This is a genomic window from Rhodoferax sp. GW821-FHT09E07 (genome assembly GCF_059416145.1).
In genome coordinates this window covers 392,129-448,483 of the sequence record NZ_JBWKOP010000001.1, presented here as the reverse complement: position 1 = coordinate 448,483, position 56,355 = coordinate 392,129, and the positions used below count along the sequence as shown (strand labels likewise).

Annotated in this window: 53 protein-coding genes (1 of these 53 running past the window's edge); 12 read left to right on the top strand and 41 right to left on the bottom strand. The window is 62.7% G+C overall.

The features are described from left to right. The 17 genes from rnc to AC07OE_RS02125 all read right to left on the bottom strand — a co-directional run. A protein-coding gene (gene rnc, locus AC07OE_RS02205; protein WP_495068923.1) for a ribonuclease III crosses the window boundary here: on the bottom strand, window positions 1-547 show its 5' portion. Its footprint begins 140 nt before the window's first position; 547 of the gene's 687 nt are visible here — the first part of the coding sequence; the start codon lies at window positions 545-547; its stop codon lies off the left edge, out of view. 1 nt (window position 548) lies between these two features. Continuing rightward, on the bottom strand, window positions 549-902 hold the full coding sequence (locus AC07OE_RS02200; protein ID WP_495068922.1) for a DUF4845 domain-containing protein: 354 nt from the start codon (window positions 900-902) through the stop codon (window positions 549-551). Between the two features lie 32 nt (window positions 903-934). Then, window positions 935-1,900 (bottom strand): signal peptidase I, encoded by a 966-nt coding sequence (lepB, locus tag AC07OE_RS02195; protein WP_495068921.1) that lies wholly within the window; start codon window positions 1,898-1,900, stop codon window positions 935-937. Next, window positions 1,900-3,711, bottom strand: a complete 1,812-nt coding sequence (lepA, locus tag AC07OE_RS02190; protein ID WP_495068920.1) for a translation elongation factor 4 — start codon at window positions 3,709-3,711, stop codon at window positions 1,900-1,902. Before lepA ends, lepB begins: the two co-directional genes overlap by 1 nt. A gap of 481 nt (window positions 3,712-4,192) precedes the next feature. Further along, window positions 4,193-5,659 (bottom strand): Do family serine endopeptidase, encoded by a 1,467-nt coding sequence (locus AC07OE_RS02185; RefSeq protein WP_495068919.1) that lies wholly within the window; start codon window positions 5,657-5,659, stop codon window positions 4,193-4,195. 63 nt (window positions 5,660-5,722) lie between these two features. Then, a complete protein-coding gene (locus AC07OE_RS02180) occupies window positions 5,723-6,715 on the bottom strand; it encodes a MucB/RseB C-terminal domain-containing protein (RefSeq protein ID WP_495068918.1) in 993 nt (330 codons plus the stop codon). Continuing rightward, window positions 6,712-7,314 carry a sigma-E factor negative regulatory protein gene (locus AC07OE_RS02175; protein WP_495068917.1) on the bottom strand — a complete coding sequence of 201 codons (603 nt, stop codon included), beginning with the start codon at window positions 7,312-7,314 and terminating at the stop codon, window positions 6,712-6,714. The genes AC07OE_RS02180 and AC07OE_RS02175 overlap by 4 nt, the downstream gene beginning before the upstream one ends. Before the next feature lie 22 nt (window positions 7,315-7,336). Continuing rightward, entirely contained in the window at window positions 7,337-7,957 is a 621-nt protein-coding gene (gene rpoE / locus AC07OE_RS02170) for an RNA polymerase sigma factor RpoE (protein WP_495068916.1), read from the bottom strand. After that, entirely contained in the window at window positions 7,954-8,415 is a 462-nt protein-coding gene (locus AC07OE_RS02165; protein WP_495068915.1) for a hypothetical protein, read from the bottom strand. The genes rpoE and AC07OE_RS02165 overlap by 4 nt, the downstream gene beginning before the upstream one ends. A 27-nt stretch (window positions 8,416-8,442) precedes the next feature. Then, a complete protein-coding gene (fabF, locus tag AC07OE_RS02160) occupies window positions 8,443-9,687 on the bottom strand; it encodes a beta-ketoacyl-ACP synthase II (protein WP_495068914.1) in 1,245 nt (414 codons plus the stop codon). A gap of 101 nt (window positions 9,688-9,788) precedes the next feature. Next, complete coding sequence (acpP, locus tag AC07OE_RS02155) at window positions 9,789-10,028, bottom strand: acyl carrier protein (protein ID WP_094479684.1); 240 nt, start codon at window positions 10,026-10,028, stop codon at window positions 9,789-9,791. 100 nt (window positions 10,029-10,128) lie between these two features. Beyond that, window positions 10,129-10,875, bottom strand: coding sequence for a 3-oxoacyl-ACP reductase FabG (gene fabG / locus AC07OE_RS02150; RefSeq protein WP_495068913.1), 747 nt, complete (start codon window positions 10,873-10,875; stop codon window positions 10,129-10,131). Then, window positions 10,872-11,822 (bottom strand): ACP S-malonyltransferase, encoded by a 951-nt coding sequence (gene fabD, locus AC07OE_RS02145; protein WP_495068912.1) that lies wholly within the window; start codon window positions 11,820-11,822, stop codon window positions 10,872-10,874. The genes fabG and fabD overlap by 4 nt, the downstream gene beginning before the upstream one ends. A gap of 52 nt (window positions 11,823-11,874) precedes the next feature. Further along, the gene (locus AC07OE_RS02140; protein ID WP_495068911.1) at window positions 11,875-12,852 is read right to left on the bottom strand and encodes a beta-ketoacyl-ACP synthase III; all 978 of its coding nucleotides are present in this window, start codon (window positions 12,850-12,852) and stop codon (window positions 11,875-11,877) included. A gap of 27 nt (window positions 12,853-12,879) precedes the next feature. Next, on the bottom strand, window positions 12,880-13,905 hold the full coding sequence (gene plsX, locus AC07OE_RS02135; protein ID WP_495068910.1) for a phosphate acyltransferase PlsX: 1,026 nt from the start codon (window positions 13,903-13,905) through the stop codon (window positions 12,880-12,882). Between the two features lie 112 nt (window positions 13,906-14,017). After that, window positions 14,018-14,200 carry a 50S ribosomal protein L32 gene (gene rpmF / locus AC07OE_RS02130; protein WP_105259923.1) on the bottom strand — a complete coding sequence of 61 codons (183 nt, stop codon included), beginning with the start codon at window positions 14,198-14,200 and terminating at the stop codon, window positions 14,018-14,020. Between the two features lie 110 nt (window positions 14,201-14,310). Further along, complete coding sequence (locus tag AC07OE_RS02125; protein ID WP_495068909.1) at window positions 14,311-14,859, bottom strand: YceD family protein; 549 nt, start codon at window positions 14,857-14,859, stop codon at window positions 14,311-14,313. Between the two features lie 25 nt (window positions 14,860-14,884). Here AC07OE_RS02125 and AC07OE_RS02120 point away from each other — a divergent pair, with 25 nt between their 5' ends. Continuing rightward, a complete protein-coding gene (locus AC07OE_RS02120) occupies window positions 14,885-15,487 on the top strand; it encodes a Maf family nucleotide pyrophosphatase (protein WP_495068908.1) in 603 nt (200 codons plus the stop codon). Continuing rightward, window positions 15,484-16,260, top strand: a complete 777-nt coding sequence (locus AC07OE_RS02115) for an SAM-dependent methyltransferase (protein WP_495068907.1) — start codon at window positions 15,484-15,486, stop codon at window positions 16,258-16,260. Before AC07OE_RS02120 ends, AC07OE_RS02115 begins: the two co-directional genes overlap by 4 nt. Before the next feature lie 12 nt (window positions 16,261-16,272). Here the strand turns inward: AC07OE_RS02115 and AC07OE_RS02110 are convergent, their stop codons facing one another. From AC07OE_RS02110 to AC07OE_RS02095, 4 genes are read right to left on the bottom strand one after another with little or no spacing between them, the layout of a single operon-like run. After that, window positions 16,273-17,310, bottom strand: a complete 1,038-nt coding sequence (locus tag AC07OE_RS02110) for a S49 family peptidase (RefSeq protein ID WP_495068906.1) — start codon at window positions 17,308-17,310, stop codon at window positions 16,273-16,275. A gap of 6 nt (window positions 17,311-17,316) precedes the next feature. Further along, the gene (locus tag AC07OE_RS02105) at window positions 17,317-17,697 is read right to left on the bottom strand and encodes a Rieske (2Fe-2S) protein (RefSeq protein ID WP_495068905.1); all 381 of its coding nucleotides are present in this window, start codon (window positions 17,695-17,697) and stop codon (window positions 17,317-17,319) included. Between the two features lie 11 nt (window positions 17,698-17,708). Next, window positions 17,709-18,383 carry an HAD family hydrolase gene (locus tag AC07OE_RS02100; protein WP_495068904.1) on the bottom strand — a complete coding sequence of 225 codons (675 nt, stop codon included), beginning with the start codon at window positions 18,381-18,383 and terminating at the stop codon, window positions 17,709-17,711. Between the two features lie 33 nt (window positions 18,384-18,416). Then, window positions 18,417-19,478, bottom strand: coding sequence for an RluA family pseudouridine synthase (locus AC07OE_RS02095; protein ID WP_495068903.1), 1,062 nt, complete (start codon window positions 19,476-19,478; stop codon window positions 18,417-18,419). Between the two features lie 494 nt (window positions 19,479-19,972). Here AC07OE_RS02095 and AC07OE_RS02090 point away from each other — a divergent pair, with 494 nt between their 5' ends. Beyond that, entirely contained in the window at window positions 19,973-23,038 is a 3,066-nt protein-coding gene (locus AC07OE_RS02090; protein WP_495068902.1) for an Rne/Rng family ribonuclease, read from the top strand. An 89-nt stretch (window positions 23,039-23,127) separates the two neighbouring features. Here AC07OE_RS02090 and AC07OE_RS02085 read toward each other — a convergent pair whose 3' ends face one another. From AC07OE_RS02085 to hemC, 5 genes are read right to left on the bottom strand one after another with little or no spacing between them, the layout of a single operon-like run. After that, window positions 23,128-24,204 carry a GGDEF domain-containing protein gene (locus tag AC07OE_RS02085; RefSeq protein WP_495068901.1) on the bottom strand — a complete coding sequence of 359 codons (1,077 nt, stop codon included), beginning with the start codon at window positions 24,202-24,204 and terminating at the stop codon, window positions 23,128-23,130. A gap of 31 nt (window positions 24,205-24,235) precedes the next feature. Next, entirely contained in the window at window positions 24,236-25,513 is a 1,278-nt protein-coding gene (locus AC07OE_RS02080; RefSeq protein WP_495068900.1) for a heme biosynthesis protein HemY, read from the bottom strand. 1 nt (window position 25,514) lies between these two features. Further along, complete coding sequence (locus AC07OE_RS02075; RefSeq protein ID WP_495068899.1) at window positions 25,515-26,573, bottom strand: uroporphyrinogen-III C-methyltransferase; 1,059 nt, start codon at window positions 26,571-26,573, stop codon at window positions 25,515-25,517. Then, complete coding sequence (locus AC07OE_RS02070) at window positions 26,573-27,370, bottom strand: uroporphyrinogen-III synthase (RefSeq protein ID WP_495068898.1); 798 nt, start codon at window positions 27,368-27,370, stop codon at window positions 26,573-26,575. Before AC07OE_RS02070 ends, AC07OE_RS02075 begins: the two co-directional genes overlap by 1 nt. A gap of 3 nt (window positions 27,371-27,373) precedes the next feature. Continuing rightward, entirely contained in the window at window positions 27,374-28,294 is a 921-nt protein-coding gene (gene hemC / locus AC07OE_RS02065) for a hydroxymethylbilane synthase (protein WP_495068897.1), read from the bottom strand. A gap of 99 nt (window positions 28,295-28,393) precedes the next feature. On the opposite strand from hemC, the gene ppc reads away from it, so the two are divergent. Then, on the top strand, window positions 28,394-31,216 hold the full coding sequence (gene ppc, locus AC07OE_RS02060) for a phosphoenolpyruvate carboxylase (RefSeq protein WP_495068896.1): 2,823 nt from the start codon (window positions 28,394-28,396) through the stop codon (window positions 31,214-31,216). 30 nt (window positions 31,217-31,246) lie between these two features. Here the strand turns inward: ppc and AC07OE_RS02055 are convergent, their stop codons facing one another. The 3 genes from AC07OE_RS02055 to AC07OE_RS02045 are packed head-to-tail and all read right to left on the bottom strand — an operon-like array spanning window position 31,247 to window position 33,782. Then, window positions 31,247-31,984, bottom strand: a complete 738-nt coding sequence (locus AC07OE_RS02055) for a substrate-binding periplasmic protein (protein ID WP_495068895.1) — start codon at window positions 31,982-31,984, stop codon at window positions 31,247-31,249. Beyond that, on the bottom strand, window positions 31,981-32,748 hold the full coding sequence (locus AC07OE_RS02050; protein WP_495068894.1) for a LytR/AlgR family response regulator transcription factor: 768 nt from the start codon (window positions 32,746-32,748) through the stop codon (window positions 31,981-31,983). Before AC07OE_RS02050 ends, AC07OE_RS02055 begins: the two co-directional genes overlap by 4 nt. Next, window positions 32,745-33,782, bottom strand: coding sequence for a sensor histidine kinase (locus AC07OE_RS02045; RefSeq protein ID WP_495068893.1), 1,038 nt, complete (start codon window positions 33,780-33,782; stop codon window positions 32,745-32,747). The genes AC07OE_RS02050 and AC07OE_RS02045 overlap by 4 nt, the downstream gene beginning before the upstream one ends. 39 nt (window positions 33,783-33,821) lie before the next feature. Here AC07OE_RS02045 and argH point away from each other — a divergent pair, with 39 nt between their 5' ends. Then, entirely contained in the window at window positions 33,822-35,255 is a 1,434-nt protein-coding gene (argH, locus tag AC07OE_RS02040; RefSeq protein WP_495068892.1) for an argininosuccinate lyase, read from the top strand. Between the two features lie 92 nt (window positions 35,256-35,347). Here the strand turns inward: argH and AC07OE_RS02035 are convergent, their stop codons facing one another. Next, window positions 35,348-36,409, bottom strand: a complete 1,062-nt coding sequence (locus AC07OE_RS02035) for a threonine aldolase family protein (protein ID WP_495068891.1) — start codon at window positions 36,407-36,409, stop codon at window positions 35,348-35,350. Window positions 36,410-36,491: 82 nt separating this feature from the next. On the opposite strand from AC07OE_RS02035, the gene AC07OE_RS02030 reads away from it, so the two are divergent. Beyond that, window positions 36,492-37,088, top strand: coding sequence for a helix-turn-helix domain-containing protein (locus AC07OE_RS02030; protein ID WP_495068890.1), 597 nt, complete (start codon window positions 36,492-36,494; stop codon window positions 37,086-37,088). Window positions 37,089-37,126: 38 nt separating this feature from the next. Here the strand turns inward: AC07OE_RS02030 and AC07OE_RS02025 are convergent, their stop codons facing one another. The 5 genes from AC07OE_RS02025 to AC07OE_RS02005 all read right to left on the bottom strand — a co-directional run bounded on the left by AC07OE_RS02025 (window position 37,127) and on the right by AC07OE_RS02005 (window position 42,872). After that, the gene (locus tag AC07OE_RS02025; protein WP_495068889.1) at window positions 37,127-38,089 is read right to left on the bottom strand and encodes a chemotaxis protein; all 963 of its coding nucleotides are present in this window, start codon (window positions 38,087-38,089) and stop codon (window positions 37,127-37,129) included. Between the two features lie 67 nt (window positions 38,090-38,156). After that, entirely contained in the window at window positions 38,157-41,171 is a 3,015-nt protein-coding gene (locus AC07OE_RS02020) for a bifunctional diguanylate cyclase/phosphodiesterase (protein ID WP_495069131.1), read from the bottom strand. A 174-nt stretch (window positions 41,172-41,345) separates the two neighbouring features. Further along, window positions 41,346-41,894 carry a DUF3455 domain-containing protein gene (locus AC07OE_RS02015; protein ID WP_495068888.1) on the bottom strand — a complete coding sequence of 183 codons (549 nt, stop codon included), beginning with the start codon at window positions 41,892-41,894 and terminating at the stop codon, window positions 41,346-41,348. A gap of 4 nt (window positions 41,895-41,898) precedes the next feature. Further along, window positions 41,899-42,270 (bottom strand): c-type cytochrome, encoded by a 372-nt coding sequence (locus AC07OE_RS02010; RefSeq protein ID WP_495068887.1) that lies wholly within the window; start codon window positions 42,268-42,270, stop codon window positions 41,899-41,901. A 5-nt stretch (window positions 42,271-42,275) separates the two neighbouring features. Continuing rightward, entirely contained in the window at window positions 42,276-42,872 is a 597-nt protein-coding gene (locus AC07OE_RS02005; protein WP_495068886.1) for a ferritin-like domain-containing protein, read from the bottom strand. Between the two features lie 307 nt (window positions 42,873-43,179). Between AC07OE_RS02005 and AC07OE_RS02000 the strand changes: the two genes are divergently transcribed. The 3 genes from AC07OE_RS02000 (at window position 43,180) to AC07OE_RS01990 (ending at window position 45,264) form a co-directional block, all read left to right on the top strand. Next, the gene (locus AC07OE_RS02000) at window positions 43,180-43,773 is read left to right on the top strand and encodes an RNA polymerase sigma factor (RefSeq protein WP_495069130.1); all 594 of its coding nucleotides are present in this window, start codon (window positions 43,180-43,182) and stop codon (window positions 43,771-43,773) included. An 11-nt stretch (window positions 43,774-43,784) separates the two neighbouring features. Beyond that, window positions 43,785-44,579, top strand: a complete 795-nt coding sequence (locus tag AC07OE_RS01995; protein WP_495068885.1) for an anti-sigma factor — start codon at window positions 43,785-43,787, stop codon at window positions 44,577-44,579. A gap of 97 nt (window positions 44,580-44,676) precedes the next feature. Continuing rightward, window positions 44,677-45,264: a nucleotidyltransferase family protein gene (locus AC07OE_RS01990; protein WP_495068884.1), complete on the top strand. Its 588-nt coding sequence runs from the start codon at window positions 44,677-44,679 to the stop codon at window positions 45,262-45,264. A gap of 26 nt (window positions 45,265-45,290) precedes the next feature. On the opposite strand, the gene AC07OE_RS01985 is transcribed toward AC07OE_RS01990, so the two are convergent. The 4 genes from AC07OE_RS01985 to AC07OE_RS01970 all read right to left on the bottom strand — a co-directional run bounded on the left by AC07OE_RS01985 (window position 45,291) and on the right by AC07OE_RS01970 (window position 48,146). After that, window positions 45,291-45,884 (bottom strand): CBS domain-containing protein, encoded by a 594-nt coding sequence (locus tag AC07OE_RS01985; protein ID WP_495068883.1) that lies wholly within the window; start codon window positions 45,882-45,884, stop codon window positions 45,291-45,293. A gap of 188 nt (window positions 45,885-46,072) precedes the next feature. After that, window positions 46,073-46,735, bottom strand: a complete 663-nt coding sequence (locus tag AC07OE_RS01980) for a cupredoxin domain-containing protein (RefSeq protein WP_495068882.1) — start codon at window positions 46,733-46,735, stop codon at window positions 46,073-46,075. 10 nt (window positions 46,736-46,745) lie between these two features. Continuing rightward, window positions 46,746-47,192 carry a group I truncated hemoglobin gene (locus AC07OE_RS01975; protein ID WP_495068881.1) on the bottom strand — a complete coding sequence of 149 codons (447 nt, stop codon included), beginning with the start codon at window positions 47,190-47,192 and terminating at the stop codon, window positions 46,746-46,748. A gap of 24 nt (window positions 47,193-47,216) precedes the next feature. Continuing rightward, complete coding sequence (locus AC07OE_RS01970) at window positions 47,217-48,146, bottom strand: DUF3034 family protein (RefSeq protein WP_495068880.1); 930 nt, start codon at window positions 48,144-48,146, stop codon at window positions 47,217-47,219. Window positions 48,147-48,293: 147 nt separating this feature from the next. Between AC07OE_RS01970 and AC07OE_RS01965 the strand changes: the two genes are divergently transcribed. Together AC07OE_RS01965 and AC07OE_RS01960 are read left to right on the top strand one after the other, a co-directional pair. After that, window positions 48,294-54,302 (top strand): alpha-2-macroglobulin family protein, encoded by a 6,009-nt coding sequence (locus AC07OE_RS01965; protein ID WP_495068879.1) that lies wholly within the window; start codon window positions 48,294-48,296, stop codon window positions 54,300-54,302. A 55-nt stretch (window positions 54,303-54,357) separates the two neighbouring features. Continuing rightward, window positions 54,358-54,795: a hypothetical protein gene (locus AC07OE_RS01960; protein WP_495068878.1), complete on the top strand. Its 438-nt coding sequence runs from the start codon at window positions 54,358-54,360 to the stop codon at window positions 54,793-54,795. 18 nt (window positions 54,796-54,813) lie between these two features. Here AC07OE_RS01960 and AC07OE_RS01955 read toward each other — a convergent pair whose 3' ends face one another. Together AC07OE_RS01955 and AC07OE_RS01950 are read right to left on the bottom strand one after the other, a co-directional pair. After that, window positions 54,814-55,281, bottom strand: a complete 468-nt coding sequence (locus AC07OE_RS01955) for a hypothetical protein (RefSeq protein ID WP_495068877.1) — start codon at window positions 55,279-55,281, stop codon at window positions 54,814-54,816. Continuing rightward, window positions 55,278-55,907: a TetR/AcrR family transcriptional regulator gene (locus tag AC07OE_RS01950; protein WP_495068876.1), complete on the bottom strand. Its 630-nt coding sequence runs from the start codon at window positions 55,905-55,907 to the stop codon at window positions 55,278-55,280. The genes AC07OE_RS01955 and AC07OE_RS01950 overlap by 4 nt, the downstream gene beginning before the upstream one ends. 86 nt (window positions 55,908-55,993) lie before the next feature. On the opposite strand from AC07OE_RS01950, the gene AC07OE_RS01945 reads away from it, so the two are divergent. Next, the gene (locus tag AC07OE_RS01945; protein WP_495068875.1) at window positions 55,994-56,353 is read left to right on the top strand and encodes a DUF1304 domain-containing protein; all 360 of its coding nucleotides are present in this window, start codon (window positions 55,994-55,996) and stop codon (window positions 56,351-56,353) included. The last annotated feature ends 2 nt before the right edge of the window (window positions 56,354-56,355 follow it).

The following is a 56,355-nucleotide window of genomic DNA, read 5'->3' as shown; positions in this document are numbered from 1 at the left end:
GGGCTGCCCCGATGGTCGCAACCACCTTGTAGAGCGGCAGTTTCATTTTGCGACCCTGCAGCCACTCCTGCAACTCGGTTTTCGGGTCTTTGCCAATGGCATCCATCTGAGGGTTGATCTCCACCGCTTCAAACAGGCGGTGCACCAAGGCTTGTGCCGGGGTAAAGCCCGCGTCCAGGTAGACAGCACCAATGATGGCTTCCAGTGCATCAGCCAGGATGGACGCCCGTTTCTGCCCACCCGAACGCATTTCGCCTTCCCCTAGCTTGAGCACATCGGGCAATCCCAGTCCCAGCGCCAACTGGTGCAGTGTCTCTTGTTTGACCAGGTTGGCCCGCACGCGCGACAAATCGCCTTCGGGCAAAGCCCCCAGGCGGGCATAGAGCAAGTCGGAAATAGCCAGCCCCAGCACCGAGTCGCCTAAAAATTCGAGGCGCTCGTAGTGGTCACTTGAAAAGCTGCGATGGGTCAGGGCCCTGGCCAACAGGGCGGAATTGGAAAACTGGTGTTGCAGCCGGAGCTGCAACGCTGCCAATGCATCACCCACGTTATTTGGAGCGGCCAGCGTACTTCAGCGTGAGAAACGCCGGGCCAGCCAAATGAATTTCGCGCTCGTAGGCAAAGGCCACCACCACCTTGTCGCCTTCTTTGGTGACTTCCAGGTCTTTACCCTTGATGGAGGTGATGGCGTCGATTTCGGTGGCCTTGTCAAAGATGCCACGGATCTCCACCACCGACTGGCCGGTGGCTGCGCGTTGTACTGCCTTCTGGATCGCCATCAGCTCCACCACAGTGGGGAACACTTGCGCCGCTATTACGCCAGCCATGGCGAGCACACCGCCGACAAAAATCAGACCGATGAAGGAAATACCGCGTTGCTTGGATTTGCGCTGAAATGTCATCATTGTTCCCTTATCACTTGGTGCACAAAGCTTCAATTGAACCCACCGATGCGCTTGAGATTGCCAAAGTTCATCCAGACAAAGAAAGCCTTGCCGACGATGTTTTTGTCAGGCACAAAGCCCCAATAGCGCGAGTCCAGCGAATTATCGCGATTGTCACCCATCATGAAATAGTGACCTTCTGGGACTTTGCAGGTCACACCTTCCACGGTATAGCTGCAAGCCTCAAAGCCCTCAAACTTGTCCGCACCCGGCACAAAGGCAGGACGATCCACATCGTTGAGCAAACGGTGCTTTTTGTCACCCAGGGTTTCTTCAAACTGTTTGAAGTAACGCATGGCGTCTTCGTCAAAAAAGTCTGGCAGTGCGTTGGTCTCCAGCGGCTTGCCGTTGATGGTCAGGCGCTTGTTGAGGTAGGCCACGGTGTCTCCGGGCACGCCCACCACGCGCTTGATGTAGTCCAGGCTGGGTTTGGGTGGGTAACGGAACACCATCACATCACCACGCTGGGGCGGTCTGCCCTCGGTGATTTTGGTATTGAGCACCGGCAGGCGCAGCCCATAGGTGTACTTGTTGACCAGGATGAGATCGCCCACCAACAGGGTGGGAATCATGGAGCCCGAAGGAATCTTGAAGGGCTCAAACAGGAATGAACGCAACAAGAAGACCACAATGATCACGGGGAACAGGCCAGCCGTCCAATCCAGCCACCAGGGTTGCATGAGCAAGCGCACCTTGGCCTCGGTGATGTCGCCATCCACCTGGCTGATGCCCATCTTGCTCAGCTCAGCGCGGCGCTGGATGTCATTGGCCTCCAGCGCGGCGACGGCGTTTTGGCGCTGTGGCAGAAAATAAAACCGCTCAGCCAACCAGTAGAGCCCGGTTACCAGCGTGGCCAGAAACAGCAGCAACGCAAAGTTGCCTTCCACCACACCAAAGTACCAGGATACGGCGTAAACGCCGAAGGCCGCGAGGACCGCGGAGGTCAGTGCTTGCATCAATCTTCCACCTGCAAAATGGCCAAGAACGCTTCTTGTGGAACCTCCACAGAGCCGATTTGTTTCATGCGCTTTTTACCTGCTTTTTGTTTCTCAAGGAGCTTGCGTTTGCGCGAAATATCACCGCCATAGCACTTGGCCAAAACGTTCTTGCGCAGCGCTTTGATTGTCTCACGCGCAATGATGTTGGCCCCGATGGCGGCCTGGATCGCCACGTCGTACATCTGGCGGGAAATGATCTCGCGCATCTTGCCCACCACGGCACGGCCACGGTACTGGCTTTGGCTGCGGTGCACGATGATGGACAGGGCGTCCACCTTTTCGCTGTTGAGCAGAATGTCGACCTTCACCACGTCAGAAGCACGGAACTCCTTGAACTCGTAATCCATGGACGCGTAGCCACGGCTCACGCTCTTGAGCTTGTCGAAAAAGTCCAGCACGATCTCACCCAGTGGCATCTCGTAGGTCAGCACCACCTGGCGGCCCTTGTAGGCCATGTTCATCTGCACACCGCGCTTCTGGTTGGCCAGCGTCATCACCACGCCCACATACTCTTGCGGCATATAGAGGTGCACGGTCACGATGGGTTCGCGGATCTCGGCGGTCTTGCCCACCTCCGGCATCTTGGAGGGGTTCTCCACCATCACCACTTCGCCATCGTTCTTGACGACCTCGTACACCACGCTGGGCGCGGTCGTGATCAGGTCCTGGTCGAACTCACGCTCCAGCCGCTCCTGCACGATTTCCATGTGCAACAAGCCGAGGAAGCCGCAACGGAAGCCAAAGCCCAGCGCCTGGGACACTTCAGGCTCGTAGTGCAGCGACGCGTCGTTGAGTTTGAGTTTTTCCAGTGCGTCACGCAGCGAGTCGTATTCGCTGGCTTCGGTCGGATACAAACCGGCAAACACCTGCGGCTGGATTTCCTTGAAACCGGGCAAAGCCTCGGTCGCCGTGGCCGCAGCGCCGCCGGTGCCGGGTTTGATCAGTGTCACGGTATCGCCCACCTTGGCGGCCTGCAACTCCTTGATACCAGCAATGATGTAGCCCACCTCACCCGCTTCCAGGGACTGGCGCGGCTGGTTGGCCGGCGTGAACACGCCCAGGTTGTCTGCGTTGTAGGTGGCGCCGGACGCCATCATCTTGATGCGCTCGCCCTTGGCCAGTCGTCCATCGACCACGCGCACCAGCATCACCACGCCCACAAAGCTGTCGTACCAGCTGTCGATGATCATGGCACGCAGCGGACCATCGGGATTGCCCTTGGGCGCGGGGATCTTGGCCACGATGGCTTCGAGAATGTCGTCGATGCCCAAGCCGGTTTTGGCAGAGCAGACAATCGCATCCGTGGCGTCGATACCAATCACGTCTTCGATTTCACTGCGCGCGTTGTCGGGGTCTGCGTTGGGCAGGTCGATCTTGTTGAGCACTGGCAGCACTTCCACATCAAGGTCGAGCGCGGTGTAGCAGTTCGCCACAGTTTGCGCTTCCACACCCTGGCTGGCATCCACCACCAGCAGCGCGCCTTCGCACGCAGACAGCGAACGGCTTACTTCATATGAGAAGTCCACATGCCCTGGTGTGTCGATCAGATTGAGGTTGTAGACCTTGCCATCGAGCGCTTTGTATTTGAGCGCGGCCGTCTGCGCCTTGATGGTTATCCCACGCTCTTTCTCGATGTCCATCGAGTCCAGAACCTGTGCCTCCATCTCGCGGGCTTCAAGCCCGCCACAACGCTGGATCAAGCGGTCTGCCAACGTGGACTTGCCATGGTCAATGTGGGCAATGATCGAAAAGTTTCTGATGTGATTCATCAACGACGTGCTTCAAGTGATTGAATTAAAACGAACGGGCAAGAAAAAAGGGCGCATCGTAAGACGACGCGCCCTGAACCAACAATCTTTGGCAACTGCGAAGGTTGGAAGCCCATTGTAGGCAAAAAGTCCAGAGAGCACAGCCCAAAAAACCCGGTTCAGGGGTCGTTGCGACACCGCAACAATTATCTTATACACATCTTATCCACAATTTATCAAACAAACATCTGAACAAGGTGTGGGTGAGTTGTGGATCAGCTGTGGGGCGTTTTTAGACTTCCCACATGATGGACTTTGAACCCATCCATATACCCACAATCTTTCTTAAGACCCCCATATTCTAACCAAGGCTTTCAATGACCTCTTTAAGTTAGCGCCCGCAAACTTTCAGGTACGGACTGGAGAGCAGTAGAGAAATATTTTTCCACCCTACGCCAACAACCCCAAACCCCGCTCTGGTTTAGGGTTGTTGCGCGCCCATTCACTTGCCGGGGCGGATCACTGCGTACTGCGTCCACTCTCCCCGGCGGAACAGCACGTTCACGGGCTTGCTCTTGTCCAGCTTGGCCACTACGGCATCAAACTCCTTGACCGAGCCCACTTCTGTATTCGCCAGTTGGGTGATGACATCGCCCTCGCGCAGTCCCGCACGCCCTGCGGCGTCAACCGCAGCTTCGACCCGCACGCCGCCCTTGACGTTGGCTTCCTTCTTCTGTGCATCCGTCAACTCACTGACCGCCAAGCCATACACCTGGGCCGCCGTAGAGGCCTTGGGTTTGACCTCTGCACGTCCCGAGGCCTTGGCCACAGCGGTATCGGGTTCGATTTCAGCAATCACCACGTTCAGGTCCTTGCTGCTGCCACGGCGAAACACTGTCACCACACTCTTGGTACCCGGCTTGGTGCTACCAACCAGACGCGGCAGGTCACTGGATTTATCAATCGCCTTGCCATCGAATTTGGTAATGATGTCGCCGGCCTCCACACCCGCCTTCTCGGCAGGCGAACCCACTTCCACCGCACGCACCAAGGCCCCTACTGGCTTGCCCAGTCCAATGGACTCGGCCACCTCTTTGCTGACCTGGTCGATTTGCACGCCAATGCGCCCGCGTGTCACGCGGCCTGCGTTGCGCAGTTGGTCGCTGACACGCACCGCCTCATCCATGGGAATGGAAAAGGAAATACCCATGAAACCGCCCGAGCGGGAGTAAATCTGGCTGTTGATGCCCACCACTTCCCCGCGCATGTTGATCAGCGGGCCACCCGAGTTACCCGGGTTGATCGCCACATCCGTCTGGATGAAAGGCAGGTAGTCGCCGGTGTCACGCTGTTTGGCGCTCACGATACCGGCAGTCACGGTGTTTTCCAAACCAAAAGGCGATCCAATTGCCATCACCCATTCACCCACACGCAGGCGGCTGACGTCGCCCACCTTTACGGCAGGCAGGCCTGATGCATCAATTTTCACGACAGCCACATCGGTGCGCTTGTCCGAACCAATGATGCGGGCCTTGAACTCGCGCTTGTCGGTCAGCGTCACCAGCACCTCATCCGCCCCCTCCACCACATGGGCGTTGGTCATGATCACACCATCGGACGTCAGGATGAAACCCGACCCCACACCGCGCGGCTGCTCTTCGTCAGGCTGGGGGCGGTTTTGCCGTGGCGCCTGGCGGGGAATGTTCGGAATCGGCAAGCCAAAGCGCTTGAAAAACTCCAGCATTTCCTCCTCGCCCGGCGTACCCTGCTGGGAACGTGCGGCCACCTTCTCCAAGGTGCGGATGTTGACCACCGAAGGGCCCACTTGGTCCACCAGATCGGTGAAGTCGGGCAAGGCCCGCACCTGCGCCTGTGCGGGGGTTACCGGGGCCAGGCTGACCACACCAGCTGCGGCCAGCACAGCGGCCATGCCCAACACCCGCACCGATTGCATGCTCAAAGTTCTCATCGTTTGTCTTTCCGTCAAAGTCACAAGAAAACCACGCGACGCTCCAGTTCCCCGGAACGCTGCCTACTTTTTACGTTCCAGCCCCAGCGCAAAGCTGCTCAAGGTCGCGGCGGGAACCTCACCCACTGCCGTGATCCACCAGGCGCCCAAATGGCGGGTGAAAGTGCGGGTGGCCCCGCCCAGCTCCGTAGCGCCTTCGCGCGTGTGGCGGCGCGGATCAAAAGCCTCTACAAACAATGACACCGTTGCCAGCCCATCCGAAAACATCCATTGCATGGTTTGGTCCATGCGGCCCGAGGCACCCGCCAGCAAGGCTACTGGTCGGGTGTAGCACCCCATGGGTTTGAAACCAGCCACCCCTTTGGGCATATCCCAACCCTGGGCTTTGGCCGTGGTCTTCTGCAAATCACGGTGTTCCACCCGGTACCCGTCGGTGTGGGCCATGAGTTGCGCCAGTTTGCCCATGCTCACCGGTGCATCCAGCTGCAGCTCTGAAAACGCAGATTGCTCCAATACCTTGCCATCCGGATCCAGTGTCTGCAACTGCACCACCAGGCCAGAGCGCTTTTCGCTCCACACGCGGTAGCCGTAGCGCAGGCTATCTTTGGGCTGAAGCTGCACAACGTCCGCATCCAGCCCCGCCACACGTTCCACCCCCAGCGGTTTCAGTTGGTAAAACTCTTCAATGGTCGAATCCTGCGACTTGAGCAGGTTGGGAAACAGCCCCAGCGACTCCCGCGTTTCCGCCACTGCCACACGAGACTCCGGGAAAAAGGTCAACACCTGGTCGTTGCGGCGAAATGTGCTGCGCGGTGTACCACTGAGCGACTCCACCCGCTCCATCTGCTGCGCACCGTCGCACACGTGCCAGATGCGCGCACTGGCCATTTGCCCACCCGCCGACACGACAAAGGTGCCCGTGTAGGTGCGGTGGCGCGACGCTTCATGCAGGCGCATCAACCAGGCGTTCACGGGTGCTTCCTCAGCCTGCACGGCCCACGGAAGACCACACAGCACCAAAGCCAACCCGCCAAGAAGACGCCACCAGGGCTTCATCGTGCCGGCCTTTCAAACGTGGCGTTGCGCAAAAAGCCAGACGGCATCTGCCACGCTGAATGTCCACCCATTTGCTGGTGGGCTGCCATCAGCGCATCCAGCTGCGGGTCACGCAACATCACCGCAGGTGCATCCTGGGCCAAGACCACCGGCGGAGCAAGCGGGGCAGGCGCCACCTGACCAGTTGCGGGGCTCTGGGCCAACTGGGGGGCAACGGACGGTTCCGCCTCACGCCATACGGCCAGCGACAGCACGCTGAGCACGGCCACACCCGCCAACCCGGCCACCCAGGCCCAGCGCTGGTTCGCGGCGGCAAGAGATGACCCCCGCACCTCTGGCAGAACCTCCGCCCGTACAGAAGGGGCTGGTTCGGCATCCAGGCGCAACTGCAAGCGCTCCCAAAACGCCAGCTCCGATGTGGTGGGGGCCAACGCGTCGCTGCGCAATACGTCACCTGCCAAGTGGTAAAGATGCCATGCCTTGCGCCCCTCTTCGGACGCATGCAGCTCCGCCAATAGCGAAGGCAGCTCGTCGGTAGACAACGCACCATCTGCCAAGGCTGAGATGCGTTCATTCAAGGGAGTGTTGGGCGTATTCATCATGTGTTCCTGACGCAGGCCGCTACCAGCGTTTCCCGGTCTGTTTTTCCAGCAAGGGGCGCACTTTGGCGGAAATGGCCTCCCGCGCCCGGAAGATGCGGGAACGGACCGTTCCAATAGGGCAATCCATGGCCATGGCAATTTCCTCGTAACTCAGACCTTCAATTTCTCGCAGCGTGACCGCTTGCTTCAGCTCCTCCGGCAAATCGTCCATGGCGGCATTCACCACCGAGGCAATTTCCTTCGCCGCCAGCACCGATTCCGGGGTTTCGTCGGTAGTTGGTTCGTTTTTGGGCCGGGAAGTTTCATCTTCATCGTCATTGGCCAAAAAACTCTCGGTAACCGTAGGGTCGCGTTTGAGCTCCAGCAGGAACTTTTTGGCCGTATTCACCGCAATGCGATACAGCCAGGTGTAGAACTGGGCATCGCCACGGAACTGGTGTAAGGCGCGGTAGGCCCGCACAAAGGTCTCTTGGGCGATATCCTCCACCAAGTCCACATCACGCACCATGCGCCCGATCAGGCGCTGGATGCGGCGCTGGTACTTGACCACCAAAAGACCGTAAGCACGCTGATCGCCCGCCACGGTGCGTTCCACCAGGGCTAAATCCGAATCATTCGAAGACGACAGAGATTCCGTCACAGCAGCTGCTCGTGCGACAGCGCCATGGGGTCTGCGGACTGGCGGCCAGACACCAAGGCCCGGCGCACCGCGAGCCAATGGGTGCGGCGTACCGATGCATGGTCCAGCCACAGCCATATCAGAGCCTGTCCCTGGCATTGCACAGACACCAGCAAGAACACTTGAAAGTCAAAATGCACGGTCACATGACGCACAGGCTCTCCGACAAAGCCAGACCAATGCCAGTGGTCACCATCCCAGCGCAGAACTCCATGGGGTGCGACGCGCCAAGACCACGCGGCCGCAAGCCCGCAAACCAGCAAGGCACCCTCCAGGATGCCCATGGCCGTGATCGAGTAGTTATAGCGCCACAGTGCAATCTGAGCCAGCGTTGCGCCTAGTAACCACAGCGTGCCCAGCGTGCGGGCATGCCAAGGAGAGCGGACTACGCTGAAACTGACCGCGGGTGGTCGGTGCATAGTCCTAATGGAACGTTCAGAGACAGGTTAAACGCGCTTGAACACCAACGTGCCGTTGGTTCCGCCAAAACCGAAGTTGTTCTTCACGGCCACATCGATCTTCAGGTCCCGCGCGGTGTTGGCGCAGTAGTCCAGGTCACACTCAGGGTCCTGACTGAAGATATTGATGGTGGGCGGGCTCTTCTGGTGGTGAACCGCCAGCACGGTGAACACCGACTCCAGTCCGCCCGCGCCCCCCAAGAGGTGGCCAGTCATGGACTTGGTGGAGTTGACCACCATCTTCCTGGCGTGGTCGCCCAAGGCTGCCTTGATGGCATTGGATTCGTTGATGTCACCCAGCGGTGTGGAGGTGCCGTGCGCGTTCAGGTAGTCCACCTGGTCCGGGTTCACACCCGCATTGCGCAGGGCGCTCAGCATGGCGCGGCGCGGACCATCCATATTGGGGGCGGTCATGTGGCCAGCGTCAGCGCTCATGCCAAAGCCCGCCAGCTCGGCGTAAATCTTGGCACCACGCGCCTTGGCATGCTCATACTCTTCCAGCACCATCACGCCGCCACCCTCGCCCAGCACAAAGCCATCACGGTCTTTGTCCCAAGGGCGCGACGCGGTCGCGGGGTCGTCATTGCGGGTGGAGAGCGCGCGCATGGCAGCAAAGCCGCCGATGCCCAGCGGCGATACCGTCGCTTCCGAGCCACCGGCAATCATCACGTCAGCGTCGCCATACTCGATCATGCGGCCGGCTTCGCCGATGCAATGCAGGCCAGTGGTGCAAGCGGTCACGATCGCGATGTTGGGGCCCTTGAAGCCAAAACGCATGGACACATGGCCGGCCGTCATATTGATGATGGAGGCCGGTACAAAAAATGGGGAAATGCGGCGTGGGCCGCGGTTGGTGTACTCGGTGTGGGTGTTCTCGATCATTGGCAAACCGCCGATGCCGGAACCAATCACACAGCCGATGCGGGTGGATTCTTCCTCACCCAGCGCGTCACCGGTCTTCAAACCGCTGTCGTTCACCGCCTGCACCGCAGCCGCAATACCGTAATGGATAAAGGTATCCATGGTGCGGGCTTCTTTGGTGCTGATGTAGGACTCCAGATCGAAGTTGCGCACCTCACCCGCAATCTTGCAGGCAAACGCCTCAGGATCGAACTTGGTGATTGTGGAGATGCCCGACTTGCCAGCCAGCACATTCGACCACGCCTCAGCCACCGTATTTCCAACGGGGCTAATGCAACCTAAACCTGTGACAACAACACGGCGACGGGACATAGAGATCTGAAATTCAGCAGTTCGTCAATGAAATACCGCCAGCAGCGGCATGGGAAGCATGCGGGAACGCGGCAGCACCCCTTGGGTGCTGCCAAAGCCTATCAGGCCTTTTTGTGGGACGTTGCGTAATCGATCGCGTTTTGCACGGTTGTGATTTTTTCCGCGTCTTCGTCGGGGATCTCGATCCCGAATTCGTCTTCCAAAGCCATCACCAGTTCCACGGTGTCCAGGGAGTCGGCACCCAGATCGGCCACGAAGGCTTTTTCGTTGGTGACTTGAGACTCTTCAACGCCGAGTTGTTCGGCAATGATTTTTTTGACACGGACTTCGATATCGCTCATGGGTTCCCTCTAAGGGTTGTAAAAGAATCCGAGATTTTACCCGCCCTAGAGACTTGTCTCTAACCGGGCCGCCGCTCAGACTTCGGCGGGGTTGAATCACTTACATGTACATGCCGCCATTGACGTGCAGTTCCTGCCCTGTCACGTAGCTGGCCTGCGGCGAGGCCAAGTAGGCCACAGCGTGCGCAATGTCACTGGGTTTGCCCAGGTGGCCCAGGGGAATCTGGCCCAGCAAGGCTTTTTGCTGCTCTTCGCCCAGGGCGGCGGTCATGTCAGTCTCGATGAAACCTGGGGCCACGCAGTTCACGGTGATGTTGCGCGAACCCAGTTCGCGGGCCAACGCGCGGGTCATGCCGGCCACGCCGGCCTTGGCCGCCGCATAGTTGGCCTGGCCGGGATTGCCGGAGGCGCCGACTACCGAGGTGATGCTGATGATGCGGCCATAGCGCTGTTTCATCATGGTGCGCAGCACCGAACGGCTCATGCGGAACACGCCCTTGAGGTTGGTGTCCAGCACCGCATCCCAGTCATCGTCCTTCATGCGCATGGCCAGTGTGTCGCGGGTGATGCCGGCATTGTTCACCAGCACATGCAGGCCGCCCAGCTCCTTGGCAATGGCATCGACCAGCGCATCACCAGCGGCCCCGTCCGTCACGTCCAGCGTGCGGCCATCGCAACCGGGAAAGGCGGACAAGGCTTCGCGGATCTTGGCCGCACCGACGTCAGACGTAGCCGTGCCAATCACTTTCACACCCTTGCGGGCCAGCTCCAGCGCAATGGCGGCGCCAATGCCGCGCGAGGCGCCGGTCACCAGGGCCACCTGACCTTCAAATTTCACTTCGCTCATGCCAATACTCCCTTGACGTCTTCCAGGCTGGCGGGGTCGAACAGCGCCGCACCGGTCATCTCCGCATCAATGCGCTTGACCATGCCAGCCAACACCTTGCCGGGGCCGCACTCTACCAACGTGGTCAGGCCGCGCGCCTTGATGGCTTGCACACATTCCACCCATCGCACCGGGCCAAAGGCCTGGCGGTACAGGGCGTCACGGATGCGGTCGGCATCGACTTCCACCGCCACATCAATATTGTTGATGAGCGCGACCTGGGGGGCAGCAATCTCGATATCTTCCAGTCGCGCCTTCAGCTTCTCGGCTGCAGGCTTCATCAAACTGGAGTGAAATGGCGCCGACACAGGCAGCAACAGCGCGCGCTTGGCGCCATTGGCCTTGAGGATTTCGCAGGCCTTGTCGACGGCGGCTTTGCTGCCGGCGATCACGGTTTGGGCGGCGTCGTTGAAGTTCACGGCTTCCACCACTTCAGTGCTATTCGGGCCGAAAGCCCCCGTTGCCTCTGCGCAACCAGCTATCACTTTCGCAGCATCCATGCCGAGAATGGCCGCCATGGCGCCCACGCCCACGGGCACGGCTTCCTGCATGGCCTGGGCGCGCAGGCGCACCAGCGGCGCGGCTTGCGTCAGCGTCAGCGCCCCTGCGGCGACCAAGGCGGAATACTCGCCCAGCGAGTGACCCGCCACGGCCTGGGGGGCTACGCCAGTCTCTGACATCCAGACACGGTAGGCCGCCACCCCTGCCACCAGCATCACGGGCTGGGTGTTGGTGGTCAGTGCCAACGCTTCTTTAGGGCCTTCATGGATTAATTTGGCAACATCCTCGCCCAAAGCGTCCGAGGCTTCGCGCAGAGTCTCCGCCACCACGGGGTGGTCGCCCCAGGCGTCCAGCATGCCCACGGCTTGGGAGCCTTGGCCGGGAAATACAAATGCAAATGGTTTCATAGGAATGATCAATGAAAGTGGGCTCCAGCCCTCATGGAGTATGCGCGAGCAGCTACAAAGTCAGGAGCACAGCGCCCCAGGTGAAGCCGCCGCCCACGCCTTCGAGCATCAGCGTCTGGCCGGGCTTGACCTGGCCGGCACGCACTGCCGCGTCCAGCGCCAGCGGGATAGAAGCCGCCGAGGTATTGCCATGCTGGTCCACTGTTACTACCACTTTATCCATGGGAAGTTTCAGTTTTTTGGCAGTGCTCTGCATGATGCGGATGTTGGCCTGATGGGGAATCAGCCAGTCAATATCAGCTTCCGTCTTGCCAGCCTTGGCCAGCGTGGCACGGGCAGCGCTCTCCAGCACGCCCACGGCCAGCTTGAAGACCGCCTGACCATCCATCTTTAATAGGGGATCACCCAGAATGTGTCCATTGGCCACATGGCCGGGCACACAGAGGATGCCCACGTGCTTGCCATCGGCATGCAGGTCGCTGGCCAGAATGCCAGGCGTCTCCGACGCCTCCAGCACCACGGCGCCCGCACCGTCGCCAAACAACACGCAGGTCGTGCGGTCGTTGAAATCCAGCAAGCGGGAGAACACTTCGGCCCCTACCACCAGCGCCTTGTTGGCGGCACCGGACTGGATCATGGCGTCGGCCACGGTCAGGGCATAGACAAAACCACTGCACACGGCCTGCACATCAAACGCTGCGCCACCGTTGGCGCCCAGCTTGTTCTGCAAAATACAGGCGGTCGACGGAAAGACCATGTCTGGCGTGGAGGTAGCCACAATGATCAGGTCGATGTCTTGGGCCTCCAAGCCTGCGGCCTGCAACGCGCCTTTGCAAGCTTCCAAAGCCAGGTCGCTGCTGTAGACGCCATCGTCCACAAAGTGCCGCGCGCGGATGCCGGTGCGCTCCACGATCCACTCGTCCGAGGTTTCTACGCCAGTCGCAGCCAATTGGGCTACCAGGTCGGCGTTGCTCAGGCGACGGGGAGGCACATAGCTGCCAGTGCCGGTGATGCGTGAATATCGTCTCATGGGTGTTATGGCGGGCACCCGTTCAGGCTATTGCGTTGCGTCAGACGCAGCCAGCAAAGGGGCTGCATGGGCAATGCGGACCTGAACGCGGTCCAGCAAGTTGTTTCGGGCTGCATCATACGCGCGGTTCAATGCGTTCCCAAACGCCAGCACATCGGCCGAACCGTGACTTTTGAACACCAGGCCGCGCAGGCCCAGCAACGCAGCACCGTTGTAGCGACGGTGATCCACGCGGTTTTTAAGCGCTGTTAGCACCGTGTAAGCCGCAATTGCCGCCATTTTGGTGAAAATGTTTTTGGAAAATTCGGCTTTCAGGAAGTTGCCAATCATGGACGCCAAGCCCTCGCTGGTCTTGAGCGCCACGTTTCCGACAAAACCGTCACAGACCACGATCTCGGCCGTGCCCTTGAAAATGTCATTGCCCTCTACGTTGCCCACAAAGTTCAAATCGCCGGACTTGGCCGCATTTCGCAGCAATTCACCGGCTTTTTTGATGACTTCGTTGCCCTTGATGACTTCTTCACCAATGTTGAGCAGACCGACTGAGGGGGATTCCTGGTTGGTTAACACCGACACGAGCGCCGAGCCCATCACCGCAAACTGCAGCAGATGTTCGGCCGTGCAGTCCACGTTGGCGCCCAAGTCCAGCACCGTAGTGGCACCACCCGTGGAATTGGGAATTTGGCCCGCAATGGCAGGGCGCTCAATGCCATCCATGGTTTTGAGGACGTAGCGCGAAATCGCCATGAGTGCGCCGGTGTTACCAGCCGAGACAGCAGCTTGGGCGGCGCCATCCTTGACTTGCTGGATCGCCACCCGCATGGAAGAGTCTTTCTTCTTGCGCAGGGCCACCTCCAGCGGATCGTCCATGGTGACAACCTCGGTCACCGTCACCAGCGTGGCACGGGGGTGCGAAAAGCCCTGCAGCGCCTCGGGCAGGCCCACCAGCACCAGAGCGGCCTCCGGGTGCTGCTCCAGAAACTGGGTGCAAGCGGGCAAGGTGACCTGGGGTCCGTGGTCTCCCCCCATGCAATCGACGGCGACAGTAATCATGCGTGCATCATTCCAACGACAACGAAGTCAAACATCCGACTATAGAGCCCATAAATGACAAAAGCCCGTCGCTACAGGTCTGTAGCTTCGGGCTTTTGGAGATTCAGGCGAATCAGGCTTCGGACTTGGTCTTCAGCACCTTGCGACCACGGTAAAAACCGGTGGGGCTGATGTGGTGACGCAGGTGGGTTTCACCGGTGGTGGATTCCACAGCGATACCGGGCACCACCAGAGCGTTGTGCGAGCGGTGCATGCCGCGCTTGGAAGGAGATTTTTTGTTTTGTTGAACTGCCATGGTCGGCTCCTGAGCAAAAGTGCTGCACAGGTTGTGGCAACACGGTTAGGGTTGGTAAAACGCGACGAATTTACGCGCGAAGCCTCAGATTATAGCCCAAAGCCGGGCGCTTAGCCAGCGCCTTTATCCTTGAGCTGCTGCAACACCGCAAACGGGTTCGGCTTTTCCTCAGGCGCATCGACAAAATCCGCGTCCGCGACCGCCAGCTTGACAGGCTGAGGGCAGGTCTCATGCTTGGGTACGGGCGGGATGGACATGAGCAATTCGTCTTCCACCAGGTCCAGCACATTGAACTCACGGCTCAGTACCAGCACATCCTCTTCCGACTCCTCGTCCTCGATCTCGGCCAGCGCCTCGGTGGCCACAAAGCGAAAGTCGCGCGTGAATGCGACATCCACATCCACTGGCGTCAGGCAGCGTTGGCAGGTCATCGTCAAAACGGTACTTCCGGACAGGTGCAACCAAGGTTCATCCACCCCGGCGGCATCGGAGCGGATTGCACCGCGGGCCTCAAATTGAACGGCCACAGCATCTGCCTGGCCCTGCGTCTCTTCGCGCAAACGCAGCATCTTGGCCAAGGGCACCTGGCTCGCCAGTTGACCTTCGCCCTTGGCGAAGGTCAGGATGTTCAGGCTATTGGCTGAATATTCATAGGTCATGGGCGCAGTGTAAGAGAATCGCCCCATGCAAGACCCCGCCTCCCGAAAACTCGTTTTAGGTTCCACCTCGGCCTACCGCCGCGAACTGCTGCAACGCCTGCGTGTGCCATTTACGGTGGCCGCCCCCGATGTGGATGAAACCCCTCAGCCCGAAGAAACTCCGCTCGCCCTGGCACGTCGGCTGGCGCTGGCCAAGGCCCAGGCCGTGGCCCGGCAGTTCCCCGACTGCGTGGTGATTGGTTCGGACCAAGTGGCCGACCTGGACGGAGAACCGCTGGGCAAGCCTGGTACGCACGAACGCGCCGTCGCCCAGCTACAGAAGATGCGTGGCAAAACGGTGGTCTTCCAGACAGCAGTAGCCGTGGTCTGCCAGGCCAGCGGCTTCCAGCAGGAAGACGTGGCCCCGGTGCGCGTGGTGTTCCGCGACCTCAGCGACGCAGAAATTGAAAACTACCTGCGCGCCGAGACACCCTACGACTGCGCGGGCAGCGCCAAGAGCGAGGGCCTCGGCATTACCCTACTGGAGTCTATTGACAACGACGACCCAAGCGCCCTGGTCGGTCTGCCACTGATCCGCACTAGCCGCATGCTGCGCGCGGCGGGCATCCCATTGCTGGGGCCTGTATGACGCAAGTCGCCGCTACTACCAAAGGCACGCTGTATCTGGTACCTGCGCCGCTGGACTTTGGATGTGCAACGCAAAGCCCGCTGGACCAGAGCATGCCGGTGCACACGCTGGCCGTGGCGGCCGGACTGCGGCACTGGATTTGCGAAAACGCCAAGAGCACACGCGCCTATTTGAAGCGCGTAGATGCGAGCCACCCACTGGGCGTCTCGCTACAAGAGCTACAGATTCAAGAGCTGCCGCGCGAAGTCCACAAAAAAGGCGACCATCTGGGCGGCTTTGACGCCAAGCCACTGCTGGCTGCCGCGCTACAGGGTTATGACGTGGGCCTGGTCAGTGAAGCCGGCATGCCCGCGGTCGCAGATCCGGGCTCGTCGGTAGTGCGCGCGGCGCACGACCTGGGCCTGCGCGTGGTGCCGCTGGTGGGGCCGGTGTCCCTGTTGTTGGCGTTGGCCGCCAGCGGGCTCAATGGACAGAACTTCGCGTTCGTAGGCTATGTGCCAGCCGATCCCGGCGAGCGAACCAAGCGCATTCGTGAGCTGGAGTCGTTGGCACTAAAAACCGGGCAAACCCAGCTCTTTATTGAAACGCCCTACCGCAACACCGCCCTGCTCCAGGGCCTGCTACAAACGCTGCAGACTAACACGCGGTTGGCGACGTCCAGCGGCCTGACGCTAAGCACCGCAAGCACCCACAGCAGCCTGGTGAAGTACTGGAAGCAAAGCGGCTGGGCGCTGGACAACGCCACGCCGACCGTGTTCGCCATTGGCCGCTAAGGCAGCCAGGTTTCAGTGAATGGCGGGCAGTGAGCGCAACGCCTTGGCCGCACCGTCGCCAATCGATGCGCCAAAGCGCTTGACCAAGCGCTCAGCCACGTTGTCTTTGCGGGTGTAGTCGATGATTTCTTCTGCCTTCACCACTTCGCGCGCTACGTAGTCCAGATTGCCGAGCTTGTCGGCCAGGCCCAGTTCGATGGCCTGCTGGCCGGTCCAGAACAGGCCGCTGAACATTTCAGGCGTTTCCTTCAGGCGGGCGCCGCGGCCTTCCTTCACCACGGCAATGAACTGCTGGTGGATCTGGTTCAGCATGGTCTGGGCAAACGCGCGCTGCTTCTCGGTCTGCGGGCTGAAGGGGTCCAGAAAGCCCTTGTTCTCGCCGGCCGTCAGAAGACGGCGCTCCACGCCCAGCTTGTCCATCAGGCCGGTGAAGCCAAAGCCGTCCATGAGCACGCCGATGCTGCCGACGATGCTGGCCTTGTCCACAAAAATTTGGTCGGCACCCGCAGCGATGTAGTACGCCGCCGAGGCGCAGGTTTCTTCCACCACCGCATAGACCGGCTTGTTGTGCAGGGCCTTGAGGCGCTTGATCTCGTCGTTGATGATGCCGGCCTGCACCGGGCTGCCTCCAGGTGAGTTGATCAACAGCACCACGGCCTTGGCGGCCTCGTCTTCAAAGGCGCTGCGCATGGCGGCTACCACGAATTCTGCGCTGGCTTCGGCGCCCGAGGCGATTTCGCCCTGGATGGCGATGACTGCGGTGTGCGGGGTCTTAACATCGGTTGTGGAGCCGCCGCGCTGCATGCCCAGCCAGACCAGCACCGCCAGAAATACCAGCCAACCTATGCGGATGGCATTGCGCCAGCGGCGTGCTGCGCGCTGCTCCACCAATGATGCCATGGCGAGCTTCTCCAGCGTGGCGCGCTCCCAACCGGGAGCCGAAGTGGCTGCGCTTGCTATGTTTTTAGGAGCTGTTTGCGCAGATTCCACGGGGGCTGGACGGGGATTTTCCCCGGAGTCAGGCGTGGACGGGAATTGGGAGTCAGACATAGATATCTAGAAGACCACAGGTTGTAGGTGAGGGCCAGTATGCCAGTGCACGACCCCATCCGATTCAGTAAGGGCTATGGAAATCAGCCCTCCGCGGCAGGGGCCGGTGCGGCACTGACCGGTTTGGGGGCTGTACATGGCGCCGTGGGTGGCGCACATCAGCCAGTTGCCGGTCATGTCGAAAAAACGGTTGGGCTGGTAGTCCATCTCCATGGGCACATGGGAGCAACGGTTTAGGTAGGCATAGGCCTTGTCGGCGTAGCGAATGGCGAAGGCGTAACAGGTCTGCCCGCAGTACACCACGTCGAACGGTACGGCCAGGCCGCTATTGACCAGATCGCCCGAGTTGCACAGGGCGATCATCTGCGGCTCAGTGTTCAAGGGCATGGTGCTTGTCCTCAGGCGTTGTCCAGCAGCCAGGCGTGCAGCTCGGCCACCGAGTGCACCACGCAGAGCGGGCCCAGCTCCTCGAACATGGCCGGCGCGTGGGCACCGTAGCTCACGCCCACGCTCGCGCAGCCCGCGTTCAGGGCCAGCTGCAGATCGTGCGTGGTGTCGCCCACCATGAGCACGCGCTCGGCCGGCACGCCCAGCTCGGCCATCAGCTCCTGCAGCATGCGCGGGTGCGGCTTGCCCGCGGTCTCGTCCGCCGTGCGGGAGCTGTCGAATACGCCGCGCAGTTCCACCGCGTCCAGCACCTCGTCGAGGCCGTTGCGATTCTTGCCCGTGGCCACAGCCAGCAGATGCTGGCGCGACTTGAGGTCCGCCAGCATGGGCAACACGCCGGCAAACAGGCTGATGTCGTTCTGGTGCGCCACGTAGTGGTGCTTGTAGCGCGCGCCCAGCTCGGGGTATTTCTCTTTGGGCACGTCGGGTGCGGCATGGGCCAGCGCCTGCATCAGCCCCAGGCCGATCACGTAGGAAGCGTCCTTGTCATTGGGAATCGTGCCCCCCACGTCGCCCACGGCCAGCTGGATGCAGCGCGTAATGATGGCGGTGGAGTCAAACAAGGTGCCATCCCAGTCGAACGCAATCAGGTCGAACTGGCGGGCACGGGTGCGGGAAGAGGACATAGGCTACTGAAAATAGGTCAAAAAGGTGCCGCTTCAGGCGGCCCCGGGCAAGGCAGAGGCCAGAAAGGTACTCAATTCTGCGGGCAATTCGGCGCGCAGTTCCACGCGCTCGCCCGTGGCGGGGTGGTTGCACTGCAGGCGCCAGGCGTGCAGGAACATGCGTTTGAGCGCCACCCCGCCCTCGCCCCGGGCCAGCGCCTTGTTGCGCTCAAAGTCGCCATATTTGTCATCCCCGGCAATTGGCATGCCCTCTGAGGCCAGGTGTACGCGGATCTGGTGCGTGCGCCCGGTCTTGATGGTGACTTCCAGCAGCGAATAGTCATCGGATGCGGTTCGCACCTTCACCAGCGTGAGCGAGGGCATGCCGTCCGGGTCGTCCTTGGCCACCACCTTGACGCGCCGCTCCCCGGCATCGGCCGCGCCGTCCTTGCCGGCCAACAGGTACTTGTGCAGAGGTTTGTCCAGCACCTTCTTATTGGCAGGCCAGGCACCCAGCACCAGCGCCAGGTAGGTTTTGCCGGTTTCGCGCTCGCGGAACTGGTCCTGCAGGTTTTTCAATGCACTGCGCTTCTTCGCCACCAGCAAAATGCCGCTGGTTTCCCGGTCCAGCCGGTGCACCAGTTCCAGAAACTTGGCTTGGGGCCGCGCCATGCGCAGCTGCTCGATCACCCCAAAACTGACGCCCGAGCCCCCATGCACGGCCACCCCGGCGGGCTTGTTCACCGCCAGAAAGTGGTCGTCTTCAAACAGGACAGGAAAGGCTTTGGCTGGCACCCGGGCCAAAGCCTGGGCCGCCACCTGCTCGGCCATGGCCTGGGTTTTCTGCTCCGCCCGCTCCGACACGCGCACCGGCGGCACCCGTACCACGTCGCCCACTGCCAGCCGGGTGTCGGCGCCGGCACGGCCCTTGTTCACCCGCACCTCGCCGCTGCGGATGATGCGGTAGACATGGGTTTTGGGCACGCCCTTGAGCTCACGCACCAGAAAATTGTCCAGGCGCTGGCCCGCACTGTCTTCGTCGACCGTCACGGATTTGACTTGCGGGTTTGTCAGGGGGGGGGCTGGGGTCGGATTGCCCCCTATAATGTGTTTCACTAGCGACGCGCTGTAAGTGGTTGATTTGTCTGGAGTTTAGTCCACACCCCACAAACCGCTTCGCTGGAAGGTCGATGCCGCCGGGCTGCACTGCTTGCAAATCACACGCCACCTGCCTGTGATGGTCAGCAACAGCACGGCCAAGCCGACGAATTGAAACCCTGATACGGAATACCCCAAGTTCGCAAACCCGCGGTTTGCGAATGGAATGAAACGAGATGTTTGTGTTGCTTAGCCTGATGACCCTGTGCCTGCGGAGCGTTTTCGCTCCGTTGTTTGGCACAAATCAGCCTGCAGCCCCGGTAAAGCCTGCGCAACGAGCTATCCTTTTGATAGCAAGTTCACAAACGCACCCCCTCGTCCCCATCCCTGCGCCTACGCTTCGTCGCCTCGTGTGACCTGAAGTTCTCCGGCAATTCCACCTCACTTCAATTCGTCAGTCCGGCACCGTACGCCCAATCCGGGCATGTGCTTATTGAAGAAGGATGCAATCCATGAAACGGATGCTGATCAACGCCACGCAGGCTGAAGAACGCCGCTTGGCCATTGTCGACGGACAAAAACTCCTCGACTACGAAATCGAAATCGAAGGGCGCGAACAGCGCAAGGGCAATATCTACAAGGCCGTCGTCACCCGCGTCGAGCCCTCGCTGGAAGCCTGTTTTGTTGACTACGGCGAAGACCGCCACGGCTTCCTTCCGTTCAAGGAAATCTCCAAGATGTACTTCAAGGAAGGCGTGTCGGCCTCCCAGGCACGCATCCAGGACGTCATCCGCGAAGGCCAGGAACTGCTGGTTCAGGTCGAAAAAGAAGAACGTGGCAACAAGGGTGCAGCCCTGACCACCTTCGTCTCGCTGGCCGGCCGCTATGTGGTGCTGATGCCCAACAACCCCCGCGGTGGCGGCGTGTCTCGCCGCATCGAAGGTGATGACCGTGCCGAGCTCAAGGAAAACATGGACCAGTTGGAATACCCCAACGGCATGTCCATCATTGCGCGCACTGCCGGCATCGGCCGCAGCGCCCCCGAGCTGCAGTGGGACCTGAACTACCTGCTCAAGCTCTGGACCGCCATCGACGGCGCCGCCAAGGGCGGCAAGGGTGCTTACCTGATCTACCAAGAGTCCTCCTTGGTGATCCGTGCGATCCGCGACTACTTCAACCACGACATCGGCGACATCCTGATCGACACCGACGACGTGTACGAGCAGGCCCAGCAGTTCATGGCCCACGTGATGCCCGAGCACGCTGCCCGCGTGAAGCGCTACCGTGACGACGCCCCGCTGTTCAGCCGTTTCCAGATCGAACACCAGATCGAATCCGCCTACGCCCGCACCGTGCAACTGCCGTCCGGCGGCGCTATCGTGATCGACCACACCGAAGCCCTGGTGTCCGTGGACGTGAACTCGGCCCGCGCGATCAAGGGCGGCGACATCGAAGAAACCGCCACCCGCACCAATTTGGAAGCCGCCGACGAAGTCGCGCGCCAGATGCGCCTGCGCGATTTGGGTGGCCTGATCGTCATCGACTTTATCGACATGGAAGAGTCCCGCAACCGCCGCGAAGTGGAAAACCGCTTGCGCGACGCCCTGCGCCAAGACCGTGCCCGCGTGCAGTTCGGCACCATCTCCAAGTTCGGCCTCATGGAAATGAGCCGCCAGCGCCTGCGCCCCGCGCTGTCCGAGGGCGCTTCGATTCCTTGCCCCCGTTGCGGCGGCTCTGGCCACATCCGCGACACGGAAAGCTCCGCACTGCAGATCCTGCGCATCATCCAGGAAGAGTCGCTCAAGGACAACACCGCCTCCGTGATGTGCCAGGTGCCCGTCGATGTGGCGTCCTTCCTGCTGAACGAAAAGCGCACCGAGATCGCCAAGATCGAACTCAAGCAGCGCATCAATGTGCTGATGGTGCCTAACAAGACGCTGGAAACGCCCAACTACAAGCTTGAACGCCTGAAGCACGACGACCCGCGCCTGGACCACATCGAAGCCAGCTACAAAATGGCCGACGACATGGAAGAGGCCACCGGCGTGACCCGCCGTTCACAAGAGCCCACCAACAAGCAAACCCCAGTAATCAAGGGCGTGTTGCCCGACGCACCCGCGCCCATCGCTACGCCCAAGCCTGAACCCGTGAAGGTCACCGCGCCCGCACCGGCTGCCAAGCCTGTGGCGGCGCCTGCCCCGGCCAGCACCGGCTTCTTTGGCTGGATCAAGGGCCTGCTGGGTCTGGAAGAGGCAGCACCTGCGGCCGCCCCCACGCCCGCTGCCAAGACCGAAGAAAAACGCGAAGGCCGCGATGGCCGTGGCCGTGATGGCAACCGCAACGGTGGCCGTGGTGACCGCAATGACCGTGGTGGCGAGCGTGGCGAAAGCCGCAATGGCCGCGGCGGACGCAATGAGCCGCGTGGCGAAGGCCGTGCCCCCCGCGAAGAAAACCGCGGCGAAGCCCGCCCTGACGGCAACGGCGAACGCAGTGAACGCGGTGGTCGCAATGGCCGCAACCGTGGTGAACGCGGCGAGCGTGGCGAACGCCAAGGCGGTGCCCCACGCAATGAACGCATGGATGCCGGCGCACCCGCAGCCGCCCAGGACGTGCAAGTCAACGCGCTGGCGGACGGCGGCAACGCCCCCGCTGCGCGCGGCGAGCGCGGTGAAGGCCGTGGCGAGCCCCGCCAAGACCGCGCCCCCCGTGGCGAAGGCCGTGGCCGCAACCGCGGTGAAGGCCGTGGCCCCCGTGAGGACAACGGCGACCGCACTGCGGAGCCTCGCAACGAAGCCCGCGCTGAAGAGCCCACCGAAGGCCGCAACGACGCAGCCGGTGAACTGAACGGCGAAGCCCGTGGTGAAGCCCGCGAAGGCCGTGGCCGCAACCGCAACCGCAATGGCCGCCGCGACGAGCGTGGCCCACGCCAGGATGAAGGCAGCCGCAACGCATCCGAACAGCAATCCTCGCTGGGCTTTGCCGATACCGAACCCCATGGCACAGACGGAGCCGCACAGGCCTCTGTTGGCGATGAGGCTGGCGAAGGCCGTGCCCCCCAAGGCGAACCACGTGAACGCCAGTCCCGTGACCGCTATGGCCGTGACCGTGGCAACCGCCAGGACCGTGGTGAGCGCGCTCCCCGCCCTGCTGCCGATGCAGTGCAAGGTGATGCCGCTCCCAGCGGCGAAGCCGAGGCACCTGAAGCTGCTGTGCCTGCGCAAGTCGCTGCACCTGTTCAGCAGGCAGCGCCCGTGGCCGTTGCAGTAGCCCCTGTGGTTGCGCCAGTGGCCGCGTCGGTTGCCCCTGTGTCGGGCCAAATGCCCAAGGTGCAGGCTTACGCTTTGCCCACCGAGACGCTGCAGCAAGTGGCGCAGGGTTCCGGCTTGCAGTGGGTCAACTCGGATCTCGGCAAAGTCGCAGCGGTGCAAGCTGCAATTGCAGCAGAGCCCAAGCCGGTGCATGTGCCGCGCGAGCGCCCAGCTCCGGTGGTCATTGAAGAACAGCCGCTGGTACTGGTGGAAACCCGCCGCGACCTGCGCAACATGACCCTGCCCTTTGAGGGCAACAACGCCAGCTAAGCTGGCGCAAGTTGGGGGTTCGCAAGAACCCCCATGGTCATGCAAAAGGGGCACCGCGGTGCCCCTTTTGCATGGGTGAAACGGATCGCTCAGAACAAATCCACGGCACCAATCTTCAGGGCTTCGCCAAAGAAACCACGGCGAACCAGTTCAGCATGGCTGAACACCTTGTTCTGGCCGTTGTGCTGGGCATAGTCCACCGCACGCTCGGCGCGCTCCAGTGCGGTGCTGGGCGAATCGTCGGGTGTCACGCGGGTAAAGCCGCCACAAATCGTCAAGCGTCCCACCTGCGGGAAGTTGAACTTTTCAATGTTGGCGCGGAAGCGCTCAAAGGCCGCCAGAACCAAGGCTTCGTCGGGGCAGTGCATCAACACCGCAAACTGCTCACCACCGAACCGGTAGAGCCGGTCATAGGTGCGGAAGGTGTTGTTCATGATGCGCGCCACCAGCAGTAGCACTTCTTCGGCAATCAGATGGCCGTTTTTGTCATTGATCAAGCCAAAGCTGTCGACGCTGATGGTGCCCAGCCAGTAGTTGGGCGGCACCCTGTGGCGACGCTCCTGCCCAGGCGGGGCTGCCACTTCGGGGGCGCCTCGGGACACGGCATCGCCCTCACCGAGTTCGTCCAGCACGGCGCTGTAAAACGTGTCATCCAACGACTTGCGATTCAACAGGCCCGTGAGGGCATCGCGGTCACTGTACGCCAACAGGTGGTACATGTTGCGAAACACGTGGTGCACGGCACCAATGGTTTGCACTTGCTCGGAACTCAGCACCGAGGCGGAGTGAATCTCGAGTGCGCCTTCATCGTCGCTCAGACTTTCGGCAAACAGCGGGAAATACGTGATGCGCGGGCCGTCTTCACCGGCCCAGGCAATTTCCACCGTGCTGCGCGTCTGCAAGGCCTGCAGGCGGTCTTTGTTGTCTTCCAACAGGGGGAGCTTTTGAAAGTCCACACGCAAGGGGTCCACCACCTTGCCACCGCCCTTGGCGTCCAGCGTGGTGACCTCCAGCCATCGCCGAACCCCCTCTTCACTAACCACCCGTGCCACGATGACACGCTGGATGGGTACAAGGTCAATCAAGGCCTTGGACAAGGTGAGCTCCAACAGGTCGCGCTCGCGGTGGTCTGTGAGCTTGATGAGGTGGTCTATGAGTGTGGCCATGGGCGGATAATAGCCCTGAAAACCGGCTCCGTCACGCTTTGGCAGCTTCCTTGTAGGCCTGTGCCGCAGCGGCCATATCCTGGCGCTGTTCGGCCAGTTCAGCCAGGGCTCGCCACGCATCGCGCTTGAGCTCCCTGTCCTTGAGCATGGACAGCGATTGGCGCAACAACTGCTGGGCCTTGCCCCACAGTTCCAGACGCGCGCACATGACGCCGGCCAGGTACTGCAGCATCGGGTCTGCGGGATTGGCCAACTGCAACGACTCGATACGCGCAAGCCACGCAGCATCGGGCGCACCGGCAGCGGCGGCAAAGCCTTTCTCCAGCACACGAATCAATCGCAACCTCAACGCCGGGTTCAGCGCATCCAGGCGCTGCGACATGGTTTGCCACAGCGGGTGTACCCACAACCTGGACACCGCAACATCACCGCCCAGGGTAAGGCAGCGCTCGGCCGCTTCCAGCGCCACTTCGGGGATGCGCTGTTCAGCGGGGTCGAGGTGCTCCCACTCGCGCTGCAGTTGCGCGGGGTCATAGGCCGAACGAATCATTTCCAATGCCAGGCCACGGGCAATGCCGGCCCCCGCCACTTCAGAAAACGCGCGGTGCTTGGTCAGCAGGCGCGAAGCATCCAGCGCCATGCGGGCCTTGCCGGCCTGGCGCGCCACCTTGAAGCGCAGCCGCAGTGCAATGGTGCGACGTGCCGTTCCTTGGGGCAGTTGGTCCAGCCACTGCATGGCGGCTCCAGGGTCTCTGTCATCAAACGCCCAGCGCGCCGCACGCATGTGCACGCCATCGCGCGCGTCCTGCGCCTCCCGCAAATGGGTGTGTTCCAGCGCCAGCTGAAAGTGCTGATCGCGCACCGCGCGGTCCTGCAACGCATGTGCACTCTCGGCCGCCAACAAGTGCGACAGCGTGCGCAAGCGCGCGGCCTGCACCACGTTTTCATCGCCTGCGCGCACCGACTCTTCCAGCGTCACCACCAGCTCCGCAGCTTTGCGGGCACGCACAAAGCGCCCGGCCACCAGATGCAGCAACGCATCAATCAGCGCCGTGTGGATGGAACGCTCTTTTTGCTGCAGGCGCCAGCGCTTGGCCTGCAGCGGAATGCTGAACAGGCCCGAAAGCGCACGCAGTGCCAGGTGCAGCGTGACAAACGCCAGCGCCAAGACCAGCAGCACCAAATTCAACGACACGTCCACGCGGTAGGGCGGCCAGTACAGCGTGACCGTGCCCTGGTTGTTGCCCGCAAACAGCGCGGCCGCCACGGCCGTGCCAAACAACGCCATCAGCCACAGTGCAGCCCGCATATCAGCGCCCCGCCGCCGCCGTGGCCAATGCAGCCAAGGTCTCGTCCACGCGTGGCAGCTCCAGCGAACGCATCTGGCCCTGCAATTGCTGCAGCACACCCTGCGCGGCCTGGGTCTTGCGCGACGAGGTATCGAAATAACGAACCAGCGACGCGGAAGCCGCGGCCAGGTCGGCACGCGCCGAATCGGTCTGCCGGGCCAACAGGCCCAGGCGGGCGTTGAGCAACTTGAGCTTGAGGTTTTCGCGCACAAAGAAGGATTGCTCGGGCGACAGCAGTGGCGCCTCGGGGTTTTCTATGCGGCTCACCCGCACCAGGCCACGGATTTCCTCCCGCACCTCCGCCAGCATACGCACCCACCAGGTGGGCACGGACTCTTCAGTCTTGCGTTGCAAGCTGGCAGCAGGGCGCGCCACGGCAACTGCGTTGGCTACCGGCAAATCGTCGGCCAGCAGCACCAGTTCGTCGAGCTTGACCAGCAGCGCCGGGGTGTCTGCCAGCGCGGTGGCCTTGATGCGTGCCACGTCCTTGGCGATCGCACGTTGCAGCGGCGTCAGACGTGGCTGGGCTGCACGTGCCACCCGCAACTCGGCGGACTTGAGGGAGGCCAGCAGCGGCTCGGCACTGCCGGTGAGCTGGGCCTGCTGCTGCGCCAGACGCAGGGAGGACTCAATGTCGACCACCAGATTCTCATCGCGCGAGCGCGACAGGCTCTGCATAAGTTCTTCGAGCTGGGTGCGCTGCAGCGACACTTCGCTCAGTCGCGCCTCTGTCACGGCCAGTTTGGCAGCGGTCTCAATGGCCAGCTCTTGGGCCTGGCGAGCGGTAGCGCGCGCCTCGGTGGCCTGGGTACCGGCATCGGCGCTTTGGCGCGCCAGCTGCTCCTGGATGGAGCTGAGCTTTTGCCACAGGAACACGCTGGCCACCAAACCGACCACTGCCACCACGGCCACGCCACGCAGCAAGCGCCGGGAGGATTTGACCGCGGGCAGGATCGCGCCGGCCTGCGGCGTGACATCCACTACCTCAGGCGCCAGGGGAACCGGGGACTCAGTATTCATCAGAGAGATTCTATCGACGCCATCAACGCTGCCAGCGCAGGTTTGGACTCACGCACAGTGCCAAAGCCGGCATCGCGGGCGGCCTGACCAATGCGCGGGTGGGTCACCACCGCACGGGCCTGCTGCCAGGGCTGCTGGGGACACCAGGCCACCAGGTTGGCAATGGCTTCTGAACTGCTGAACAGCCAGACCGACCCGTCACGGGCCGCTTCGCTGATCAGCGCCTGGCTGTCGGCCGACAGATCCGGGCGCCGGCGCTGGTAAGCCACCACAAAGTCCACCACCGCACCTGCGGCAGTAGCACGCCGGGCAAACCAGTCCCGTCCCACGCCCTCGTCACTGGCCTCGCCTTGCGCGGTGGTGCCACGAACAATCAGCAGGCGAAAGCCTGGCACGATCCGGGACTGGACCACCGACCACAGGGCCTCGGAATCAAACTGACCCTTGTCATGCGGCGGAGCGTCAATCCAGCCAGGCTCGGCGCCAGCGCGCAACAAGGCCGAATAGCTGCCAGGCCCGGTCACAAATGCTCTGCTTTTGATAGCTCCTCGCGCAATGAATACGGGGGCTAGAGCCGGTTTCAATGCAAAAAAATGGTCTACCGCGTTACGGCTGACAAACATCACCGCGTCATAGTGGTTCTGCGCCAGCCGGGCCCAGGCTTCACGCACCGCCTGCGGCTGGGCCGGGGGCAATACATCGATCAGGGGCAGGCTGTGTGCTTGGTAGCCCGAATCGTTCAAGGCCTGCACCCACTGCGCGGCCTCAGCCTGCGGACGGGTCACGATGACGCGCATGGCTCAGTGCCCAGCCGCGGTCTGCGCACGCACGCCCTCTTGCAGCAGGCGCGCGACCTGCTCACCCAACGCCACGGCCGCCGCGTGATCCGTCACCGGGCCAGCGGCCTGCGCTGTCACCAGGGGCAGCACACCGTCGGCATCGCCCCATGCTGCGCGAATGTGCAGCTGCGTTCCGTCCAGCGTGGCATACGCCGCCAGTGGCATGGAGCAGCTGCCACCCATCATGCGGCTCACCGAACGCTCAGCCGCCACGGCCAACCAGGTGGGCTGGTGCGCAAGCGTTGCCAGGGCCTGGGCCACATCGGCTCGGCCCCGGCGAATTTCGATACCCAAAGCACCTTGCCCGGCGGCAGGCAGCATTTGCTCGGGGCTGAAGGTGGCGCGGATGCGCGAGGCCAGCCCCAGGCGCTTGAGACCGGCCGCCGCCAGGACAATGCCGTCGTACTGGCCATCGTCGAGCTTCTTCAGGCGGGTATCCAGATTGCCGCGTAGCGGCTCCATGCGCAAGTCGGGGCGCAGCGCACGCAGCAGCGCCACGCGGCGCAGGCTCGATGTGCCAACCACGGCGCCCTGCGGCAGGTCCAGCAGGCTGGCATAGCGGTTGGACACCCAGGCATCGCGCGGGTCCTCGCGCTCCATTACACAGGCCAGATCGAAGCCGTCAGGCAGCTCCATGGGCACGTCCTTGAGCGAGTGCACGGCGAGGTCGGCACGCCCTTCTTCGAGCGCCACTTCCAGTTCTTTGACAAACAGGCCCTTGCCACCCACTTTGCTGAGCGAACGGTCCAGGATTTGATCGCCCTTGGTGGTCATGCCCAGCAGGGCCACAGAAGCCCCCTGTTGCTCCAGCAACGCCTTGACATGTTCGGCCTGCCAAAGCGCCAGCCGGCTCTCGCGTGTGGCGATCGTAAAATTACGCAAAATCGTACCCTGTTGGTAATCGGAGGAATGCCTTCGATGCTAGCATGGGCGCGATCCTTGCTTCGTTCGAAGCGTCCTCCACTCCCACCTGTTTGACCCATGAAAAATGCCCCTGCCGCTGAGACGGCCAAGCGAAGCAAAGACAACGAACGCCCTCTGGTGGAAGACATCCGTCTTCTGGGTCGCATTCTGGGCGACGTGATTCGCGAACAGGAAGGTGTGGAAGCCTACGAACTGATTGAACAAATCCGCAAGTTGTCGGTGGCGTTCCGCCGCGATGCTGACCACGAAGCCGACAAGGCGCTGAAAAAACTGCTCAAGGGCTTGTCGGGCGACCAGACGGTGAGTGTGATCCGCGCTTTCACTTACTTCAGCCACCTGGCCAACCTGGCCGAAGACCGCCACCACATCCGCCGCCGCGCCATCCACGAACGCGCCGGTGACACGCAGGAAGGCAGCATCGAAGTGGCCATGTCGCGCCTGCGCTGGGCTGGCATTGCACCCAAGACCATCTCGCAAACGCTGGCGCAGAGTTACGTCTCCCCCGTGCTGACCGCCCACCCCACTGAAGTGCAACGCAAGAGCATTCTGGATGCCGAGCGCGACATTGCCCAGCTGCTGACTACGCGTGACGAAATCAAGCTGCGTGCCGCGATGGTGGACAGCAAGAAGGACGCGCTGACCCCCAAGGAGCTGGCCGCCAACGAAGCCCAGATGCGCGCCCGCGTGATGCAGCTGTGGCAGACCCGCCTGCTGCGCTTCTCCAAGCTCACCGTGGCCGACGAAATCGAAAACGCGCTGAGCTATTACGAGTCCACCTTCCTGCGCGAAATTCCCAAGCTCTACGCCGACCTGGAAGAGATGCTGGGCAACCAGCCCGTACACAGCTTCCTGCGCATGGGCCAGTGGATTGGTGGAGACCGCGATGGCAACCCCAATGTGAGTGCCCAGACGCTGGAATACGCGCTGCGCCGCCAATCGGAAGTGGCCCTGCGCCACTACCTGACCGAAGTACACCGCCTGGGCGCCGAGCTGTCCATCTCCGCCATGCTGGCCGACTGCACGCCCGACATGCAGGCCCTGGCCGAGCGCTCGCCCGACCAGAATGCCCACCGCATGGACGAGCCCTACCGCCGCGCGCTGACCGGCATGTATGCCCGCCTGGCCGCCACGCTCAAGAACCTGACCGGTACCGAGGCCGCACGCCACGCGGTGGCGCCGCAAAACCCCTACCTGCTGGCGCAGGAATTTGTTGTCGATCTGCGCGTTATCGAAGCGTCGCTCAAGGCACACCACGGTGCAGCGCTGGTCACCCAGCGCCTGCGTCCGCTGATCCGTGCCGTGGAAGTGTTCGGTTTCCACCTGGCCACGGTGGATTTGCGCCAGAGTTCCGACAAGCACGAGGAGGTGGTCGCCGAACTGCTGGCGACCGCCCGCGTGGAAGCCAACTACAGCGCACTGACGGAAGAAGCCAAACGCACGCTGCTGCTGGGCCTGCTCAACGACGCGCGCCCACTGCGTGTGCATGGTGTGGATTACTCGGCCCATGCCCAAGGCGAGCTGGCCATCTTTGCCGCCGCCAAGGTCATGCGCGAGCGCTTTGGCCATGAGGCGATCCGCCACTACATCATCAGCCACACCGAGACCGTGAGCGATTTGCTCGAAGTGCTGCTGCTGCAGAAGGAAGTGGGCCTGATGCGCGGCACGCTGGATGCACAGGCGGTGGCCGACCTCATTGTGGTGCCCCTGTTCGAAACCATCGAAGACCTGCGCAACGCCGCGCCCATCATGCGCGAGTTCTACGCGCTGCCCGGCGTGGCCGATCTGGTCAAGCGCAGCGGTGCCGAGCAGGACATCATGCTAGGCTACTCCGACTCCAACAAGGACGGCGGCATCTTCACCAGCAACTGGGAGCTATACCGCGCCGAAATCGCGTTGGTGGAGCTATTTGACGTGCTGGACAAGCAGCACAAGATCCAGCTGCGCATGTTCCACGGCCGTGGCGGCACGGTCGGCCGCGGCGGCGGCCCCAGCTACCAGGCCATCTTGGCCCAGCCCCCTGGCACCGTGCGCGGCCAGATCCGCCTGACAGAACAGGGCGAGGTGATTGGCTCCAAATACGCCAACCCCGAAATCGGCCGGCGCAACCTGGAAACCCTGGTCGCTGCCACGCTGGAAGCCACGCTGCTTCAGCCCACCAAGTCGGCCACCAAGGCCTTCCTGGAAGCGGCTGCCGAGCTGTCGCAAAACAGCATGGCCGCCTACCGCGCGCTGGTGTACGAGACCCCCGGCTTCACCGAATACTTCTTCGCCTCCACACCTCTGCGCGAGATTGCCGAGCTCAACATTGGCTCACGCCCCGCATCGCGCAAGGCCTCGCAAAAGATTGAAGACCTGCGCGCCATTCCCTGGGGCTTCAGCTGGGGCCAATGCCGTCTGACACTGCCAGGCTGGTTCGGCTTTGGCTCCGCCGTGCAGAAGTTCATCAGCAGCGGCACGGCCGCCGAGCAGAAAGAGCGCGTGGCACTGTTGCAGAAGATGTATAAGCAGTGGCCCTTCTTCGGCACCCTCCTCTCGAACATGGACATGGTGATGGCCAAGAGCGACCTGGCCCTGGCCTCGCGCTATGCCGAGCTGGTGGGAGATGCCCGTCTGCGCAAGAAGATATTCACCGCGATTGAGACCGAGTGGCAAGCGACGGCGCAAGCCTTGGCCACCATCACGGGTGAAAAAGGCCGCCTAGCCAACAACGCGGCGCTGCAACGATCCATCCGCCACCGTTTCCCCTACATCGACCCGCTGCACCACCTGCAAGTGGAGTTGGTGCGCCGCTACCGCGAAGGCAAGGCCGACGAGCGCGTGCAGCGCGGGATTCACATCTCGATCAACGGGATTGCGGCTGGGTTGCGCAACACGGGCTGAGTTCCTGCAGCACTGCCGCTGGCGCCAGTTTCACTGGCGCCAGCGCGCTTCAATACGCGCGTACTCCCCGGACTTGCGCACCTTCTCCAGCCCTTCGTCAAACTGGGCGATGGTGCGTTCGATGCCGGGAAAGTCACGGGCAAACGAGATGTAGAGCTGCGGCTCCACCAGCACCCCGCGTTGCTTGAAGCCTTGCGCCAGCTCAGGGTGGATGCTGGCGATCTGGGTGGCCACACGGTCAAACACCAGCGCATAGTCCACCCGGCCGGCCACCAGCTTACGCAACGAGGTCAGGTCCGACGAAGACACATCGCGCAGCATGTATGGGTCGCTGTCAAAGGCTTCACCGTAGTCATAGCCATTGGTCACCCCCACACGCGTGCCACGCAGGGCCTGCAGGTCCACCTTGCTGTCGGGTTGGTTGCTGCGGCCATAGATGGCAATGCGGGCCTTGAACAGGGGCTGCTTGTGCCAACGGTATTTGGCTTCGGTGCGGGCATCCCGCAGGGTGTCAAAACAACCAGCCAGCCGGTTGTTGTCCACCTCTTTCATGCAGCGCGCATAGGGCAAGGGCACCAGCTCCACCTCCACACCCGCAGCGGCCCAGGCGGCACGCGCCAGATCCACCGCAAACCCCGCGGGCTTGCCATCGGCCACGTAGGCATAGGGCCGCCAATCGTCTTCCGCACCAATGCGCAGCGTCTGTGCCGCACACACACCCGCCAGGGCCCACACACCGCACAGCAGCATCAGGCCACGCAGGCTCATTGGGTGATCAGCCCCCGTACCACAGCCAGTTGGCGACGCGAGACCGACAGCAACTCATCCACCCCCTGCAGCCGCACGGCCCAGCCGTCCCCCTCTTCAGGGTCAAAATGTTTCTCCAGCGCGCGCACGGCACGGCGCGCCACGATGGCGTTGCGGTGCACGCGCACGTAGTGTTCACGGTATTTTTCTTCCAGGTCGTTGAGCGAACCATCCAGGATGTAATGGCGCGCCGCAGTGCGCACCGTGATGTACTTGAGCTCGGCCTTGAAGTAGATGACCTGGTGCAGTGGCACGCGCTCGGTACGGTGGCGCTCCTGGATCACCAGCACCTCATCCGATACGAAGTTGGCCACGGGCCCTGACTGGATCTGCGCAAAGCGCTCTGCTTTTTGTAGCGCTGCCTGCAGGCGCTCGATGCGCACCGGCTTGGTCAGGTAGTCCACCGCCTCCAGCTCGAAGGCCTGAAGCGCATGTTCGGCATGCGCGGTGACAAACACCACGGCTGGTGAGTGCGGCAGCGCCCGCAAGGACTCGGCCAGGGCCAGGCCATCGGCACCGGGCATGTGAATGTCCAGAAATACCAGCTCCACTGGCTGGCGGCGCAGCAGCTCCAGCGCCTGGCTGGCGTTCGCAGCCTCGGCCACCACGTCGGCCGCGGGACTCTTGCAATCACCCAGCAGCGTGCGCAGGCGGGACCGGGCCAACGGCTCGTCATCGACCACCATGACCTGCAAACGCCGAGGAGCAGCAAGGGGCATGTTCATGCGGGAAACTCCATTCGCACTTGGTAAACACCATCCCGCAGGCCGCTGCGGAACTGGCCCTGCACATCATGCAACAGCGAGAGGCGGTCTTGCACATTGCGCAGCGCCAGGCCATGGCCTTCGGCACCCTGGCCAGCGGGCACGGTGTTGGTCACTTTCACCACCACCACCGAACCGCGACGTTGGGTGGAGATACGCACCGCGGCACCCACAGAGCTGGGTTCCACACCATGGCGCACTGCGTTTTCCACCAGCGGCTGCAGCAAAAGGGGCGGCAGCTTGGCATGGTCCGCCTCGGGGTCCAGCGACCATTGCACGTCCAGCCTGTCGCCAAAGCGCACCTTCTCAATCGCCATGTAGCGCTGGGCCAGCGCAATCTCTTCCGCCAGCGTGACCTCGGTGCCCTGGTCCATCAGCGCATGGCGGAACAGGTCGCTCAGGTCCTCCAGCAGCGTCTCGGCTTTGGCGGGCTCGGCACGCACCAGCGCGATGGCACTGTTGAGCGTGTTGAACAAAAAGTGCGGCCGGATGCGCGACTGCAGTTCGGCCAGGCGTGCGGCGGTGTCGGCCGGGGTGCGGCCCTTGGCGCGCATGACCAGTGCCGCCACCAATAGCGAGGACAAAAATGCACCGCTGAACATGCTGGCCACCCAGGGCGACCGCTCCAGCAGCCCCGCCACCGCCAGCAGGCTGCAACCGTAGGCACCCGCCACCGCGCCCAAGGCCACGGCCACCGAATACTGCACCCCCGCGGGCATGCGGGCCAGCCAGCGCTTGACGATGCAGGCCGTCAGCAGCCAGGCCAGCGTGGCTGGCAATGCTGCACCGGTCACGAGCGCCAGGCGCATCACCCAGTCCCACAAGGAACTGGCGGCGTACATGGACGCCACACCCACCGCCACCTCCACAAACAGCACCGCCCGCAACACCACACCCATCTGGCAGGCGTCGAACACCAACGCCGGCGCCTTGGGCGCCGCTGGCGGCTCGGGGGCCAGCTCCTGGAACGTCGATAATATTTGGGTGTCGTTCATGTCCACCGGATTTTGACTCCATTCTGAGAACCGCTTCCCATGTCCCAAAACCAATTCGATAAAAAGTCCCAAGCGTGGTCTGCGCTGTTTTCCGAGCCCATGAGCGATCTGGTCAAACGCTACACCTCCAGCGTGTTCTTTGACAAGCGCCTTTGGCAGGCCGACATTACCGGCAGTCTGGCGCATGCCGAAATGCTGGCCGCGCAAGGCATCATTTCCGCCGAAGACCACGCGTCTATCCAAAAAGGCATGGCGCAGATCTGGGGCGAGATCGAGTCCGGCGCCTTTGAATGGAAGCTGGACCTGGAAGACGTGCACCTGAACATCGAAGCACGACTGACCCAGTTGGTAGGCGACGCGGGCAAGCGCCTGCACACCGGCCGCAGCCGCAACGATCAGGTCGCCACCGACGTGCGCCTGTGGCTGCGCAGCGAGATTGACCTGATTGGCGAGCTGCTGGTGGACCTGCAAAAGTCGCTGGTGGAGGTGGCCGAGGCCAACACCGACGTCATCCTGCCCGGCTTTACCCACTTGCAAGTGGCCCAGCCCGTGAGCTTTGGCCACCACATGCTGGCCTATGTGGAAATGTTCAGCCGCGACGCAGAGCGCTTTGCGGAAGTGCGCCGCCGTACCAACCGCCTGCCGCTGGGCTCTGCTGCATTGGCCGGCACCAGCTACCCGCTGGACCGCGAGCGCGTGGCCAAGACCCTGGCCATGGACGGCGTGTGCCAAAACAGCCTGGACGCTGTGAGCGACCGCGACTTCGCGATCGAGTTCACCAGCGCCGCCAGCCTGACCATGGTGCACATCAGCCGCATGAGCGAAGAGCTGATCATCTGGATGAGCCAGAACTTCGGCTTCATCAAGATCGCCGACCGCTTCACCACGGGCTCGTCGATCATGCCGCAGAAGAAAAACCCCGACGTGCCCGAACTGGCGCGCGGCAAGACCGGCCGCGTGGTCGGCCACCTGATGGGCCTGATCACCCTGATGAAGGGCCAGCCCCTGGCCTACAACAAGGACAACCAGGAAGACAAGGAACCGCTGTTCGACACGGTGGATACGCTGAAGGACACGCTGCGCATCTTCTCCGAGATGATTGGCGGCCAGGTGAATGCGGCCACCGGCCAGAAGGAAGGCGGCATCAGCGTGAACGCTGAAGCCATGGAGCGTGCCGCGCTCAAGGGCTACGCCACCGCCACGGACCTGGCCGACTACCTGGTGAAGAAGGGCTTGCCCTTCCGCGATGCGCACGAAACCGTGGCCCACGCCGTCAAGGCGGCCCAGTCCCACGCCTGTGATTTGTCCGAGCTGCCCCTGGCCGTGCTGCAAGGCTTCCATGCCAGCATTGAGAAAGACGTTTACGAGTGCCTGAGCCTGCGCGGCTCGCTCAACGCGCGCAACATTCTGGGCGGCACGGCGCCGGCGCAGGTGAAAGCGCAGGTGGCGCGGCACCGCGCGCGTTTGGGTTGAACCGCGAAACCCAGAGTTTGTAGTGAAATGGGGGTCTAGCCCCCGTGGAATATGCGCTAGTAGCTACTGAATTCGTAGCATCTTCATCTCCCTTAACCCGCCAGCGCACGCTCCAGGTCATGCGCCAAATGGTCCACCGCTTCTTCCGTGGTGGCCCAGGAGCACATGAAGCGGGCGCCACCGCCGATGAAAGTGTAGAAGGTCCAGCCCAGGGATTTGAGGCGGGCGATGGCCGGTTCGGGCAGGTTCACAAACACGCCGTTCACCTCGGTGGGCAGCAGCAGTTCGGCGCCCGCAATGCCGGCAATCTTTTCCGACAGGCGGTGTGCCATGGCGTTGGCATGCGTTGCGTGGCGCAGCCAGGTGTTGTCGGTCAGCATGGCCAGCCAAGGGGCCGACAGGTAGCGCATCTTGGAGGCCAACTGCCCGGCCTGCTTGCAGCGGTAGGAAAACTCCTCGCCCAGCTGGCGGTCAAAAAATACAATCGCTTCGCCGATCGGCAGGCCCATCTTGGTGCCGCCAAAGCACAGCACATCCACCCCGGCGCGCCAGGTGATGTCCGCCGGAGCAACCTTCATGGCAGCCACGGCGTTGGCAAAGCGCGCGCCGTCCATGTGCACCTTCAGGCCGTGCTCCTGCGCGATGCGACTGATGCCACTGATCTCGCCCTTCTGGTAGATGGACCCCATTTCAGTGGACTGGGTCAGCGTGACCACCTTGGGGCGCGGGTAGTGCACATCGGTGCGGCGGGTGATGACTTCGAGCACGCCGGCCGAGGTGAGCTTGCCATGGCGGTGCGGGGCCGATAGCAGCTTGGAGCCGTTGGAGAAGAACTCGGGCGCACCGCACTCGTCCGTTTCCACATGGGCCGTGTCGCTGCAGATCACCGCCTGGTAAGACTGGCACAGCGAGGCCAGCGCGATGGAGTTGGCGGCCGTGCCGTTGAAGACGAAGAAGACTTCGGCGTCCGCTTCGAACACCTCGCGGATGCGGTCGCAGGCCAGGCGCGTGGCATCGTCATTGCCGTACGACGCGGCAAATCCCGTATTCGCCGCCATGAACGCCTGCATGGCCTCGGGGCAGATGCCGGAGGTGTTGTCGCTGGCAAATTGCAGGTAGTGGCCAGTGGACAGGGATGTGTTTGCGGTGGTCATGGTGGCGTGGGCGGTGTAAGATTGGATGAGCGGATATTTCCGGTATATCGAACAAAAATCCATTTTACCGACCAAAACCACCATGGCGCAAGTCCCCACCCCCAATCCCCTTCACGACGGCCCGCCCGCCGTCGGCTCCAAGCTGCAGGAAATCCGTAAGGCGCAGAAGCTCTCGCTGGACGAGCTATCCAAACGCGCGGGGGTGTCCAAGTCCATGCTGTCCGAGGTGGAGCGCAACCAGGCCAACCCTACGGTGGGCGTGCTGTGGCGTCTGGCCAGCGCGCTGGGCCTGAGCCTGACCGACCTGCTGGCCGGTGGCAGCGCCGACAAGGTAGCTCCCACCGTGGAACTGGTGCCGGCACACAGCATTCCGGTCACCACCAGCCCGGATGGCAAGTGCACGTTGCGCATCCTGGGGCCCATCGCCCTAGCTGGCAAGGTGGAGTGGTACGAGCTGACGCTGGAAGCCGGTGGGGTACTGGCGTCAGAACCGCACGAAGCGGGCGCCAAGGAACATTTGTCAGTGCTCAGCGGCACGCTCACCGTGCAGGCGGCCGACAGCAGCAAGGTACTCAAGGCCGGCGACAGCGCACGCTACGCGGTGGACGTGCAACACGCCATTCGCAACACCGGCAAGGGCCAGGCCAAGGCGCTGCTGGTGGTCGAATACCTCAGCTAAACAAGCCCCGAGCCCCGTTAAATAAGCCTGAGAAGCTACTAAAACGATAGCGAATTGGCCAGCACATTGCTGATCGACTCGGCCAGTTCCCGGGGCTCAAACTTGGCCACATAGGCATCGGCGCCCACGCTGGCGGCGTGGCCTTCGCTGGCGGTGCCAGTCAGTGACGAATACACGATGACAGGGATGCCGGAGAAGCGGACGTCGTTCTTGATGTTGCGCGTGAGCGTGAAGCCATCCATCTCGGGCATTTCCAGATCGGTCAGCACCAGGGCAACCTTGTCCCGGACCTTCTTGCCCTGCGCCGTCGCTTCGGCCTGCAGGCTGGCCAGCCGCTCCCAGGCTTCCTTGCCATTCTTCACGGCCACAAACTGCACGCCCATGGTCTTGAGGCTCTCCTCCACCAGCATGCGGGCCACGGCCGAATCGTCGGCAAACAGCACCACCGAGCCCGGTGGGAGCTGGACCTTGGCGATGCCGGATGTCTTGTTCTCCTGGCTGTGGGTGGCCGGGAGCACATCACGCAGAATTTGCTCCACGTCCAGCACCTGGGCCAGGCGCGAATCCTTGGCATCGCCATCAATGCGGGCCACACCTGACAACAAAAGGGACGAGCTGGAGTCGGCCGCCAGCAGGTGCTTCCAATCCAGCTGCACGATCTCCACCACCTCATCCACCAGAAAGGCCTGGGTGTTGCGGGCGAACTCGGTCACCAGCACGATGCCCGAGTCGGTCTGCGGCTCGCAGCCCGCCAGGCGCGGCAAATCGATCACGGGGATAAGCTGGCCCCGTACATTGGCAAGCCCCATGGCGAACTTGGGCGCATTGACGATGGCCGTGATGTGGGGGGCCACCACAATCTCGCGCACCTTGAACACATTGATGCCAAACAGCTCGCGCCGTGTGGAGCCCTTTTCCTGGCCCAGACGAAACAGCAGCAGCTGCAGCCGGTTGTCTGCGCTACTGTGCGCATGCTGGGTGGGTTTCATTGCTGTGTTCATGTGCATTCCCGCGATGTTTTGCACCACACGATAGCAGGATGGCGCGTCACCTCCAACTGTAGCGCGCTCAGCAGGCCTGGGCCATCCACTCTGCAGGGGGCGTCCAGGTGGCGCACCAGTCCGGAATTTGTTCGCCGCGCATGGGGCGGGCAATCTCATAACCCTGCCCCAGGTGGCAGCCCAGTGCAATCAGTCGCTGGCCATGGGCGACGCTCTCCACGCCCTCGGCAATCACCTCGCGGTGAAAGGCTACCGCCAGGCCAATGACCCCGTTCACGATGGACAGGTCGCTCTGGTCCTCCAGCATGTCGCGCACAAAGCTGCGGTCGATCTTCAGCACATCCACCGGCAGGTGCCGCAGGTAGGTGAGCGAGGAGTAGCCCGTGCCGAAGTCATCGATCGCAAAGCGCACGCCGACGCGGTGGCATTCCTGCATGATGGTGGCGGTGGAGCCAATGTCGTCCAGCGCGCTGGTCTCCAGCACCTCCAGCTCCAGGTGGCCGGCATCCACATCTGGGTAGTTGGCCAAAATGGCCGCCAACTGCTGCGGGAACTCCTGGTGCTGCAGCTGCCGCGCGGCGACGTTGACACTCACCGAAAGCTGCAGGCCCTGGGCCTTCCACAACACCATCTGCTGCAGGGCAGCCTCGATTACCCAGGCCCCCAGGGTCTCGATCAGGGGATGCTTCTCAATGGACGGCAAAAAGGCATCGGGCGGCAGCAGGCCTTTTTCCGGGTGTTGCCAGCGAATCAGGGCCTCCATGCCAATGATGGCGCCGGTGCGCATGTTTACCTTGGGTTGGTAGTGCAGCACGAACTCCCCGTTGCTCAAACCCTGCGAGATCAGCTCCTGCTGCAAGCTGCGGCTCTTGACCTCGGCATCCTGCGCAGAGTCGAACATGTGGAAGCGGTTTTTGCCGCTCTGCTTGGCCTCGTACATGGCCTGGTCCGCGTGGCGCATGAGCTGGTCGGCCTCGGCGTTGTCCTGCGGGTACATGGTCACGCCAATGCTGGCGGTCACCCGCAGGTCCCGCCCGTCAATGCGCACCGGCTCAGCGCAGGCGTGCAACACACGGGTCACCATCTGGATGCAGTCCTGGATGTTCTCCACATTGGTCAGCACCGCCACAAACTCGTCGCCGCCCATGCGCGCCAGCGTGTCTACGTCGCGCAGCGCCGCCTGCATGCGCCGAGACACGGCCACCAGCAGGGCATCCCCGGCCTCATGGCCAAACTGGTCATTCACCGTCTTGAAACCATCCAGGTCCAGGTACAGCACGGCCAGGCTCTGGTGGTGGCGCTGGCACACCGTCATGGCCTGGTGCAGGCGGTCGGACAGCAGCAGGCGGTTGGGCAAATCCGTCAGCGCATCAAAGTGGGCGCCGTGTTCCAGCTCCTCCTGCTGCAGCTTGAGCACGGTCACATCGGAGAACAGCGCCACATAGTTGCGCACCTTGCCGGAGCTGCCCCTGACCTTGCTGACGGTGAGCCAAGCCGAATAAGCCTCGCCGTCCTTGCGACGGCTCCAGAGCTCACCCTTCCACTCGCCATGGCGCGCCAAGGCACGGCGCAGGGCCTTGAACACCTCGGGCCCCTGCCGGCTGGAGCGGAACATGCCGGGGTCGTTGCCCACCACCTCCTCACGGCGGTAGCCGGTGATGCGCGTGAACGCGTCGTTCACCTCCACGATCAGCCCCTCCCGGTCGGTGATCATGATGCCCTCGCCCGTGTTGTTGAACACGCTCGCCGTGAGGCGCAGCTGGCGTGTGGCGACTTTCTGGGCTGTGATGTCGCGTGCGATTTTGGAGGCCCCGATCAGGTGGCCAAAGCTGTTGCGGATGGGCGAGATGGTGACCGAGACGTTGATCTCGCGCCCGTCCTTGCAGACCCGCACCGTCTCAAAATGCTCCACCCCTTCGCCGCGCCGGATTTTTTCGAGAATGACCGCCTCTTCACCCAAGCGGTCGCGCGGCAACAGCTTCAAAATGGGCTGCCCAATCATTTCGGCCGCCGCGTAGCCAAACATGCGCTGCGCACCCGGGTTCCAGCTGGTGACGATGCCGTCCAGCGACTTGCCAACCACCGCCTCGTCGGTGGACAGGATGATGGCCTCAGAGCGGCGCGACGACGTCAAGGCCCGCATCAGCACCGAGCTCATGACCATGCTGAACACGGACAGCAGCCCGGCCACTGCGCCAAAGATGGCGGTGTGCAGGCGCCAGGGCTCCAACAGGTCGTCCTTGCTGGCACTGACATACACCACCAGCGGGTACTCGTCCACACGTGAGAAGGTCACCAGCCGCGGCCGGCTGTCAAACAGGCTGACCTGTGACTCGTAGGCGCCCTTGGCCATTACGCCCATGAAACTGCCCCAAGCCTGCCCCTTGGCAATGGACTGGCCGATGGTCTTTTCATTCATGGGGCTGCGAAACAGCACCGTGCCATCGGTGCGCACAATACCAATGGTGCCCGCAGGCTTGATGCGCTCGGCTTCAAACGCGCTGTCAATGCGCTCCAGCTGGATGCTGATCAGCATCACCGCAATATTGCCGCCGCTGCGGTCCACCGGCGCCGAGATGGGAATCACCCACTTCTTGCTGATCCGGCCCAGGATGGGCTGGCCAACGTACAGCCCCCGCGTTTTGGGGTCGCGCTGGGCAAGAAAGTAGTCGCGGTCCGCCACATTGACGTCGTTGCCCTGCCCCAGGTCGGGCACAAACCGCAAATCGCCGGTTTGCGTGACCAGGCGAATGTCCAGCAGGCCATTCGAGGTCTCGCGCAGTTTGTCGACCTGGGCCACAAAGTCAGGACTGCGGGAGGGGTCCTGGTCCGGGTGCTCTGCCATCCATTGCTTGCTGACAATGAGCAAAGCTTCGGCCTGCTTGAAGAGACTGTGGGTTTGCGCCTGGACAGCCGCTGTCAGCTGCTCCAGCACGCGCGTGTTCGAGGTGATGGTGTGGGAATATTCCCACCACGACCAGAAGCCGACAAAACCCCAGATACACACCAGCAGCGCGCCCATGAGCCCAATCACTTCACGGTGGTTGTAGGCGTTAAAACGCTGGGTCAGTCGCTGCCACATCGGTTTCACACGGCTTTCCCCACGGGGGTTGAGAGGCCTATTGGTCCGTTTGGCAGGTTGCCCTGCCGTCGCCCCCATTCTGTGGGGGCGACGGCAGGCATGCCTATCCCCCAAACGGGTGAATTTGCACCCGTGTGTCGTCTGCGGGACCCTGGACAGCAGGGTCCGGCCTCTTTACATGGCGCGGTAGAAGATGTAGTCCGCCGTATAGGGGACCAGCTGTTTGGCGCCTTCGTTGGGCTGTGCGCAGGCGGCTTTGGGCGCCATGCCGCCCAGGGTGGCTACACGCTGGATGTACGTCACGCCCTGCATGGCACCCATGCCCATGGCAGGGTTGGCTTTCACCAGTTGCAGCGGAATGTTGGCTTCGCCGTTGGGCGCCACGGCCACTTGCGTGGCGGTAACCTTGGAGCCGTCGGTGCTCTCCCAGGTGGCGGGCGGGCCGTAGTAGCGGCCTACAACCTTGCCGCTGCGGTCTTTCAGGCCCGCGTCGGGGCCTACAAACGCCCATTCAAACTGGCCGGCCATGTCTTTCTTGGCGCGGCATTGGTAGAGGATGTCGCCCGCGGCGGCGGTCTCCATAGCCACGGCATGGCCCGCGGGCACTTTCACGGCGGTGGGCAGGCTGTCTTGGCTGAAAGGGGTGCGCATGGGCGGGTTGGCACAGGCCGCCAGGCCGGCAATGAACACCAACGAGAGAGAAACGGAAGTACGTGTGTTCATGGTTTTACTTGGGGGCGGGTGCGGACACGGAGGCCAAGTAGGCCACCACGTCGTCGCGGTCTTGGGGGATGTCCAGGCGGTAGTTCATGTCCTGCCCGGGCACCACGGTTTCGGGGTTGGTGAGCCAGGCCTTGAGCATCGGCACATCCCACACATGGGTGGCCGCGGCCATGGCCTCGGAATAAAAGTAACCCTTGGCCTTGCCCGCCGTGCGGCCCACCACGCCGCGCAGGGCGGGCCCCACGCGGTTGGCGTCCAGGCTGTGGCAGGCCACGCAGCGGCTCTCGAACAGCGCCTGCCCGCGCGCCACGGACTGGGCCTGGGCCCCGGCACACAGGCCCAGCAGCCCCAACAGCAGCACGCAGGGCAGACGCATACCGATCACGCGCCGAAAGACAAAGCGCCGGCAGGCAGCGGACGGCCCAAGGCGTTTTGCAGCAGCGTGTAGTGCATGGTCTCGTCCGCGGCCAGGCGGCCCGCCACCTTGGCCAGGTCCTTGTTACCAAAGGCGGGAATCACACCCAGGTAGGCGTTGATGGCGCCCAGCTCCAGGCGCGCGGCCAGGTCCAGCACATCGCCCTGGTTGCGCAGGGTGTCGGCCTTCAGGGCTTTGGCGTAGTCGTCCAGCTTCTTTTCCATCACCGGTGTGCCGCCCAGCTTCTGGATGGTGGCAATGAGTGCATCACGGTGGGCCTTGTGGTCGGCCTGGAAACGCACGGCCACGTCCAGCGCCGGCTTTTGCAGCAAGCCGCTACCCGCGCCCAACTGGTAGGCGTTGATGGCTTCATGCTCCAGGCCCAGGGCCACGTTGAGGATGTTCACGTCCTTGGACGTATCGCCGGCCATGCCTTGGGCCATGGCGTCCTGGCCGGCCAGCAGGGCCACGGCCACGGCAGACAGGGTGCCCGTGCGGCCCATGAAGGCGCGGCGGGAAGGAACGGAAGCACCAGCGGTGAGGGTTTGAATCAGGGAAGTCATGGTCAGATCCTTTGAAAAGGTGAGAGACGAAACAGGCGGGACGAAAAATGCCGACCCACGCTCTCAATACGCACCCAGCCCCGACACTGGATTCAGATTGCCCCACTGCCGCGCTCGGACATTGACGGGGTGAATCCAGTGGGCCCGCTGCCGCGTACTCCTTACAAGCCCCCAGGGGTCTTCCACCAGGTGATTGAGCATGTTTTTACCCTCTAGCCCCCATCAAACCAGCACAGGCCGCTCTACTTTTCATAGCAAGCTGCGTGCGTTCATGCGCAAGCCACGCCCGCCCGCCGCGCCGCCGCCCATGCCAGACAATGGCAGCATGACCCTCGACAACCACGACACCCGGCTCATTGCGCTGCTGGACCGCATTGCCCAGAGAGACGAGGCGGCGCTGAAGGCCCTGTACGACCTGTGCGCCAGCAAACTCTATGGCCTGGCCTTGCGTGTGGTGCCGCAGCGCGAGCTGGCCGAAGACGTGTTGCAGGAGGCGTTTTTGACCGTATGGCGCTCTGCGGCCGACTACCGCGCATCGCTGAGCCCGCCCATGGCCTGGCTGGGCCTGATCGTGCGCAGCCGTGGCCTGGACATGCTGCGCCGCCGCGCCGCCGAGCGCAGCCACCTAACCGACGAGCTGGACGACACGCTGGCCGACACCCTGCCACTGGACGGCCCCACCCCCCTGGACACGGCCCAAGCCAGCGAACAGGCCTGGGCCCTGCACCAGTGCCTGGGCCGACTGGACAACAAGCAGCGCGAGGTGGTCAGCCTGGCCTATGTGCGCGACCTGAGCCACAGCGAACTGGCCCAGCAACTGAGCCTGCCACTGGGCACGGTCAAAACCTGGATCCGCCGCGGGCTGGACCAGCTGCGCCTGTGCATGGCGCGCTTTGCGTAAGGAGCCCCACCATGAATCTCATCCACCACCCCGAACTGCTGGACCGCCTGGCCAGCAGCTATGCCCTGGGCACCCTGCGTGGTGGCGCACGCCGCCGCTTTGAAACACTGGCCCGCGAACAGGCCCCCGTGCGCGCCGCCGCCCTCATCTGGCAGAGCCGCATGTCCAGCCTCAACGAGCTGCAACCGCAGGCCCAACCCAGCCCCGCCGTGTGGACGCGCATTGACAACCTGGTACAGGGCGAGAAACAGAGCGCAGCGCAGCAAGCCGTGCACGCGCAAGCCACAGCGGCCGCAGCAGAGCCCGCAGGACTGGGCGGCTGGCTGCGCAGCCTGACCGTGTGGCGCACCGCTACGGCAGCTGGTGCGTTTGCCACCATCGCCGCCGTTTCGCTGGGCATCGGCATGCGCCAGGAACTGGGTGGCGAGATTGCGCGCCTGCAAACGCAGCTGCAAAGCACACCGCAGATTGAATACGTGGCCGTACTGGCCGACGACAAGGCCGCCGCGTCCATGCTGGTCACCTTTGACCCCAAAGCCAAAAAACTCACCCTGCAACGCGTGGGTGCTTACCAGGAGGCGGGTGACCGGTCCTTGCAACTCTGGGCCCTGCCCCCAGCCGGTGGCCCCAAATCACTGGGCGTGCTGGGCAGCGACAAGCTGCTGCGCCTGACCGCTGGCGAGAGCGATGTGCGCGAAGTGCCCACACTCGCCATCAGCCTGGAGCCCAAAGGCGGCGTGCCCAGCGAGACCGGGCCGACGGGGCCCGTGCTGTTCAAGGGTGCGTTGATTCAGAAAATGCTGTAAGGCATCCACAGAGCACTAGCCCCGTCAAACATGCGCAACTCGCTACCAAATAGATAGCATTCGATCTGTAACTCAGTACGCAACCATTGTCTCCCGCATGTCCACATTGGAAACACCGCACCACCAACAGCTGGTCGAGATCGTTCGCCAGTCGCCCTGGCTAATGGCTGCACTGGCCACCGTGAGGCAGTTGGGCTTGCCCCACTGGTGCATCGGCGCCGGCGCGATTCGTAACCTTGTATGGGATACCCTGCACGGCAAACCGTCGCCGTCGCAGCTGCCCGATGTGGACGTGGCCTATTTCGACGCCTCAGACATCTCTGCGCAACGCGATATGGGACTGCAAGCCCGGCTGCATGCGCTGGCCCCCCATGTTCCATGGGAAGTGACCAACCAGGCGGGTGTGCACCTGTGGTTCGAGGCCCAGTTCGGGCACCCCGTCGAGCCCTTGTTGTCCCTGGAAGAGGGCATCGCCTCTTGGCCGGAATTTGCCACCGCCGTAGGTGTTTCCCTGGACCACGACAACACCCTCAAGGTCATCGCGCCACATGGCTTGGAAGATCTTTTCGCCATGGTGGTTCGCCGCAATCCCGCCCGCGCGAGCATGGAAACCTACCGCCAGCGCGTCGCGCAGAAGCGCTTCACGGAGCGCTGGCCAAACGTCAAAGTGATGCCCGCCAGCTAGCCCGCCAGCGAAGAGAGGGCGATGTATCAGTGACTGGCCAGCACCTGCTCCAGCTGGGCAAATGTCTGTGCGCGGTCATGCCGCGGCAGCGTCTGGCCCAGTTGGCGCTCCACCTGCGCCTGGGAGATAAGGCCGCGGATGCACGTGCTGCCGTCTTCAGCGGAGGTGTCCACCACCAAAAGATGCGGTTGCCCATGCTGCACGAGGGTCTCCACCACCTCGGCCACCGTGGCACGGCGCAAGGCCGCCAAAGGCACGGTATCGATGTCGGTGAGCGGTGTCATCAGATCACCGACAGTCAACTCGTGGTGCTTGATCTTTCGCTGTTGCACCAAGAGCGTGGGACGTTCGCCCGCGATGTCTACATAGGTCAGCACGCCATCGACCGCCGGCATATCGGACACCACAAAAAGCAGACGCACCCCCAGGTAAATCATCTTCAACTCCGCCTGGTCCAGGGTGGTATGCGCCTGCACAGTGGCAGCCCGCACCTGCGACAAATCGGTGAACACCGACATGGCCGGAGACGCCAGCGTCACGGGTCCGTGCGTATTCAACTGGAATTGCACAATGGGTGTTGCCTTGTGGAGGCGGGAGGTGGCCAGCGATGCAGAGGACATGAACATCTTTCATAAATTCACCCTGAGCGTCCGGGGAGCCTTTGGCTAGGCGGGTGCTAGTCGCTGGTGGGCAGTTCTGGAGCGACTGTTACTTTTATACGCCTGCTGGCCCACTTGATCCAGATCATTTACGCAGGTTTTCCTCGGGTTTACCGCGGCTTTGCACAAACAGTCCCGGGCCAAGATGCTCAACCGCGTCGCCGCGGCACCACATCCAGCTGAAAGCTCACCTTGGCCGGCGGGTGACTCACAGACAAGACCAGTGGCGCCTTCTCCACCAGCTGCGCTGCGTGCCACACCCTCAGGGTCGCAGCGCCTTCCGGCACATCCTCCAGCACGGCCACGCCTTCGGCGTTGGTCTTCACCGTCCAGGGGGAATCGGCCACGTACACCACGCCGCTCATGCGGCTGTGGATGAAGCAGCCCAGCAAGGCCGCGCCGGTGGCGCCGGGTTTGTCCATGGTGAACACCGCGGAGCTGGCGGGTTTACCCTCGGCCTTGCCCTCCAGCAGTGCGGACTGCCCGTCCGAGTTGCCCACGGGCGCACCCGCCGTGCCCAGGCGCACGTGGTGGTTCCAGGGGTCGGTGTTGGTGAAGCGCACGCGGGCACCCACCGCCACCACGGTGACGGCAGGCACAAACTGTTGCTTCTCCTGGTTAACCACGGCGCTATTGGGCAGCGGTGTTTTGGGCTGGCCCTTGCCGCTGGGGGTGACGATCACCACGGCATCGGGCGTGGGCTTGCCGTCGCGGTCCAGCACCAGCACCTCCAAGGTGCCAGCCGTAGCGGCACCGCTGGCAACCATGGCCCAGGCCGCGCAGGCGGCGGTCATGCAAAACGTCAAACGCATGGTGCTGGTCTCACTTGGCGGTGATCACATCGCGGTGCATTGGGGCCAGACGCGCCAGCAGCTGGTTTTGCGTGGCAAAGGGAATGCCGCGCGCGTCCATGGCACCCTGCAGCACTTCCACCAGCGCGTTGAACTGGGCCTTGTTGATTTCCATGCCCGCGTGGGCAGATTTCATGTCGGCGCCCTGGTATTGGCAGGGGCCGCCGCTCACCACGCAAAACTGGTCCACCAGCTGCTCCTGCAGATACGACGATTTGGTGTCCTTGAACTGCCCGCCAATCCGTGGGTCGGATTTCAGGCCGGCTACAAAAATTTCCATCAGGGCTTGCAATCCGGGCTTGGCGCCCAGGGCTTGGTAGAGCGTGTCGTTGGGCGCGGAGGCCGCACTTTGCGCCATGGCGGGAGCGGTGGACAGGCCAAGAGTGGCCAGGGCGAGTGCGATGAGGAGGTGTTTCATGTCAATTCCTTGCGGTGCTTCAGATCAGAACGCCACTTGGGCCGAGAGGTAATAGCCGGACTGGCTGCGGTTGGCGGTGACGCCGGGCAACACGCGCCCCAGGTCCACATAGGCCAGGGTGATGGAGGTGTGTTTGTTGGGTGCCCAGGCCACAAAGAGGTCTTTCCAGGCGTCCTCCTGCAAGCCCTCGCCCAGGCCGTTTGCCATGCCTATGGCGCGCAGGTTGTTGGGCTTGGCGCGGTACTCAGCGCCCACGGCCAGGTCTTTGCGCAGCAGGTAGGCCACCGACACCTCGGGCACCCAGCTGCCTTCGTTGGTGCCCGGCACCTTGCTGCCAAAGCCGACCAGGCCGTTCTGGTTGGCGTTGGTGTAGCGCAACGTGCCGTTTAGCAGCAGGCTTTGGCCCAGAAACAGCTTGGTGGCGGTGACATAGAAGTCCGTTCCACTGGTTTTGGCGCCGAGAAAGTCCACCACTGGGGTGATGGAGCCCGCATCCACCGACTTTTGCTCGACACCTACGGCGATCTGGGGCATCCAGGTGTCGCTGTCCAGCACAGCGTCGCCGGCCACTTTCACCTTCACCCCCAGCACGTCCATCTTCACGTGCTGGCCGTTTTGCACGGCAAAGCCCAGGCCGTTCAGCGCCGTAGCGGGGGATGCGTCAAAGTCCTGCCGCGCCAGCGAGATTTCCAGCCGGTCGTTGAAGGCAAAGGCTACGCCCATGGTGTTAAGGCTGTAATCCTGCGTGGTCGCGCGGCTCAGGTGGGCGGATACGCCTACTTCACCCTCGGTGGCGTTGGTGCCGATGACGGCCCAGGGCGTCAGGCCTCCGCCGGCAGCGCCGTCCAGGGAGCTGACGCCCCCGGTAAGCAGGAGTTTGCCGGTATCGGCGTGTGCCAAGCCGCTGCACAGGCCTGCGGCACTGAGCAGCAGTGCGGTACGAAGGTGGTTCATGGGGCGTCCAATCGATCAAAGTTAGGTGACGGGGGCGTGCAAGCGTGTTCGTTGCGGCTTGTTACAGGTACGCAGCCCAGTCGCGACTGGATTCAATTGGTTTCAATTTTTTTCGGCTACCCTTCCAGCTGCTTTTCGGGAGCTCGCGTGAAAACACCAAAAATCATCATCGCCTGCGGCCTGGCCGCGTCCTCTTGGGCCGCGCTGGCCCTGCAAATCACCAGCCTGTCCCCCCAGGGCGAAATCGCCCAGGTGCGCCAGGTGGTGGCCAAATTTGACGAAAGTGCCGTCAACTTTGGCGACCCCAAGGCCGAAGCGCCGCTGACCCTGAGTTGCAGCGACGCCCAGGTGACCAAGGGCACCGGCCGCTGGGTCAACGACCGCGCGTGGGCGTTTGACTTTGAGAACGACCTGCCTCCCGGCATCAGCTGTACCGTGCAGGCCAAAGCAGGCTTCAAATCACCCAAAGGCGCAGAACTGACGGGCACCACTAGCTACAAATTCAATAGCGGTGGCCCGTTTGTGCAAAACATCCGCCCCTATTCGGGCAGCCGCATTGACGAGGAGCAGTTCTTCACAATGCGCCTGAACGGCTCGGCCACGCTGGAGAGCCTGCAGGCGAATGTGTGGTGCGCGGTGGAGGGCCTGGGCGAGCGCGTGGCAGTGCGCCTGCTGAGCGGCAAGGAGCGCGAAGGCCTGCTGCAAGCCCAAGGTATGGAGAACGAGGCCAAGGCCAACCCGCTGTCCATCGTCACGCTGGCCTGCAATCGCAAGCTGTCGTCCTCGGCCAAGGTGCAGATCGTGTTTGGCAAGGGTGTGACGACGCCCGCGCGCGGCGGTGCGGCCACAGGCGTGCCCAACAGCGTGGAGAAGCGCTTCAACTTCCAGGTGCGCGAGCCATTTGCGGCCAACTTCAGTTGCGAACGCGAAAACGCACAAAGCGCCTGCTTGCCGATTCGCCCCATGACGCTGAACTTCAACGCCCCGGTGCCGGTGAAGCTTTTGCAGGGCATTCGCCTGAAGAGTGGCCGGGACACCATCAAGCCTGACCTGGCCGAACAAGGTGGCGACGGGGATGACGTGGTAAACGGCATTTCCTTCGCCGCGCCACTGGCCGAACAAACCCAATTCAGCATCGAGCTGCCCAAGGACTTCAAGGATGCCTCGGGACGCGTGCTGCGCAATGCGGATAGCTTCCCGCTCAAAGTCGCCACCGGCGCCATGCCGCCATTGGCCAAGTTTGCCGCGGCACCGTTTGGCATCGTGGAGCGCTTTGCCGAGTCCAATGGCGTGGCCCTGCTGCCGGTCACGCTGCGCAATGTGGAAGCGGCGCTAAATGTGAAAGGCCTGAACGCCGAGCAAGGCAAGCCCAGCGCGCCCAAGGCGCCCGCTGGCAAGGTCAGCACCTTCCAGCCCGGTACCGACGCCGAGATCATTGCCTGGTGGCGCAAGGTGCAGCGCTATGACGCCTACACCGTGTCACGCAAGCAGGCCGCGGCCGATGTGCAGGGCCCTCTGCCCAAGATCGTGAGTGATGCGGACAAATACGGCGTGCAGACGCGCATGCTGTCACTGCTGCAAGGCCAGCCCAATGTGAAAACGCTGGACCTGCCCAAGCCCGAGAACAACGACCCGCGCCCCTTTGAGGTGGTGGGTATTCCGCTTTCTCCTGGCTTCCATGTGGTGGAAATTGCCTCGCAAAGGCTGGGCACCAGCCTGCTGGACGAGCGCCATGGCGATGGCCGCACGATGATTGTTCGCACCTCGGCCCTGGTGACCAACTTAGGCGTGCACTTCAAGCTGGGGCGTGAGAACGCCCTGGCCTGGGTCACCTCGTTGGACAAAGGCACCCCTGTGGCTGGCGCCACGGTGCGCGTGTCCGACTGCCGTGGCCAGGAAGTGGCCAACGGCGTAACCAATGCCCAGGGCATTGCCAACCTGAGCGGCATTTCGCCCCAGGCGCCGCGGTGCAACGGCGAAGAAGGCTACAGCCAAGCGTACTTCGTGAGCGCGCGCGCCACGCAGCCCGCGGGCGATGGCAAGGGCACCGTGCAAGACCTGGCCTTTACCTGGAGCGACTGGAACCGCGGCATTGAACCCTGGCGCTTTAACCTGCCCACCAGCCGCGACGTGGTGCCCGACGAACGTGCCCACACCATCTTCGACCGCACGCTCTTGCGCGCAGGTGAAACCGTGTCGATGAAGCACCTGCTGCGCACGGAAACCTCCAAGGGCTTTGACCTTCCCGCCAAGCAACCCGACACCCTGCTGATCACCCACGTGGGCAGTGGCCAGCAATACGAAATGGACCTGAAATGGCGCAAGACCGCCACGGGCGGCCTGAGTGCGGAAAACACGTTCTCCATTCCGCCTGGTGCCAAGCTGGGCGTGTACCAGGTGCAGCTGTCCGGTGGCACGCGCGGGCAGGATTTCTACACCGGCCAGTTCCGCGTGGAAGAGTTCCGCCTGCCGGTACTGGAAGGCCGCGTTACACCGGCTGACAAGAAAGCGCTGGTGAACGTGGACAAGGTGCCGGTGGATGTGCAGATCAACTACGTATCCGGCGGTGGCGCCGTGAACCTGCCGGTGCGCGTGTCGGCGCTGGTGCGCGCCAAGTCGCTCAACTACGCGGACTTCAGCGAATTCAATTTCTCGGCACCGCGCGGCGGGCGTGAGGTGTCCAACGGCGAAGGCGAGGAAGACGCCAACGCGGGCAGCGATGCGCGCGTGATTGCCGACAAGCTGGCGCTGACGCTGGACAAAAATGGCGCGGGCAAGGTCGCCATCGACAAGGTGCCCAAGAGCCGCCAGCCACAAGACCTGCTGCTGGAAGCCACCTACTCCGACCCCAATGGCGAAGTGCAAACCATCCGCAGCACGCAGACCCTGTGGCCTGCGGCCGTGGTGGCGGGCATCAAGACCGAGGGCTGGGTGTCGAGCAGCCAAAAGATCAAGTTCCAGGCCCTGGCGCTCGACCTGACGGGCAAGCCGCAAGAAGGCGTGGCGCTGGAAGTGAAAGCCACCGCCCGCATCACCACCACCACGCGCAAGCGCATGGTGGGTGGCTTCTACACCTACGACAACAAAACCAACACCAAAGAGCTGGGCAGCGTGTGCAGCGGCAAGAGCGATTCTCGCGGCCTGCTGCTGTGTGAAACCGCACTGAACGAAGCCGGTGAAGTGGAACTGGTGGTGACGGCCAAGGACAGCAGTGGCAACACTATCCAGGCCGCCAGCAGCGTGTATGTCACCAAGCAGGGCGAGCTGTGGTTTGGCGGTGAGAACACCGACCGCATCGACCTGCTGCCCGAGAAAAAGAGCTACCAACCCGGTGAGACCGCCAAATTTCAGGTGCGCATGCCCTTCCGCTTTGCCACGGCGCTGGTGGCCGTGGAGCGCGAAGGCATTGTGCAGACCGAAGTGGTGCAGCTCAACGGGCAAGACCCCACTATCAGCCTGAAAATTCAGGAAGGCTGGGGACCCAATGTGTATGTGAGCGCACTGGTGCTGCGCGGCCGCCTGCGCGAGGTGCCGTGGTACAGCTTCTTCACCTGGGGCTACAAGGCCCCGCGTGAGTGGTGGACCAGCTTTTGGTACGAGGGGCGCGAATATGTGGCGCCCACCGCACTGGTGGATTTGAGCAAGCCCGCATTCCGCCTGGGCGTGGCCGAGATTCGTGTGGGCACCAAGGCCCACCAACTGGACGTGAGCGTAAAGGCTGACAAGGAAAGCTACGCCGTGCGCAGCAAGGCACAGGTCACCATCACCGTGAAGCTGCCCAACGGCCAGCCCGCTGCCAATGCCGAGGTGGCGCTGGCCGCAGTGGACCAGGCGCTGCTGGAGCTGATGCCCAATGGCAGCTGGAATGTACTGGACGCCATGCTGCAGCGCCGGAGCTGGGGTGTGGAAACCTCCACAGCGCAGATGGAAATCATTGGCCGGCGCCACTATGGCCGCAAGGCCGTGGCGCCCGGTGGCGGCGGTGGCCACAGCGGCGCACGTGAGCTGCTGGAGACCCTGCTGCTGTGGAACCCGAGTGTGAAGCTGGACGCCAACGGTCAAGCCGTAGTCACCGTGCCGCTGAACGATGCGCTGACCACCTTCAAGATCGTGGCCGTGGCCGATGCTTTTACCGGCATGTTTGGCACGGGCTCTACCAGCATCCGCGCCACGCAAGATTTGCAGATCATCAGCGGCCTGCCGCCGCTGGTGCGCGAGGACGACCAGTACCGTGCCCAGCTGACGCTGCGCAACACCACCAAGCAGGCCATGAAGGTGCTGGTGACGCCACGCGCCACGTTGCTGGATCTGCCACCGCAAACGGTGGACATTCCCGCCGGCGATGCGCGCGAAGTGGCCTGGAACGTGACGGCACCTGCGCAACTGGCGTTGACGCGTAACGAGGCCATCCTGTGGGAGATTGAGGCCAAGGACACCATCACTGGCGCGCGCGACGCGCTGAAGGCGCGCCAACGCATCGTGCCCGCCGTACCGCTGACGGTGCAGCAGGCCACGCTGGTACAGATTGACGGCCCGCTCACGCTGGACGTGAATGCCCCTGCCGACGCCCTGCCCGGCCGTGGTGGCCTGAAGATGGCACTGCAACCCAAGCTGGCCGAGGGCCTGCCGGGCGTGAAGGATTGGTTTGCGCTCTACCCCTTTGCCTGCCTGGAGCAAAAGACCAGCAAGAGCGTGGGCCTGCGCGACGGCAAGCTGTGGCAAAGCGTGGCCGCGCAAATCCCCAGCTACCTGGATAGCGATGGCCTGGCCAACTACTTCCCGCCGCGCGATGGCGAGGCCAACCGCGGCAGCGACACGCTGACCGCATATCTGCTGGCCGCCACGCATGAGGCATCCGGCATCAACCCTGCGTTTGCACTGAGCGACGAGATCCGCGCGCCCATGGAGCGTGGCCTCATCGCCTTTGTGGAAGGGCGCATCCAGCGCGAGTTCTGGAGCCCGCGCAAAGACCTTGACATGCGCAAGCTGGCCGCCATCGAAGCGCTTTCGCGCTACGGCAAGGCGCAGGGCCGCATGGTCAACAGCATCACCATTGCGCCCAACCAGTGGCCCACGCATGCGGTGATTGATTGGCTCAACATCCTCAAGCGCGTGAACGACGTGCCCGAGCGCGACAAGCGCATTGCGGAGGCCAACCAGATTCTGCGCAGCCGCATCAGCTACCAGGGCACCAAGATGATCTTCAGCAGCGAGAAGGACGACTACTGGTGGTGGCTGATGCAGAACGGCGACGTGAACACCGCGCGCCTGATCCTCAGCGTGCTGGACGACCCGGCCTGGAAAGACGACATGGGCCGCCTGGCCAACGGCTTCATCAGCCGCCAGCAGAACGGCGCCTGGCACACCACCACCGCCAACCTGTGGGGCGGCCTGGCACTGGAAAAATTCAGTGCCAAGTTTGAAGCCGTGCCGGTGGCCGGCAGCACCAAGGCATCCATGAGCACGGGTGCAGCCAGCGTGGACTGGAGCAAGGTCGAACGCGTCAAGACCACCGATGCTTCGGGCGCTGCGCACCAGACCACCATGTTTGGCGCGCCTGCATCGCCTGGCAACCTGAAGAACAACACCATGTTCCTGCCCTGGGGCACCACCGCTGCCAAGGACACGCTGAATGTGACCCACCAGGGCGCGGGCAAACCCTGGCTCACGCTGCAGTCCGTCGCCGCAGTGCAGCTGAAGGCGCCCTTCTTTGCGGGCTACCAGATCAAAAAAACTATCACCCCTGTGGAGCAAGCCAACAAGAACCTGCCCGCCGGCAGCTACACGCGCGGTGACGTGCTGCGCATCAGCATCGAGGTGAACGCCAGCGCCGACATGACCTGGGTCGCCATCACCGACCCGGTACCCGGCGGCGCGACGATTCTTGGCAGCGGCCTAGGCCGCGACAGCGAAATCGCCACGCAAGGCGAGAAGAAGGAAGGCTACGGTTGGGCCGCATTCGAAGAACGCAGCTTCGAGTCGTTCCGCAGCTACTACGAGTACCTGCCCAAAGGCGTGGTGAAGATGGAATACACCATCCGCCTGAACAACGTCGGCGAGTTCTCGCTGCCCCCCTCACGTGTGGAAGCGATGTATGCGCCAGAGATGTTTGGTGAGACGCCGAATATGAAGGTGAAGGTGGAGGCTGCGAAGTGATCAAGATGCATCCAATGTCCGAGATATATTGCGAACTATCCACAAGGGACACAACATGCGTTTTCTGATCTATGTTTTCTGCCTACTTGCGCTATTCGGTTGCGCGTCCAGCAGCATCACCTACCGCGACGCCCCTTCAGTAGATGGCAATACAGCGACCATTTATATCTATCGTCCTCAGAAGTTGCTTCTCGGAGCGTATGACGCGCGCTTGGCGATTGATGGAGAAAGTGCAATCAAACTCGGCGGCGGCGCGTATACCTACGTGCGTGTCAGTGAAGGATGCCACCGCATTGAACTGTCATGGCCTTATGGCGCAAGTCTTGGTCATACCGCGGACTTGGACGTTTGTGTGCAAAGCAAGGACTCCCGCTATGTGCGCATCGAAGGCCTCAATGTGGTTTCATGGCGCCTTCAGCTCATTGGCCGGACAGAGGCACTTCCTGAAATCAGCACAGCCACCTACGAGCCGGCAGGCGGAGCATCCAAGTAGGCTTGATTCAAACCTGCGCTAGGCTTGCACCATCACATCACCAAACCTGAGGTGATGCAAGCATTCCCGTAGGATCACCATTGCCGCATAAAACTCCGGCGCCGTAGGCAAAGCCTCCTGCCCGCTGGGCCGCCCTTGGCTGACCATGGCGATTCGGTTGAAGAGATCTTCCACCTCGTCCAGATTCCATCGCAGCACGGCATCTGGTGCAGCCCCCACCCCCTGCAGAATCAACGCGGCACCCGGGCCCCGCAATAGCAACTGCTCCGTTCGCACCAGCTTCGCGGCGAGCGGCATTACCACATCTTCGGTCTGCTCAATCGCGTGTTCAATGTCCAGCGGCGTGGGCGGTGTGTGGCGCATCCATTGGCGAGCCAGCGAGGCTGTGCCCAGCGGCAGCTCTTGCTCCAGAACAACGCGGCCATCTTCGGTGCACAGCACCCTGCTGGTATCCGATCCGAGTTCAAGTCTGGTCTGTACGGTCATGGAACATCCTTGCTTCGCAAACCTTCGAGCATGGCCACCAGGCATTGCCGGGTGTCGGCCAAGGCATCCTGCACGCCTGCCTCGTCGTCCGGCAGTGAATCCATGCCGCCATAGAGTGCCCCCAGCACGACGCGCGCCAGGCGCTCGGCGTCGTGCCCCCGAAAAATGCCATGCGTCTGCAGGTCGGCAATGCTGGCCCGCATGGCGCCCAGACCCTGGCGTTGCCGGATTTCGCCCCACTGCGCGCCCAGCACCGCAGGCGCATCCACCAGCATCAGGCGGCGCAGTGGCGCGTTGGTGCCGGCTTGCAGCACGGTGTCGATAGACGCCAGAAACGCATCCCAGGCGCCGCCACCGCCGTTGATGACCGCCTTGCGCGCGGCAAACGCCTGCTGCACCAGCCCCGCATCCACTTGCTCCGCCACGGCGGCAAACAGGCCCTTCTTGTCCCCGTAGTGGTGGTAGAGCGCGCCCACGGTCACGCCGGCCTCGGCACAGATGCTGCCGACCGGTGCTTTTTCAAAACCTTGTTCACTGAACCAGCGCAATGCAGCCTGCTGCAGCGCGGCCTGCGTGGCGCTGGCGTTTTCTTTGCGGCCATCGCGTTTGGTGGAGGTTTCAGCCATGGGTAACGGGGGCGACAGCGAATTGCTTTACAAACATAACGTGATTATATATTCTTCGCTTCACTTCATCAACCCGAGACTTTTCCATGTCACTCCCCGCCCAGATTCTCATCGCCTTGGTCTGCCTGATCCACGTCTACATCTTTTTGCTGGAGACCGTGCTGTACAAGAGCCGCGGTGTGAAAACCTTTGGTATTCCGCCCTCCGAAGTGGAATCCCGCAAGGCTGCCATGTCCAACCAGGGTTGCTACAACGGCTTTCTGGCCGTAGCCCTGCTGCTCGCGCTGGTCTTGCCCGATCCATCCATTGCCAAAGCCTTTGCTGCCTACGGCCTGGCCTGCGTGGCGGTGGCTGGCATCTGGGGTGCGGCGACGGTGATGGTGCGGATCCTCTACATCCAGACCGTGCCCGCTGTGTTGGGCTTGGCTGCGCTGTACCTGCTGTGATC

Excerpts from the sequence above, each read along its gene's own strand:
- AC07OE_RS02200 (WP_495068922.1), bottom strand. The coding sequence starts at position 902 with ATGACATTTCAGCGCAAATCCAAGCAACGCGGTATTTCCTTCATCGGT.
- lepB (WP_495068921.1), bottom strand. The coding sequence starts at position 1,900 with ATGCAAGCACTGACCTCCGCGGTCCTCGCGGCCTTCGGCGTTTACGCC.
- lepA (WP_495068920.1), bottom strand. The coding sequence starts at position 3,711 with ATGAATCACATCAGAAACTTTTCGATCATTGCCCACATTGACCATGGC.
- AC07OE_RS02185 (WP_495068919.1), bottom strand. The coding sequence starts at position 5,659 with ATGAGAACTTTGAGCATGCAATCGGTGCGGGTGTTGGGCATGGCCGCT.
- AC07OE_RS02180 (WP_495068918.1), bottom strand. The coding sequence starts at position 6,715 with ATGAAGCCCTGGTGGCGTCTTCTTGGCGGGTTGGCTTTGGTGCTGTGT.
- AC07OE_RS02175 (WP_495068917.1), bottom strand. The coding sequence starts at position 7,314 with ATGAATACGCCCAACACTCCCTTGAATGAACGCATCTCAGCCTTGGCA.
- AC07OE_RS02165 (WP_495068915.1), bottom strand. The coding sequence starts at position 8,415 with ATGCACCGACCACCCGCGGTCAGTTTCAGCGTAGTCCGCTCTCCTTGG.
- fabF (WP_495068914.1), bottom strand. The coding sequence starts at position 9,687 with ATGTCCCGTCGCCGTGTTGTTGTCACAGGTTTAGGTTGCATTAGCCCC.
- acpP (WP_094479684.1), bottom strand. The coding sequence starts at position 10,028 with ATGAGCGATATCGAAGTCCGTGTCAAAAAAATCATTGCCGAACAACTC.
- fabG (WP_495068913.1), bottom strand. The coding sequence starts at position 10,875 with ATGAGCGAAGTGAAATTTGAAGGTCAGGTGGCCCTGGTGACCGGCGCC.
- fabD (WP_495068912.1), bottom strand. The coding sequence starts at position 11,822 with ATGAAACCATTTGCATTTGTATTTCCCGGCCAAGGCTCCCAAGCCGTG.
- AC07OE_RS02140 (WP_495068911.1), bottom strand. The coding sequence starts at position 12,852 with ATGAGACGATATTCACGCATCACCGGCACTGGCAGCTATGTGCCTCCC.
- plsX (WP_495068910.1), bottom strand. The coding sequence starts at position 13,905 with ATGATTACTGTCGCCGTCGATTGCATGGGGGGAGACCACGGACCCCAG.
- rpmF (WP_105259923.1), bottom strand. The coding sequence starts at position 14,200 with ATGGCAGTTCAACAAAACAAAAAATCTCCTTCCAAGCGCGGCATGCAC.
- AC07OE_RS02125 (WP_495068909.1), bottom strand. The coding sequence starts at position 14,859 with ATGACCTATGAATATTCAGCCAATAGCCTGAACATCCTGACCTTCGCC.
- AC07OE_RS02120 (WP_495068908.1), top strand. The coding sequence starts at position 14,885 with ATGCAAGACCCCGCCTCCCGAAAACTCGTTTTAGGTTCCACCTCGGCC.
- AC07OE_RS02115 (WP_495068907.1), top strand. The coding sequence starts at position 15,484 with ATGACGCAAGTCGCCGCTACTACCAAAGGCACGCTGTATCTGGTACCT.
- AC07OE_RS02110 (WP_495068906.1), bottom strand. The coding sequence starts at position 17,310 with ATGTCTGACTCCCAATTCCCGTCCACGCCTGACTCCGGGGAAAATCCC.
- AC07OE_RS02105 (WP_495068905.1), bottom strand. The coding sequence starts at position 17,697 with ATGCCCTTGAACACTGAGCCGCAGATGATCGCCCTGTGCAACTCGGGC.
- AC07OE_RS02100 (WP_495068904.1), bottom strand. The coding sequence starts at position 18,383 with ATGTCCTCTTCCCGCACCCGTGCCCGCCAGTTCGACCTGATTGCGTTC.
- AC07OE_RS02090 (WP_495068902.1), top strand. The coding sequence starts at position 19,973 with ATGAAACGGATGCTGATCAACGCCACGCAGGCTGAAGAACGCCGCTTG.
- AC07OE_RS02085 (WP_495068901.1), bottom strand. The coding sequence starts at position 24,204 with ATGGCCACACTCATAGACCACCTCATCAAGCTCACAGACCACCGCGAG.
- AC07OE_RS02080 (WP_495068900.1), bottom strand. The coding sequence starts at position 25,513 with ATGCGGGCTGCACTGTGGCTGATGGCGTTGTTTGGCACGGCCGTGGCG.
- AC07OE_RS02075 (WP_495068899.1), bottom strand. The coding sequence starts at position 26,573 with ATGAATACTGAGTCCCCGGTTCCCCTGGCGCCTGAGGTAGTGGATGTC.
- AC07OE_RS02070 (WP_495068898.1), bottom strand. The coding sequence starts at position 27,370 with ATGCGCGTCATCGTGACCCGTCCGCAGGCTGAGGCCGCGCAGTGGGTG.
- ppc (WP_495068896.1), top strand. The coding sequence starts at position 28,394 with ATGAAAAATGCCCCTGCCGCTGAGACGGCCAAGCGAAGCAAAGACAAC.
- AC07OE_RS02055 (WP_495068895.1), bottom strand. The coding sequence starts at position 31,984 with ATGAGCCTGCGTGGCCTGATGCTGCTGTGCGGTGTGTGGGCCCTGGCG.
- AC07OE_RS02050 (WP_495068894.1), bottom strand. The coding sequence starts at position 32,748 with ATGAACATGCCCCTTGCTGCTCCTCGGCGTTTGCAGGTCATGGTGGTC.
- AC07OE_RS02045 (WP_495068893.1), bottom strand. The coding sequence starts at position 33,782 with ATGAACGACACCCAAATATTATCGACGTTCCAGGAGCTGGCCCCCGAG.
- argH (WP_495068892.1), top strand. The coding sequence starts at position 33,822 with ATGTCCCAAAACCAATTCGATAAAAAGTCCCAAGCGTGGTCTGCGCTG.
- AC07OE_RS02035 (WP_495068891.1), bottom strand. The coding sequence starts at position 36,409 with ATGACCACCGCAAACACATCCCTGTCCACTGGCCACTACCTGCAATTT.
- AC07OE_RS02030 (WP_495068890.1), top strand. The coding sequence starts at position 36,492 with ATGGCGCAAGTCCCCACCCCCAATCCCCTTCACGACGGCCCGCCCGCC.
- AC07OE_RS02025 (WP_495068889.1), bottom strand. The coding sequence starts at position 38,089 with ATGAACACAGCAATGAAACCCACCCAGCATGCGCACAGTAGCGCAGAC.
- AC07OE_RS02020 (WP_495069131.1), bottom strand. The coding sequence starts at position 41,171 with ATGTGGCAGCGACTGACCCAGCGTTTTAACGCCTACAACCACCGTGAA.
- AC07OE_RS02015 (WP_495068888.1), bottom strand. The coding sequence starts at position 41,894 with ATGAACACACGTACTTCCGTTTCTCTCTCGTTGGTGTTCATTGCCGGC.
- AC07OE_RS02010 (WP_495068887.1), bottom strand. The coding sequence starts at position 42,270 with ATGCGTCTGCCCTGCGTGCTGCTGTTGGGGCTGCTGGGCCTGTGTGCC.
- AC07OE_RS02005 (WP_495068886.1), bottom strand. The coding sequence starts at position 42,872 with ATGACTTCCCTGATTCAAACCCTCACCGCTGGTGCTTCCGTTCCTTCC.
- AC07OE_RS02000 (WP_495069130.1), top strand. The coding sequence starts at position 43,180 with ATGCCAGACAATGGCAGCATGACCCTCGACAACCACGACACCCGGCTC.
- AC07OE_RS01995 (WP_495068885.1), top strand. The coding sequence starts at position 43,785 with ATGAATCTCATCCACCACCCCGAACTGCTGGACCGCCTGGCCAGCAGC.
- AC07OE_RS01990 (WP_495068884.1), top strand. The coding sequence starts at position 44,677 with ATGTCCACATTGGAAACACCGCACCACCAACAGCTGGTCGAGATCGTT.
- AC07OE_RS01985 (WP_495068883.1), bottom strand. The coding sequence starts at position 45,884 with ATGTCCTCTGCATCGCTGGCCACCTCCCGCCTCCACAAGGCAACACCC.
- AC07OE_RS01980 (WP_495068882.1), bottom strand. The coding sequence starts at position 46,735 with ATGCGTTTGACGTTTTGCATGACCGCCGCCTGCGCGGCCTGGGCCATG.
- AC07OE_RS01975 (WP_495068881.1), bottom strand. The coding sequence starts at position 47,192 with ATGAAACACCTCCTCATCGCACTCGCCCTGGCCACTCTTGGCCTGTCC.
- AC07OE_RS01970 (WP_495068880.1), bottom strand. The coding sequence starts at position 48,146 with ATGAACCACCTTCGTACCGCACTGCTGCTCAGTGCCGCAGGCCTGTGC.
- AC07OE_RS01960 (WP_495068878.1), top strand. The coding sequence starts at position 54,358 with ATGCGTTTTCTGATCTATGTTTTCTGCCTACTTGCGCTATTCGGTTGC.
- AC07OE_RS01955 (WP_495068877.1), bottom strand. The coding sequence starts at position 55,281 with ATGACCGTACAGACCAGACTTGAACTCGGATCGGATACCAGCAGGGTG.
- AC07OE_RS01950 (WP_495068876.1), bottom strand. The coding sequence starts at position 55,907 with ATGGCTGAAACCTCCACCAAACGCGATGGCCGCAAAGAAAACGCCAGC.
- AC07OE_RS01945 (WP_495068875.1), top strand. The coding sequence starts at position 55,994 with ATGTCACTCCCCGCCCAGATTCTCATCGCCTTGGTCTGCCTGATCCAC.